This is a genomic window from Streptomyces sp. NPDC027189 (genome assembly GCF_055566975.1).
Genome location: NZ_JBVHRI010000003.1, coordinates 637018 through 694688, shown reverse-complemented (window position 1 = coordinate 694688; position 57671 = coordinate 637018). Strand labels below are relative to the sequence as shown.

Here is a 57671-nt window from a genome sequence, read left to right as displayed (position 1 = left end):
CCCCCGCGGCATCCCCCGCGGACAGCGCCAGCACCGTCGCCCCGGCCCGCCGCGCGTCATGCACCCGCTCCAGCAACGGCGCCCCGGGCGCGCCCGGCGACACCACAAGCAGCGTCTCCCCCCGCCGAGCCGCCTCGATTCGCCCCAGCCCCACCGCCAGGTGGGCCGGATCGGACTCCCGCGCCCCGTGCCGCACCAACGTCGGCGACAGCTCCGGCGTGCCCGACCACGCCGCCTCGTCCACGAGATGCGCGGCGAGATGCCACGGCTCGTACTCCTCCGTACCGACCAGCAGCAACCCGCCCCCGTACGACACCACGGACCCCCGCAGTGCCCCCGCGAACCGCCGCGTGGCCCCCAACCACTCGGTTCCGGCGAGCACTTCGCGCAACAACGCGACCCGTACGGCATCCATGCGCACGCATCCTGCCGCAACCGGCCTCTCGTGACCCGGAGTTCACCACGAATTCGCCCGAGCCGGGCAGAGGCCCGCATCAGCGGTCACACAAGGAGCCAGCCCATGACAGAAGCAAGCACGCCCTTCCGCGGCGGCCGCGAAGGCTACGCCAGCTTCCGGATCCCCGCGGTCGTCGCCACGGCCGCGGGCACGCTCCTCGCCTTCTGCGAAGGCAGGGTCGACTCCGCGCACGACCACGGCAACATCGACATCGTGCTGAAGCGGTCGTCGGACGGCGGCCGCACCTGGGGTCCGCTCCAGGCCGTCGCCAAGAACGGCGACAATCTGGCGGGCAACCCGGCGCCCGTCGTCCTCGACACCGGCCGCGTCCTCCTCGTACACGTCCGCAGCGCGGCCACCGCGAGCGAGGACGCCCTTCTGCGCGGCAAGGTGAAGGCGGCCGACGGGCGGCGTGTCTGGGTGCAGCACAGCGACGACGACGGGGTCACCTGGTCGAGCCCGAAGGAGATCACGGCGCAGGTGAAGAAGGCGAGTTGGCGGTGGTACGCCACCACACCCGGGCACGCGATCCAGCTCACCACCGGCCGCGTCGTCGTCCCCGGCAACCACACGCTCCCGCCCACCGGCACGGACAACGGCACCGAAGCGAAGTACAACAGCGGCCACTGCCTGCTCAGTGACGACCGCGGCGAGACCTGGTACCTCGGCTACATCGACGAGAACACCAACGGCTACATCAACGTGAACGAGACGACCGCGGCCGAACTCCCCGACGGGCGTGTCTACTTCAACACCCGCAACGACTCCCCGTCCCCCGGCAACCGCGCCGACGCCCACTCCCGCGACGGCGGCAAGAGCCTGGAGAAGCCCTTCCGCCCGCAGGCAGGCCTCGTCACGCCCGTCGTCCAGGGCAGCCTCCTGCAGCTCCGCGACCCCGACCTGCTCCTCTACTCGGGCCCCGCCGACCCCGCCTTCCGCGCCCTGATGACCGTGCGCGCCAGCACGGACGGCGGCACCACCTGGCGCCCCGCCCACACACTGGACGGGCTGCCCGCCGCGTACTCCGATCTCGTACGCGTCGATGCGAGGACCGTCGGCCTCCTCTACGAGACGGGCGACTTCGGCGCGTACGAGACGATCACCTTCCGCCGCATCCCGGTGACCGCCCTCACCTGACGCCCACAGCCGCGATCCGCGCACGTAAAGTCGGCCCCATGACCTCTAGTGACAGTGCACAGAAGGCCCCCGCCAAGGACCCCTGGGACCTTCCCGACGTGTCCGGGCTCGTCGTCGGCGTGCTCGGCGGCACCGGGCCCCAGGGCAAGGGACTCGCCTACCGGCTCGCCCGGGCCGGCCAGAAGGTGATCATCGGCTCGCGGGTCGCGGAGCGTGCGCAGGGCGCGGCCGAGGAACTCGGGCACGGCGTCGAGGGCGCCGACAACGCCGAGTGCGCGCGGCGCAGCGACATCGTGATCGTCGCCGTACCGTGGGAGGGCCACGGCAAGACCCTCGAATCGCTGCGCGAGGAGCTGTCGGGCAAGCTCGTCGTCGACTGCGTCAACCCGCTCGGCTTCGACAAGCAGGGCGCGTACGCGCTGAAGCCGGAGGAGGGCAGTGCCGCCGAACAGGCTGCCGCCCTGCTGCCCGACTCACGCGTCACCGCCGCCTTCCACCATCTCTCGGCCGTCCTCCTCCAGGACCCGGAGATCGAGGAGATCGACACCGACGTGATGGTCCTCGGCGAGGAGCGCGCCGACGTCGAGATGGTCCAGGCCCTCGCCGGCCGTATCCCGGGCATGCGCGGCGTCTTCTCCGGCCGCCTGCGCAACGCCCACCAGGTCGAGTCCCTGGTCGCGAACCTGATCTCGGTGAACCGGCGCTACAAGGCCCACGCGGGCCTGCGGGTGACGGACGTATAGCGGCTCACGGGCATGGGGGACACTGGACGCGCAGCACTCGTAAGTCGTCCGCATTGTCCGTCAGGAGCCAGCCCCCATGCCCCGCCTCGCCCTCTACGCGCTCGCCGTCTGTGTCCTCTCCGTCGCCGCGGCCGTCGTCTCCTTCGTCCAGGGCAGCTGGCTGGGGGTCGTCTGGTTGCTGCTGGCGGGCCTGTCGTCCAACATGACCTGGTACTACGCGCGGCGCGGCCGGGGCCAGGGCAAGGACAAGTCCGTCACGACCTGAGGCAGGCGTCGTTGTTCTCCTGCCAGAAGCGGTACAGCCACTGACCGCAGTCGGTTTCGCCCGGGCGGATGCCCAGGCCGCTCAGAACCGTGTCGATCGCGTCGAAGAACGCGATGTTCACCGACGGAATCCACAGGATCCCGAACACCGCCAGCAGCCCGAACGGCGCGAACGGCTCCACCTGGCGGCGGATGTTGTACGACAGCCAGGGCTCGATCACGCCGTAGCCGTCCAGGCCCGGTACCGGCAGGAAGTTCAGGATCGCGGCCGTGACCTGGAGCAGCGCGAGGAACGCCAGCGCGTAACGGAACGTGTCCGGGACGCCGTCCAGGGCGTGCAGCCAGAACGGTGCGGTGCAGACGACGGCGAAGAGGACGTTGGTCAGCGGGCCGGCCGCCGAGATCAGGCTGTGCTTCCAGCGGCCCTGGATCCGGTTCCGCTCGATGAAGACCGCGCCGCCCGGCAGACCGATCCCGCCCATGATCACAAAGATCACCGGCAGCACGATGCTCAGCAGCGCGTGCGTGTACTTCAGCGGGTTGAGCGTCAGATAGCCCTTCGCGCCGATCGAGATGTCGCCGCTGTGCAGGGCGGTGCGCGCGTGCGCGTACTCGTGCAGACAGAGCGAGACGATCCACGCGGCCGTCACGAAGAGGAACACGGCCACGCCGGGGACCTCGGCGAAACCGGTCCATGCCGCCCAGCCGGTCACCGCCATGACGGCCACGATCCCGACGAAGACGGGACTGATCCTCCGGTCGCTGCGGCGGTACGCGGCGGTGGTCATGGGGCTCCCTGGACTGCTGCTCACGGGGTGGGACTGCCCGACCGTACCGGGCTCATGCGGAAAACGTCTCGCGATCGGCCATTGGTTCCGGAGAGGGTGGGGACATGGGGCGATGGCGGGTCTTCTACGCGGACTGGCAGATGGAGTGCTGTGGCACACCGTTCTCGGTGGGGGACGAGGTGAGCTGGCCGCTGCTTTTGGGCTCTGCGGAGGATGTGCTCGGCGGGGGCTGGTTCGAGCAGCTCAGCAAGATCTCGGCGCCGGTGGAACGGGTGCATGACGAGGACGGGGTGATCCAGGTGCTGCGGGCGGACGACGGTCTCCTCGCCGCGCTGCACGGCGACCCCGTGGACGAATCCGGACTCGACCCCGGCCAGTGGATCCGCAGGCTCGGCCTGCTCACCGTCGAGCGGCACGGCATCGAGTGGCCCGAGACCACGGGTCGCGTCGGCGCCATCCACGTGGTGCACCAGGGCTACGTCGAGACCAGCCCCGACGCGCGCACCCTCTTGCCCGACCCGGAGGACCGCTCCCTGGAAGCCGTCGACAGTTGCCCGCAGCAGTTCGGCGGGGACTACGACGAGAGTTGTACGGAGTCGGGGGTGCGCCGCTTCCGCCGCCGGTCCGGTGTCCTGGTCGAACTCGCGGTACCGGACCCCCGCACCTGAAGCCACCGGAGACAATGGACCCCGTGCGCTACCGCATCCTCGGCACCACCCAGGCACTCCGCCCCGACGGCACGCCCGTCCCGGTCGGCGGGGCGCGGCTGCGTGCCCTGCTGACCGTGCTCGCGCTGCGGCCCGGACGGACCGTGCCCGCGGCCGTCCTCGTCGACGAGGTGTGGGACGGCGACCCGCCCGCGGACGCGCCCGGCGCGCTGCAGGCGCTGGTCGGGCGGCTGCGCAGGGCACTTGGGCCGGACGCGGTGCACTCGGTGGACGGCGGCTACCGGCTCGCCGCGGCGGCCGAAGACGTCGACCTGCACCGTTTCGAGCGCCTTGCGGGCGAGGGCACGCGTGCCCTCGCCGACGGCGACCCGGCGAAGGCGGCCGCGGTCCTCGACGACGCCCTCGCCCTGTGGCACGGTCCGGCCCTCGCCGACCTCCCGGACCGCACCGCCGAGACGGCCCGCTGGGAGACCCGCCGCCTCGACGTCCGCCGCGCCCGCCTCGCCGCGGCCCTCGCTCTGGGCCACGCCGAGGAGTCCCTGCCCGAGCTCACCGCTCTGTGCGATCTCCACCCCTTGGACGAACCTCTCCACGCCCTCCGTCTGCGCGCCCTGCGCGACGCCGGCCGCCCCGCCGAGGCCCTCGCCGCCTACGAGTCCGTACGCGCACTCCTGTCCGACCGCCTGGGCTCGGACCCCGGGCCCGAACTCCGCGCTCTTCACAGGGAGTTGCTGACGCCGGCCGATGGTCCCGCCGCTGCGGGCCGTGGACGTGGCCTCGGTCGCGGGTCGTACGGCGCGGGGGACGGGAGCACCGCCGGGCACCGCACCGCTCCGGACGGTTCCGGCGCCCGGAACGCCGGAGCCGCAGATCCGGCCCCCGGCGGAGGAGACGCGGTCCAGACCGTCGACCGGGACGGAGCCGGTGGGCAGGTTGCCGCACAGCCCGGCGCCTCCGGCCCGGCCGTCGGCGCCCCCGCCTCGGCCCTCGGCTCCGCCGCCCTTTCCCGTAGCCGCCCGGCGACCCCGCCCCCGGGCAACCTCCGCGCCCGCCTCACCTCCTTCGTCGGCCGCGAGGCCGACATCGATGCCATCCGGGGCGATCTCGCGGCGGCCCGGCTCGTGACGCTGCTCGGGCCCGGTGGGGCCGGGAAGACACGGCTGTCGCAGGAGGCGGCGGAGGCCGTGGCGTACGCGGCACGGGACGGGGTGTGGCTGGCCGAGCTCGCGCCGGTGGACGATCCCAAGGCGGTGCCCGAGGCCGTGCTCACGGCCGTCGGTGCGCGGGAGACCGTGCTGCGCGGTGCAGGTGCCGAGGAGATGAGGGCCGTGGCCGACCGGCACGACGATCCGCTCACCCGGCTCGCCGAGCACTGTGCCAAGCGGCGCATGCTGATCATCCTCGACAACTGCGAGCATGTCGTGGACGCCGCCGCCCACCTCGTCGAGGAGTTGCTGGAGCGGTGCCCGGAGCTGACCGTACTCGCCACCAGCCGTGAACCTCTCGGCGTACCAGGGGAGTTGCTGCGTCCCGTGGAGCCGCTGCCGGAGCCCGTCGCGCTGCGGCTGCTCGCCGACCGCGGGGCCGCGGCCCGGGCCGGCTTCCGGATCGACGCCGACGGCGAGACTGCTGCGGCGGCGGCCGAGATCTGCCGGCGCCTCGACGGGCTGCCGCTCGCCATCGAACTCGCCGCCGCCCGGCTGCGGATGCTCACCCCGCGCCAGATCGCCGACCGGCTCGACGACCGGTTCCGCCTGCTCACCTCCGGCAGCCGCACCGTCCTGCCGCGGCAGCAGACCCTGCGCGCCGTCGTCGACTGGTCCTGGGACCTGCTCGACGAGGACGAACGGGACGTGCTGCGGCGGCTGTCCGTCTTCGCGGGCGGCTGCGGCCTCGCCGCAGCCGAGGCGGTCTGCGGGCCCGCCGCGCTGGAAGCGGTCGGCTCGCTCGTCGACAAGTCCCTTGTCGTCGCGGCTCCTTCGGGTGAGGGGGAGATGCGCTACCGGCTCCTGGAGACCGTCGCCGAGTACGCCGGTGAACGCCTCGACGAGTCCGGCGACCGCCCCGCCGCCGAGCGCGCCCACCTCACGTACTACCGCGAACTCGCCCGCACCACCGACCCCGCACTGCGCGGCCCCGGGCAGGGCGCCGCGATCGCGCTCCTCGAGCGCGAGTACGAGAATCTGCGCACCGCTCTGCGGCACGCCGTCGCCGAGCGCGACGAGCAGGAGGCGATCTGCCTCGTCCTCTCGCTGTGCTGGTACTGGCAGATCCGCGACCAGCGCATCGACGCCCGCACCTGGTCCCGCGAGGTCATGGCCCTCGGCCCCGACCCCTTCGCGGCGCCTCTGCGCCCGGCCGTCCCGCTGCACGAGAGCTGCACGGCCGCCCCGCCGCCGATGCGCCCGGACGTCCTCGAAGAGGCCCGGCGCGGAGTGCACCTCGTCCATCTCGCCTGCATGGACATGGACTTGGAGAACTGGCAGACCCCGGAGGCCAAGGAGAAGCTGCGCATCATCAGCGAGACCTACCGGCCGGGCCTCCCGCAGACCTGCCGCAGCCCCGGCAACCTCTCGTTCTACGCCGTGCTGCTCACCGGCGACATGCAGCGGGTGCGCTCGGTCATCGACGTGTCGGTCGACACCTGCCGCGAACTCGGCCTCGAGTGGGAACTCGCCGTCGCCCTCCAGATGCGCGCCAACATCCTCGCCAACCGCGCCGACATGGTCGGCGACGCGACCCGCGACGCCGACGAGGCGCTGGAGATGTTCGCCCGGATCGGCGACGCCTGGGGGGCCGCCGAGGCTCTCTCCGCGCGCGGTGAGGCCCATGAGCGCAAGGGCGAGTACCGGGCCGCCGCCGCGGACTACTCGGAGGCGAGCACGTACGCCGAGCGGCTGGGTGCCCGCGCCCAGACGGCTGTGCTCACTGTCCGACTCGCCAGCATGTCCATCGAGTTGGGGGAGCCCGAACGCGGCGAGCGGATGCTGCGGGACGTGCTCGCGGAGGGCCATGGCGCCCAGAACGAGGCCATGCCCGCGGCCCGGCTCTTCCTCGCGATGTGGCTCGGCCGCACCGATCGGACCGCCGAGGCGCGCGAGCAGCTGCGGCTGCTGCGCGAGGACTTCGCGGCCAGCACCTTCGTGGTCTTCGACGGGTTCATGCTCGGTGTGGAAGCCTGGCTGGACACGGTGGAGGGGCGGCACACGAGCGCCCTGGAGAAGGCACGCAAGGCCATGGCGCGGTCCATGGACCCGCTGGCGCAGATGATCGCGCCGCACATGACCTCCGCGCATCTGACCACCGCCGCCATCGCCCTCACCGGCCTGGACGGCGCCGGCCGCGCCCGCGAGGCGGCCCGGCTCCTCGGCGCCGCCGACCACTTGCTGCCGCCGGGCCACTTCGCCGGCCCGATGGAGGACGAGGTGCGCACCCGGGCCGAGGCGGGCGTGCGGGCCGTACTCGACGACGCGGCGTACGAGGCCGCGTACGCCGAGGGCGGCGGGCTCTCCGCGGAGGAGGCCGCCGCCCTCATCTGACGCGGACCGGGGGCCATGGTCATGGCCGTCACTCGTGGCCGAACGTCAGTTCTTGGTACGGAACTTGTGGATCGCGATCGGCGCCATCACCACCGTGAGCAGCGCCGTCCACGCGAGGGTCACCCACAGGTCGTGCGCGACCGGGCCGCCCACCATCAGGCCGCGCGCGGTGTCCGCGAGCGAGGACAGCGGGTTGTAGTCGGTGAAGTTCTGCAGCCAGCCGGGCATGGTCCGGGGCGGCGAGAAGATCGACGAACCGAACTGCAGGGGCATCAGCACCAGGAAGCCCATCGCCTGCACGGACTGGGCGTTCTTCATCGTCACCCCGAGGACCAGGAAGATCCACATCAGGGCCGAGCCGAAAAGCGTGGCGAGTCCCACGGCGGCGAACAGGCCCGGCCAGTTCGTGATGTCGAAGCCGACCAGCACGCCGACGATCATGAGGATCGTCGTCGCGACGAGCATCCGCATCAGCTCCACCACGATCTTGGCGAAGAGCACGGAGCCCTGGCCGATCGGCAGGGTGCGGAACCGGTCCATCACGCCGGTCTGGAAGTCCTGGTTGAAGCCGGTGCCGACGGCCGTGGCGATGTTCATGCCCATCATCGCCATCAGACCCGGCACCACGTACTGCACGTACTCGTGCTGACCGCCGCCCAGCGACTGCCCGATGGAGCCGCCGAAGACGTACACGAACAGCAGGGTGAAGACGACCGGCATCAGGACGGCGTCGAACATCGACTCCGGGTCCTGGCGGATCCACAGCAGGTTGCGGCGGACCAGGGCGCCGATGTGGCGCGCGTGCGCGCGGGGCGAGATACGGGTGTCGCCCTTCGCGGCGAGGGGGGCTTCGACAACGGCGGTACTCATGCGGAGACCTCCTCGTAGGCGCGGGCGGGAGCGGCGTCCTGCGGGGCACTGGCCTTGTGGCCGGTGAGGGACAGGAACACCTCGTCGAGGCTGGGCAGTTCGGTGCTGATGGAGCTGATCGTGATGCCGCGCGCGGTGACCGCGCCGACCACGGCGGTGAGCTGTTCGTCGCTGAGGATCGGGACCAGGACGGTGCCGGTCTCGGTGTCCACGGCCGAGGTGGCGAGACCGGTGAGGCCCAGCTCGTCGAGCATGCCCGCGAGCGGACGCAGCTCCAGCGGGTCCACCGGGCGGATCCGCAGGGTGCGGCCGCCGACCTTCGCCTTCAGCTCGTCGATCCGGCCGCTGGCGATGACCTTGCCGCGGTCGATGACCGTCAGCTCGGAGGCCAGCTGTTCGGCCTCCTCCATGTACTGGGTGGTGAGCAGCACGGTGGCGCCGTCGGCGACCATGCGCTTGACCTCGTGCCACACCTCGTTGCGGGTGCGCGGGTCGAGGCCGGTCGTCGGCTCGTCCAGGTACAGCACGGCGGGCTGTCCGATCATGGAGGCGGCGAGGTCGAGGCGGCGGCGCATACCGCCGGAGTACGTGGACGCCGGGCGCTTGGCGGCCTCGGTGAGCGAGAAGCGCTCCAGGAGCTCGTCGGCGCGGCGGCGGGCGTCCTTGCGGGGCAGGTCGAGCAGCCGCCCGATCATGTAGAGGTTCTCCCAGCCGGGGAGCTTCTCGTCGACCGAGGCGTACTGGCCGGTGAGGCCTATGACCCGGCGCAGCTGGCGGGGCTGCTTCAGTACGTCGTAACCGGCGACCGTGGCGTGGCCGGCGTCGGGGGTGATGAGGGTGGACAGGCAGCGGACGAGGGTGGTCTTGCCGGCGCCGTTCGGACCCAGCACGCCGAGGACCGTGCCCTCGTGCACGTCCAGGTCCACGCCGTCCAGCGCCTTGGTCTCGCCGTAGTGCTTGACCAGCCCCCGTACGGTGACGGCGCTCTTGGCGCCGGCATCTTCTTGTCGGGGCTTCTTGTCGATTCGCGTCATGGGCATCAAGGTGCCAGCCGCCACCGACAAACCGCCTACAGCCGACCGACAGCCGCCGATATATCGCCGACGGGGGTGCCGTGTACCGCCGACGGGCGTGTCGTCGGCGCTTGTCCGCCGGTGGGTGGGCCGGGGCCGTGCCGGTACATCCGCCCCGTTGCCGGTGGCAGATCGGTTGGCTTTCATGGCTCGGCCTGTTGGCAACCACGTAAGCGACGGGGCATGTGATGTACCGGCACGGCCCCTTCCGTGCGTCGGCGACTGCGGGTGCACTGTCAGCCCGTCCGGCGTTTGAGGACGAGGCCGTTCAGGCTGATGCGGGGGGCTGGGGGCGGCAGCCCCCAGGTTCGGGACGGGTAGGGGCGGAGGGGGCGAAAAGCGTGACGGCGCCCCGAGGAAAAGGCGCAGCCCGCCGACGGGGGAAATCGGCGGGCTGCACTTGGTGCCGCAGTGGCTCAGTGGACGGAGTGCTCCTCGAGGGGGAACGTTCCGCCGACGACGTCCTCGGCGAACGCCTTCGCCGCGTTGCCCATGACCTCACGCAGGTCGGCGTACTTCTTCACGAACTTCGGCACCCTGCCACCGGTGAGGCCGAGCATGTCGGTCCAGACGAGGACCTGCGCATCGGTCTCGGGACCCGCGCCGATGCCCACCGTCGGGATCTGCAGCGTGCGGGTGACCTCGCCGGCCAGCTCCGCCGGGACCAGCTCCAGGACGACGGCGAACGCGCCCGCGTCCTGCACCGCCTTGGCGTCCCGCAGCAGCTGGTGCGCGGCCTCCTCGCCACGGCCCTGCACGCGGTAGCCCATGGCGTTCACGGACTGCGGGGTCAGGCCGATGTGCGCCATGACCGGGATGCCGGACTCGACGAGCAGTTCGATCTGGCGGTGCGAGCGCTCGCCGCCCTCCAGCTTCACCGCGCCGACCCCGGCCTCCTTGACGAGGCGGGTGGCCGAGCGCAGCGCCTGCACCGGGCCCTCCTGGTACGACCCGAAGGGCAGGTCGCCCACGATCAGGGCCCGGCTGGTGCCGCGTACGACCGCGGCGGACAGCATGGTCATCTCGTCCATGGTGACGGGCACGGTCGTCTCGTACCCCAGGTGGCAGTTGCCCGCCGAGTCGCCGACGAGCATGACCGGGATGCCGGCCTCGTCGAAGACGGACGCGGTCATCGCGTCGTAGGCGGTGAGCATGGGCCACTTCTCGCCGCGCTCCTTGGCGGCGGTGATGTCGCGCACCGTGATGCGGCGGGTGCTCTTGCCCCCGTACAGCGCCTTGCTGCTGTCGGTAGACGGGCGCACACCCTCCGCGGGCTGCTTCTGGACAGCCGAAAGCTGCGTCATCGCAACGGCTCCTTCTGTCATCTCGAGGCGCCCTTACGGCGTCCCCGGACCACATCCATGGTGGCACCTCGTGCCACGCGCGGCTAGAGCGGGTCGAGCGATCTACGTCTCGGCGCGCGGGGTCCCGTTATCTCTTGGTAAGTTCTCCGTAAAGTACATTCGATACGATACGGTTCCGTATCGAATCGCACCTAGGCTGGGCGCCATGACGACTTCCGCTCCTCCTGCCGATCGACGTGTGCCCGAGGCGGTGCATCGGCGCCGCTGGGCGATCCTCGGCGCGCTGATGCTCAGCCTGCTGATCGTGGTGCTCGACAACTCCATCCTGAACGTTGCGATCAAGACCATCTCGACCCCCGCGCCCACCGGCCTCGGCGCCACCCAGAGCGAGCTGGAGTGGGCCATCAACGCCTACACGCTCGTCTTCGCCGGACTTCTCTTCACCGCGGGCCTGCTCGGCGACCGGCTCGGCCGCAAGAAGGTGCTGCTCGCCGGTCTCGCCGTCTTCGGCATCGGGTCGGCGCTGGCCGCGGAATCCGGCTCGCCGGTGCAGCTCATCGTGTTCCGCGCGCTGATGGGCCTCGGTGCCGCCTTCGTGATGCCCGCGACGCTCGCCGTCCTGATGAACGTCTTCGAGCGCGACGAGCAGCCCAAGGCCATCGGCATCTGGGCCGGCGGCGTCGGCCTCGCCATCGCGATCGGCCCGATCACCGGCGGCATCCTGCTCGACCACTTCTGGTGGGGCTCGGTCTTCCTCATCAACGTGCCGATCGTGCTGCTCGCGCTCGTCCTGATGTTCTGGCTGGTCCCGGACTCGCGTGACCCGAACCCCGGCCGTGTCGACGCGATCGGTGTCGTCCTGTCGGTCATCGGGCTCGTCCTGCTGGTCTACGGCATCATCAAGGGCGGCCAGCTGGCCGACTTCACCGATGCGACGGTCCTCGCGACCATCGCGGCCGGACTCGTCGTGCTCGCCGGCTTCGTCGTCTACGAGAAGCGCAGCGACCACCCGTCCATCGACATCACGTACTTCAAGAACAAGGTCTTCTCCGCGGCGATCGCCGCCATCGCGCTCGTCTTCTTCGCGCTGATGGGTGTGACCTTCTTCTCCGTCTTCTACACGCAGAGCGTGCGGGGCTACTCGCCGCTGCAGACCGGCCTGTTGATGCTGCCGCTCGCCGCGGCCCAGATCATCTTCGCGCCGCGCGCCCGGCTCGTCGTCGACCGCTTCGGCAACCGGGCGACGTGTACGGCGGGGCTGCTGCTGATCGCCGCGATGCTCGCCGCGTTCGCCATCCTCGAGTCGGACACACCGATCTGGCTCCTCGAGGTCATCTTCTTCCTCATGGGCACCGGCATGGCGCACATCATGACCCCGACCAGTGTCGTGATAATGCAGGCCCTGCCGCGCGAGAAGGCGGGCTCCGCGTCCGCGCTCAGCAACACCTTCCGCCAGGTCGGCGGCGCCCTCGGCATCGCCGTCCTCGGCTCCGTCCTCTCCACGGCCTACCGCAGCGGCATCGAGGACAAGCTCGGTGTCGTCCCGGCCGGCCTGCGCCACACGGCGGGCGAGTCCATCGAAGCCACCCTCGGCGTCGCCGCCAAGCTCGGCCCCCAGGGCAAGGCCCTCGTCGCCCCCGCCAACGACGCCTTCCTGCATGCCATGCACGTCACCGCCCTGTGCGGCGCGGGTGTCGCGATCGTCGGCGCGGTCATCGTGGCCCTGTTCCTGCCGGGCCGGACCCCGGAAACCCAGAAGGGCGAGGAGGAAACCGAGTTGGTACCGGCTGGGGAGCACTGACCGGGCGTACGGGATCGCGGGCACCTGGCACCGGGTGCCCGCGGGCGCCGCACCCAAGGAGAATGAACGCCGGTCAACAAAGGAAAAGGAGTTCGATGTGAGCCTCGCGCACAGCCGAGCCGGGCATGAGGGGCCCGCCAGGGGGCGCCCCCGCAGCGAGGCCGTGGAGCGCTCGATCCTCGAGGGCGTCATGAAGCTCCTGGAGGACGGTGTACCGCTCGGGGACCTGTCCATCGAGCGCATCGCCCGCACCGCGGGTGTCGGCAAGGCGACCATCTACCGTCGCTGGAGCGGCAAGGAGGAACTCTTCGTCGACGTGCTGCGCGCCGCCGAGCCCACGGACCCCGAACTCCCCGGCACCTCGATGCGTGACGACCTCGTCGTCCTCCTGGAGTCGCTGCGCCAACGCGGCCTCATCAACCGCTCGTCGGCGATGCTGCACAACGTGTACGCCCAGATGAAGAGCAGCCCCAAACTCTGGAACGCGTACCACGCGACCGTCGTCGACCCGCGGCGCAGACTGGGCTACGAAGTCCTGCGGCGCGGACAGCAGAACGGCGAACTCCGTGAGGACGTCGACGTCGAACTGGTCAACGACATCTTCGTCGGCCCCATGCTCGTCCGCTCCGTCCTGCGCCCGGAGAGCGAACTTCCCGAAGACCTCGCGGAGCAGATCGTCGACACCCTGCTGGAGGGACTGCGGCCGACCAAGCCGTAGTTCCCCTGGTCCTGTCTGCTCCTGACGGGTCGTCTCGCTTGTTTCTGACGGGGCGAATGTGCGCGTTTCGTCACAGAGGGCGCGCTCCATGCCCGTATTCGGAACTCCGAACACGAAGTTGTACGTCCCCCTGCCCGTACGGCCGTCACAGGACGGCGAGAACGACACCGATCATCCCCTAGGGTCGTAGCCGAGGGGCAGACGGTGCGCACGGCAGGTTGTGAGGCGACGGTATGGCGCAGGCGTATATGACGGAGACGGGCAGCGGCGGCAGGGAGCCGGACCGCAGAGGGTCCCGGCTTCGGCGCCTGCTCGACGGCTGGCGCGGTGACCGCGGCATCTGGCGCCGCGGTCTGATCCTCGCCGCGCTCGCGGTGATCCTCGCCCTGGTGATGCTGCTGCACGCGCAGATCCCGAACACCATCGGCAACCTCGGCAGCCTCACGGAGACGTTCCTGCCCTGGCTGGGCCTGTTCGTCCCGATCCTGCTGATCCTCGCCTTCGTACGGAAGTCGGCGAGCGCCCTGATCGCGCTGCTGCTGCCCGCGATCGTCTGGCTGAACCTCTTCGGCGGGCTGCTCACCGACAAGACCGGCAGCGGCGGCGACCTCACCGTCGCCACGCACAACGTCAACGCCGACAACCCGGACCCGTCGGGCACCGCCCGCGACGTGGCCGCGTCCGGCGCCGATGTGCTGGCCCTGGAGGAGCTGACGGCCTCGGCGGTTCCGGTGTACGAGAAGGCGCTCGCGTCGACGTACAAGTACCACTCCGTGCAGGGCACCGTCGGACTGTGGAGCAAGTACCCGCTGACCGGCGCCCAGCCCGTGGACATCAAGCTGGGCTGGACGCGCGCGATGCGGGTGACGGTGACGACGCCGGCCGGGAAGGTCGCCTTCTATGTCGCCCACCTGCCCTCGGTCCGCGTGAAGCTGGAGGCCGGGTTCACCGCCCGGCAGCGCGACAAGAGCGCCGACGCGCTGGGCGAGGCGATCGCCGACGAGCCGATCAACCGGGTCGTCCTGCTCGGCGACCTCAACGGCACGATGAATGACCGCGCCCTCAACGCCGTCACCGCGCAGATGCGCTCCACGCAGGGCGCGGTGGGCAGTGGCTTCGGGTTCAGCTGGCCGGCGTCGTTCCCGATGGCCCGGATCGACCAGATCATGGTCAAGGGCATCGAGCCGGAGACCTCGTGGACCCTTCCCGGGACCGGCAGTGATCACCTTCCGATTGCCGCCCGCGTCAAGGTGGACGCAACCGCGTCTTAACCTCCTGGAATACTGGGCCTGAGAGAGTTTGTTCCCTAGCTGAACTTACAGCTGAACCCACAGCTCGACCCACGCGTCCCGTGCACATCGGTGTGCACGGGCGCGTCCATGCGCGTGCGTATGTCGTCCCTGCGCCTGCGCACGCCCATGGAAGACCGCTCGCCCCGCCGCACGTTCTCCGCTCCTCTGAAAGGCCCCTCATGCCCCTGGCCCTGCTCGCCCTCGCCGTGGGCGCCTTCGGCATCGGTACCACCGAGTTCGTGATGATGGGGCTGCTGCCCGACGTCGCGGACGACCTGCACATATCCATCCCCGCCGCGGGCCACCTGGTCTCGGCCTACGCCCTGGGTGTCGTGATCGGCGCCCCGCTGCTCGCGGCCGCCACCGCCCGCATGTCGCGCCGCAAGGTCCTGATCGCCCTGATGGGGCTCTTCGTGGCCGGCAACGCGCTCTCCGCCTTCGCCCCCGACTACCACTGGCTGCTGGCCGCCCGCTTCCTCAGCGGGCTGCCGCACGGCGCGTTCTTCGGCGTCGGCGCCGTCGTCGCCACGAACCTGGTCGCCCCCGAGCGCAAGGCGCGCTCCGTCTCGCTGATGTTCCTCGGGCTGACGGTGGCCAACATCGCCGGTGTGCCGGTGGCGACCCTCATGGGCCAGCACCTGGGGTGGCGTGCCACGTTCCTGGGCGTGAGCGCGATCGGCGTGGCCGCCATCGCCTCGCTCGCGCTCCTGATCCCACGTGATCACGCGCATGCCCCCACCGGCGGCCTGCGCGGCGAACTGGCCGCCCTGCGCTCCCTCCCGGTCTGGCTGGCCCTGGGGACGACGGTGGCGGGCTTCGGAGCGCTCTTCTCCGCGTACAGCTACATCACGCCGATGCTCACGGAGTCGGCCGGGTACGCCGACGGCAGCGTGACGTTGCTGCTGGCCCTCTTCGGCGTCGGTGCGACCGCGGGCAATCTGGTGGGCGGTCGCCTCGCGGACCACTCCCTGCGCGGCACCCTCTTCGGTGGCCTGGTGTCCCTCGTCGCGGTCCTCGCGCTCTTCCCGGTCCTCATGACCGCCCAGTGGAGCGCGGCCGTCGCGGTCACCCTTCTCGGCGTGGCCGCCTTCATCACCGGCTCGCCCCTCCAGCTGATGGTCATGGAGAAGGCCTCCGCGGCACCGTCCCTCGCGTCCTCCGCCAACCAGGCGGCGTTCAACCTCGCGAACGCCGGTGGTGCGTGGATCGGCGGGCTCGCTCTGGCCGCGGGCTTCGGGGCGACGTCTCCGGCGGTCGCGGGGGCGGGGCTCGCGGTGCTCGGCCTTGCCGTGGCCGGCGCCGCGTACGCCGTCGACCGGCGTCGGGCCGGTGTGCTCGCGGGGACTTCCGCGGGGGGCTCGGGGCGGCTTGTCGCGGCGCATGTGCCGCCGCGTGCGGAGCGTGTGGATCACTGACGGGTTGGGGGAGCGGGGGGTGTTCTCGCCCCCTCCGCCCCTGCCGGTCCCGTACCCGGGGCTCCGCCCCGGACCCGGTTCGCGCAGTTCCCCGCGCCCCATATCAGGGGCGCGGGGAACTGCGCAGTCTTTTGGCGGGGGTCTGGGGGCGGCAGCCTCCAGGGGACTCCCCGCCCGCACCCGGATACCCGGTGGGGGTAAGGTGTGGGGCATGGTGAAGAGAAGCCGGGCGCGCGAGGTGCTGCTGTTCGCCGCGCTGCTTCTCGGGATCGTGACGATGCACACGCTGGGGCATCCGGCCGCGCACGGCTCGGACCGGAGCTCCGGGTACTCCTCGCACGAGGGCTCCGGGGGCTACGGGCACTCCTCGTCCGCCATGTCGCAGACCATGTCCTCCCCGCCGGGTCACGCGCGGGAGCACACGACTGTCGCGTCGATGAACGCCGCCATGCCCCCCATGAACGCCATGGACCCCCTGTCCGTCTGCCTCGCCGTACTCGGCGGCGCCGCCCTTCTCCTGCTGCTCGCGGCGGCGCTGGGCACCCCGTGGGCGAGCGGCGCCACGCAGCCCGCGCGCGCACGGCTGCTGCGTGCCCTGTGGCCCCACCCGCCCCCGCGGCGAACCCTTCTCTCCCGTCTGTCGGTGCTGCGCATTTAGGCGGGCGCACCGGCTGCTTCGGGCTGCCCGTTCGGAGGTGGGAACCTCCGGGCGTCGAGCGGTGTACCAGAAGCAGCGGACGCGCCCATCCGCACGCAACATCACCACGACGAGGTGTTACTCAGTCATGCGCACCACCACACCCATGCGCACTCACACGCGCCGCACCGTCCTCGGTGCGGCGGTCGCCGTCGCCGGGACGGGGATTCTGTCCGCCTGCTCCGGGGCCGGTCACGCGGGCCACGGGGGGAGCGGGTCCACCGGCGGTTCGAAGGGGTATGTCGACCCGGCGGGCCGCGAAGTCGCCGCCGCCGAGAAGAAGCGGGGCTCGGGCCCCGTCCGGAAGGTGCGGCTCACCGCCACCGAGGCCGCCCTCGATCTGGGCGGCCGTACGGTCAAGTCCTGGGCGTACGGCGGCGACCTGCCCGGCGAGGCGGTCCGCGTCACCGCCGGGGACACCCTCGCCCTCACGCTCGCCAACCATCTCCCGGAGGCCACGTCCCTGCACTGGCACGGGATCGCCCTGCGCAACGACATGGACGGCGTACCCGACCTCACCCAGCGGGCCGTCAAGCCGGGCGCCGACTTCACGTACCGGTTCACGGTGCCGCACCCGGGCACGTACTGGTTCCATCCGCACTCCGGAACCCAGCAGGACCGCGGTCTGTACGCCCCGCTGATCGTGGAGGACCCCAAGGAGCCCCTGTCGTACGACAAGGAGTGGGTGGTCGTCCTCGACGACTGGGTCGACGGGGTGGACGGGTCCACCCCGGACGCCGTGCTCAAGCAGTTGAGCGGCGGCATGGGCATGGACATGGGCGACGACGGGGGCATGGATCACTCCGGGCACGACATGTCCAACATGTCCACAAGGGGTCAGGAATCGCCCTCGCCCGGTCCCTCCCGCCTGCTCATGGGTTCCGAGAGTCAACTGCTGGGCGGCGACGCCGGTGACGTCGCGTATCCGTACTACCTGGTCAACGGGCGTACGGCGAAGGCGCCTTCGGTCTTCCGGGCGCGCCCCGGGGACCGCGTCCGGATCCGGATCATCAACGCGGGCGGCGACACCGCCTTCCGCGTGGCCCTCGGCGGGCACGAGATGACGGTGACGCACACGGACGGCTTCCCGGTGCGGCCCGCGAAGACGGACGCGCTGCTGCTCGGCATGGGCGAGCGGTACGACGTCCTCGTCACCGTCAAGGACGGCGTCTTCCCGCTGACCGCGCTGGCCGAGGGCAAGAAGGAGTCGGCGCAGGCGCTGCTGCGGACGGGCGGAGGCGCGGCGCCCGCCGGGTCCGTGCGGCCGAAGGAACTCGACGGGCGGCTGCTGACGGCGGACAAGCTGCGGGCCGACGCGTCCGTGGCGCTGGCCGAGAAGGAGCCGGACCGCACGGTGAAGCTGCAGCTCACGGGCGGGATGGAGAAGTACGACTGGGCCTTCGACAAGAAGCCCTACCGTGCCGGGGCGGGTCAGCGGCATCCCGTCCGGGCCGGGGAGCGGGTGCGGCTCGTGTTCTCCAACTCCACGAGCATGTGGCACCCCGTCCATCTGCACGGGCACACCTTCGGCCTGGCCAACGTGGTGGGCGGCCCGCGCAAGGACACCGCGATCGTGCTGCCGAACGGGACGCTGACGGTGGACTTCGACGCCGACAATCCGGGGCTGTGGATGATCCACTGCCACAACGTCTACCACTCGGAGGCGGGGATGATGACCGTGCTCGGTTACCGGAGCTGAGGCGCCGGATCCGGCCCGCCGGGCCCTGAGGGCGGGGCGTCTCCACGCCGGTTTCCACGCCGGTCTCCACGTGGGGCGCCCCACACCCCATTGTGTCGCTCTGACGATTACACTGGGCCCGTGCCTCAACTACGCCTCGCCCTGAATCAGATCGACTCGACCGTCGGCGATCTCGCCGGCAACGCCGAGGCGATCCTCCGCTGGACCCGGCACTCCGCCGAGCAGGGAGCGCATCTGGTGGCGTTCCCCGAGATGGTGCTGACCGGGTATCCCGTGGAGGACCTCGCCCTGCGGCCGTCCTTCGTCGAGGCCTCCCGCGCGGCGCTGCACTCGCTGGCAGCCCGGCTCGCCGACGAGGGCTTCGGGGAGCTGCCGGTGATCGTCGGCTACCTCGACCGGTCCGAGACCGCGCAGCCGAAGTACGGGCAGCCGGCCGGCGCCCCGCAGAACGCCGCCGCGGTGCTGTACGGAGGCAGGGTGGCGCTGACCTTTGCCAAGCACCATCTCCCCAACTACGGCGTGTTCGACGAGTTCCGGTACTTCGTGCCCGGCGACACCATGCCGGTCGTGCGGGTGCACGGGGTCGATGTCGCCCTCGCCATCTGTGAGGACCTCTGGCAGGACGGCGGGCGCGTGCCGGCCGCCCGTTCCGCCGGGGCCGGGCTGCTGCTGTCCATCAACGCCTCGCCGTACGAGCGCGACAAGGACGACACCCGCCTCGAACTGGTCCGGAAGCGGGCCCAGGAGGCCGGGTGCACCACCGCCTATCTCGCGATGATCGGTGGGCAGGACGAGCTGGTCTTCGACGGGGACTCGATCGTCGTCGACCGGGACGGTGAAGTCGTCGCGCGGGCGCCGCAGTTCGCCGAGGGTTGCGTCGTACTGGACCTGGATCTGCCGGCTGCCGCCGCCTCACCCGTGGAAGGCGTGGTGGACGACGGGCTGCGGATCGAGCGGCTCGCGCTCTCCGAGGAGCCGCTGCCCGCGTACGAGGCGGAGCTCGCCGGGGGGTACGCGGAGCGGCTGGACGACGACGAGGAGGTCTACTCGGCGTTGGTGGTCGGGCTGCGGGCGTACGCGGCGAAGAACGGGTTCCGGTCGGTGCTGATCGGGCTGTCGGGCGGCATCGACTCGGCGTTGGTGGCCGCCCTCGCGTGTGACGCGCTGGGCGCGCAGAACGTGTACGGCGTTTCGATGCCGTCGAAGTACTCGTCCGACCACTCCAAGGGCGACGCCGCGGAGCTGGCGCGGCGGACGGGGCTGAACTTCCGGACCGTGCCGATCGAGCCGATGTTCGACGCGTATATGTCGTCGCTGGGGCTGACGGGGCTGGCCGAGGAGAACCTTCAGTCCCGGCTGCGGGGCACGACGCTGATGGCCATCTCCAACCAGGAGGGGCACATCGTGCTGGCGCCCGGCAACAAGTCGGAGCTGGCCGTGGGGTACTCGACGCTGTACGGCGACTCGGTGGGGGCGTACGGGCCCATCAAGGACGTGTACAAGACGTTGGTCTTCCGGTTGGCGGAGTGGCGGAATCGGGCGGCGGTGGAGCGCGGGCAGACGCCGCCGATTCCGGAGAACTCGATCATCAAGCCGCCGAGTGCGGAGTTGCGTCCCGACCAGGTCGACACCGACTCGCTGCCGGACTATCCGGTGCTGGACGCGATTCTGGAGCTGTACGTCGACCGGGACCAGGGCGCCGACGCCATCGTCGCCGCCGGGTTCGACCGGGAGCTGGTGGTCAAGACGCTCCGTATGGTCGACACGGCGGAGTACAAGCGGCGCCAGTATCCGCCGGGTACCAAGATCTCCGCGAAGGGCTTCGGCAAGGACCGGCGCCTCCCCATCACCAACCGCTGGCGCGAACACGCGTAACGGTTTCGGCTGCGGGCCGGTGGGGGCTTGTCGCGCAGTTCCCCGCGCCCCTTTCGGGGGCGCGGGGAACTGCGCGATCTTTTAGGGGGGTCTGGGGGCGCAGCCCCCAGGGACGATGGGGGTCCCCCCGCTCGAGCGAAGCCGAGAGTAGCGAAGCCGAGAGTGGGGGAGGGCAGGGGCGGAGGGGGCGAAGAAACCCACACCGCCACCGGACGCACGTACGCCCGCCCCCCAGCCAACGAGGAGCGGGCGTACCCGTTGTGACGGGGCGTCAGTGACGGCCGTAGGAGTCGACGTAGCCCGGGGCGGGGGAACCCACGCCGGTGACGTCGTCGTAGCCCTTCACGGCCTGCAGGGAACTGTCCTTGCCGAGGCTGCGGACGGAGGTGATGACTCCGTCAGCCGCGTCGTAGCCGTTCGCGAAGTCGACACGCGCCACGGCGAGCCCGGACCCCGTGGGGTTGTCCGTGACGTCGTGGTACGCCTTCGAGCCGTACTTGGCGTAGATGGCGGGGTTGGCGAAACCGATCGCCTTGCCGCCGCGCGCCTCCTGGGCGAGAGCCTGGACAGCCGCGATCACCGGCGCGGCGAGCGAGGTGCCGCCGATCCGGTACTCGCTGTACTGCTCCGTCCCGTCCGGGAAGGTCTGCGTCTGGCCGACCTTGAAACCGGTGTTCGGGTCCGCGATCGCGGAGATGTCCGGGACGACACGGTTGCCGGCGGCGTTGTTCGCCTTGGCGAGCGCGTCCGGGACGACACCCTTCTGGTAGAAGGGCTCGGCGACCGTCTTGCTGGTGCCGCCGCCCGCACCCGAGGTGAACGCACCCGGGAAGCCGGTCCAGCTCTTGCCGTCGTCCGACAGCAGTGCCTTCTCGGTGCCCCAGCCGGTCTCCCACAGGTACTTGTCGCCCTTGCCGACGGCCAGCGAGGTACCGCCGACCGCCGTCACCCATGCCGAGTTGGCCGGGGTGTCGACCTGCTTCGTACCGGTGTTGGCGACCTCGTCGCCGTTGTCGCCGGAGGAGAAGTAGAAGCCGATGCCCTCGACCGCGCCGAACTGGAAGACCTGGTCGTAGGCGGCCGCGAGGTCGGGCGTCTGGTTGGCCTCGATGTCGCCCCACGAGTTGGAGACGATGTCGGCCAGGTGCCCGTCGACGATCTTGTTCAGCGAGTCGAGCAGATCGTCGTCGTAGCAGGAGGCGGCGCCCACGTAGGTGATCTCCGCGCCCGGCGCGACCGCGTGCACGGCCTCGACGTCGAGGGTCTCCTCGCCGTACCAGCCGGCCGCCCCGCACTCCTTGGTCTTCGTGTACTTCGCCGGCAGCACCTGGCGCAGCTGGCCGCTGGTGTACGCCGCGTCACCGTGCTTGCCCGCGTAGGTCTGCGCGTCGAAGGCGATGGTCGGCGAGGCGTACGCGTCGGTGATGGCGACCCGCACCCCCTTGCCGGTGCGCGTGCCCGCGCCGTACGCGGCGCGCAGCTGCTTGCCCGTGTAGCCCTTGACCGCGTACGGGATCTTCGAGCCGTAGGCGTCCGGCAGGGTGCTCGCGGTGTTCGAGCCGTAGTACGAGGAGAACGGCCCGGAGTTCTTGAACACCGCGTCCGGAGGCGGCAGCTGGTCGCTGTGCGTCGCCTTGTGCGGGGCGTTGTCCAGGCCGGTGACGGTCAGGACGGCGCCGTTGAGGGCGGCCGGCGCGGAGGCCGTCTTCGACGGCGCCCGGTAGGTCTTGTTGCCCTTGGCGTAGTTGTGCAGCTGGGTGCCGAACGCCTTCTCGGCGGCGGCGACATCGCCGGTCACGGAGATGTAGTGCTGCGTGGTGCCGGTGACCTTCAGGCCGGCCGACTTCAGCCACGAGGTCACCGCGGCGACCTGGGCCTTCGTGGCGCCGAAGCGCGCTTGCGTCTTCTTGGCGCTCAAGTACTTGCCGTACGACGCCGAGTTCGGGTCGGACACGGCCTTGGCGTACGCCGCCAGACCGGAGGCGTCCCGGCCGGCGAGGTAGACCCGGGCGGAGACCTGGGAGCTGTCGGACGTGGCGCCCTTGTCGGCCTTGGCCGTGGCCCACGCGGGCTTGGTGCCCGTAAGGGTGTCCCGGCTCGGGCCGTCCGCGGCGTGGGCCGCGGGTATGCCGAGCGCCAGCGCGCCGGCGAGCAGCGGCAGTGTCGCTGCCATGCTCACTCCGGCGCGCGCTTTGGCGCGGTTGGATCTCATAGAACCCCCTGCGATGCGGTTCGTCGCATGTAGTGGCTGGTCGGCGATCCGCGTAGACCCCCGCGCATTGACAGGGCACGGGGAATGGATCACAGATGGGGGCCACTCTTTCGATGAACCGTTCATGCCAGGGGAATGAAAAGGCCAAGGAAACCCCAAGTGGCTGTGATTGGGGCGCATTTGGGCCGGTATGGAGAGGGGTGCTGCCCCGGTCGAGGGTTTTCCCTTTTTCTTCTGTCAAGGGGTTCCCTTTTTCCGTAAGCACATCGCGTCGTCCGGCAGCGCATGACGCGTCCGCAAGCGCGACGTGCTGTCTGTAAGCGCCTCGCGGCCCCGCGGCGTTAAGGGGGTGTGAAGCAGCTGGAGTTCGAAGAGTTCTACCGGTGCGGCCGGGACGTCTGCATGCGGGCGGTCCTCGCCGCGGTGGGCGACCGGCAACTGGCCGAGGACCTCGTGGCCGAGGCGTTCGCCCGGGCCTGGGCGGCCTGGCCGCGGGTGCGGCGGCATCCCGCCCCGCGCGCCTGGATCGTACGGACGGCGCTCAACACCCGGATCTCGTGGTGGCGTCGGCGTCGGTACGAGGTCGCGCTGGGCGACCACGACACCCAGGACGGGAAGGACGCCGGAGGCGGCGAGGCCGGCGGGTCCGGTCTCGACCCCGCGCTGCTGGCCGTGCTGCGCCAACTGCCGCTGCGGCAGCGGGAGGTGATCGCCCTGCGGGTCTTCCTCGACCTCGACACCGCGACCACGGCGAAGACGCTCGGGATCGCCCCGGGAACCGTCACCGCCCATCTGTCGCGGGCCGTCGCGACGTTGCGCGGCCACCTCGTCACCCTCAACACCCCGGAGGCAGGATCGTGAACACCATCGATGACGACAGGGACGTACTGAACGCGCTGAGGAGCTCGCTCGAGGACGTCACCATGCCCGTGCCCCTCGAGCGGATCGTGGCCGAGGGCCGCGCGGTCCGGCGGCGGCGCAGGCGCGTGGCCGTGGCGGCCGTGGGCGCGGTGGCGGCCGCGGGACTCGCGTTCGGCGTGCCGGGCTACGGCCACCCGTCGACGGCGCCGCCCGCGGAGTCCGCCGCGTTCACCGTCGACAAGCGGTCGGACGGCACGGTGGCGGTGACCTGGACCAAGGAGCAGTACTTCAAGGACCCGGCGGGGCTGCAGAAGGCGCTGCGCGACGCGGGGTTCCCCGTCCTGGTCAAGACCGGGGTGTTCTGCAAGGGGCCGGACGACCGCACACAGGTGGACGAACACGGCTCGGGAGTGGGGGTCGAGGAGGTCGTGAAGCGGGAAAGGCGGGACGACGGCACCGTCGTCTTCATCTACGACCCCGCGGCCATGCCCGCCCACACCCAGCTCTTCATCGGCTACCTGGACCAGGCCCAGCTCGCCGTCACCGACGGCCGCCCGGGTTCGGTGGAACGCCTGGTGCCGACCGGCGTCGCACTGAAGTGCGGTACGGACTGGCGCAGTTGACCATCAGGCGGCAGAAGGGCAGTTGACCATCAGGCGGCGGAGGGGGGCGGACGGGTCCGGGGCGCTGCCCCGGACCCGTCCCACTGGTCGCATCGCCGGACAAGCCCTAGTCGCGAGCCTTCGCGCCCCGCTCCTTCAGCATGTCCGCCATCAGCTTGATCTCCGACTGCTGCGCGTCGACCATGCCCTGCGCGAGCTTCTTCTCCACGCCGACCTCGCACTTGGCGACGCAGCCCTCGGCCATGTGGATGCCGCCCTTGTGATGGTCGGTCATCAACTGCAGATAGAGGATCTCGGCCTGCTTGCCGCTCAGCGTGTTCAGCTTCGTCATCTCGGTGTTGGTGGCCATGCCCGGCATCAGCGCGCCGTCCTTGCCGGAGGCCATGTCGCCCATGCCCATCCAGGTCATCGGCGCGTCCGAGGACACCTTCGGCAGCTCCCACAGGTCGAGCCAGCCGAGCAGCATGCCCCGCTGGTTGGCCTGCGTCTGCGCGATGTCGTACGCGAGACGCCGTACCTCGACGTCCTTGGTGCGGTCGCGCACGATGTACGACATCTCGACGGCCTGCTGGTGGTGGACCGCCATGTCCCGCGCGAAGCCCGCGTCGGCGGAGTCGGCGGTGGGCGCCTTCATCCCGGAGTCGTCACCGTCGGCGACCGCGTAGGTGATCGCCCCGGCCGCGACGAGCACGGCCGCCGCGGCCCCCGCGATCCACCCGACGTGCCTCACTGGGACAGACCGTTGGTGCAGGCGGCGCCCGGCTCGGGCGTCTGCTTGCCCTGCACGAACTCCGCGAAGAACTTGTCGACGTTCGGGTCGCTCGCGGCCGTCACCGTGCGCTGCTTGCCCCAGGCGCTCAGCATGATCGGGTCCTTCTGGTCCTCGACCGGGCTCATCAGCGTGTAGGGGGTCTTCTTGACCTTCGCCGCGAGGGCCTTCACGTCGGCGTCGGAGGCCTTGCCGTTGTACGTCACCCAGACCGCGCCGTGCTCCAGGGAGTGCACGGCGTTCATGTTGTTGATCGCCTTGGTGTAGACGTCGCCGTTGCAGTTCATCCACACCTGGTTGTGGTCACCGCCGACCGGGGGCTCCATCGGATAGTTCACGGTCTTGGTGACGTGGTTCCGCGACAGCGTGCCCTTCCAGGTCTTCACGCCGTCCGCGCCCGTGACGAAGTGCCCCGAGGACCCCTTCGAGTCGCTCGCGGTGTCGCTCTTGTCGGACTGCGACTTGACGAGGACGACGCCGCCGACGACGAGCCCGGCGACGACGACCACGCTGGCGGCGATCGTAAGGATCCGGTTGCGACGCTCGCGGGACTGCTCGGCGCGGCGCATCTCCTCTATGCGCGCCTTGCGCGAGGCGTTGCTGCTGTTCTTGGCGGAGCCCATGGCGAGTCCTTTATGGGGAATGGGACGGTCGGGTCCGCTGATCGTAGTGGGGGAGGAGGGGATGCAAGCAGGGAGCCCCGCGGGAATGACCGAAGAGGTGGCCTTCGTGCGGGCGGAAAGGCGACTTTCGTCCAGTTAATTTGAATCGCGGATGCGCATTATTTACGCTCGCGGTATGCGGCTGTTGCGATCCACCGACCTGGCCCTGCGCGTCCTCATGCGGCTCGCCGTCGCGGGCGACTCCACCCCCACGACCCGCGAGGTCGCGGCGGACATGGACGTGCCGTACACGCATGCCGCGAAGGTCGTCGCCGAGCTCCAGCACCTCGGGCTGCTGGCGGCTCGCCGGGGCCGGGGCGGCGGCCTCGCGCTCACCGAGGAGGGGCGCACGGCATCGGTCGGCGCCGTCGTCCGCACCTTCGAGGGGGACGGCGACGTCGTCGAATGCGAGGGCGCCACGCCCTGCCCGCTGCACTCCGCGTGCCGTCTGCGGGGCGCCCTGCGGCGGGCCCAGGAGGCGTTCTTCGCCTCACTGGACCCGCTGACCGTCGCTGACATGGTCGCCGCGCCGACCGGACCGGTGCTGCTCGGGATCTCCAGCAGGCCCTAGCCAGGGCCTGTCCGGCTCCCCGCGGCTCTCCAGCTTTTCAGCAGCTCCGCGACGGCTCTCCGGCTCTGCGGCTCTCTAGCGCTGCGCGAGCCAGAGGTCCGGACCGAACACCTCGTAGTGGATGTCGGCCGCCGCCACTCCCTTCCCGATGAGCTGCTCCCGTACCGCCCGCATGAAGGGCAGCGGACCGCACAGGTACGCGCGCGTGCCGGACGGAATCGCCACTCCGGAGAGGTCGACCAGGCCCGTGCGGTCGCCCGGGTGCCCCGGCCCCGGCTGCTCGTACCAGAAGTGGACGGCCGCGTCCGGCAGCTTGCCCGCGTAGGCCTCGTGGTCGGTGCGCAGGGCGTGCTCGGCCGGGGACCGGTCCGCGTGGACGACGGTGACCGGGGTGCGGTGTCCGGTGGCCGCGAGCTGCTCCAGCATCGCGATCATCGGGGTCACGCCGATCCCGGCGGAGGCGAGCAGGAGCGGCGCGTCGTCGGCCTCCAGTACCAGATCGCCGTACGGATCGGAGAGCCGCAGCCTGCTGCCCTCGTGCACGCGCGCGTGGAGGTGGTTCGACACCTCGCCGTCGGGCGTGGCGCCCCCGTGCACGCGCTTGACGCCGATCTGGCGCACGGGCGAGCCCGGAGCGCTGGAGAGGCTGTACTGGCGTATCTGACGGGCCCCGTCGGGTAGCTCGACCCGCACCGAGACGTACTGTCCCGCCCGGAAGTCCGGCACCGGGCCGTCGTCGGCCGGGCGCAGCCGGAAGGTCGCGACGTCCGCGGTCTCCTCGACGCGTTCGACGACCTCCCACTCCCGCCATCCGCCGCCGCCCCGCTCCTCGGACAGCCGCCGCTCGATGGCGATGAGGGCGTTTGCCATCAGCCAGTAGACCTCGTCCCAGGCGGCCGCGACCTCGGAGGTGACCGCGTCGCCGAGCACCCCGGCGATGGCCGCGAAGAGGTGCTTGTGGACGACCTTGTACTGCTCGGGCTGAATGCCCAGGGAGGCGTGCTTGTGGGCGATGCGCCGAAGCATCGCGTCGGGGCGCTCGTCCGGGTGCTCCACGAGGTACGTGGCGAAGGCGGCGATCGAACCCGCCAGGGCCTGGCGCTGGGTGCCGGCGGCTTGGTTGCCGCGGTTGAAGAGATCGCGCAGCAGCTCGGGGTGCGCGGCGAACAGTCCGTCGTAGAAGCGCTCGGTGATCTCTCCGATGGCGGCGCCGACGACGGGGAGGGTGGCGCGCACGGTGGCGGCGGACTGCTCGGACAGCATCAGGACTCCTCAAGGCCGAGGCGGGAAGGGGCGGTTGCGGCCCCTTGTCTGCACGGCACGCTAGTAAAACTTGCATCTGAGATGCAAATTAAGACGCCTGAGTGTGAGGAAGGCCGCGGTCCGCCATTTCAGAGACGCGGCCGAGCAGGCAAGATGGGCGTCAGAGCAGGACACCTGCCGTACGCGAGGCGTTCAGGCCGTGGTCGCCCGGGTGATCAAGGTCCGCAACGCGCACGAAATGGTGTTGTGGTGGGATGCTCAGGTGCCCCGATCGTCTACGAGGCGTGGGAGCAGGCGGCCTGACCAGCAAGGATGGGTGGAAGCGGAAGATGGACAAGCAGCAGGAGTTCGTGCTCCGGACACTGGAGGAGCGGGACATCCGGTTCGTACGTCTGTGGTTCACGGACGTACTCGGCTTCCTCAAGTCGGTGGCCGTGGCCCCGGCCGAGCTGGAACAGGCCTTCGACGAGGGCATCGGCTTCGACGGCTCGGCCATCGAGGGCTTCGCCCGTGTGTACGAGTCCGACATGATCGCCAAGCCGGACCCGTCGACCTTCCAGGTGCTGCCCTGGCGCGCCGAGGCTCCCGGCACGGCCCGTATGTTCTGCGACATCCTGATGCCGGACGGCTCCCCGTCCTTTGCGGACCCGCGCTACGTCCTGAAGCGGGCGCTGGCGAAGACCTCCGACCTGGGTTTCACCTTCTACACCCACCCGGAGATCGAGTTCTTCCTGCTGAAGGACAAGCCGCTGGACGGCTCCCGCCCCACCCCCGCCGACAACTCCGGCTACTTCGACCACACGCCGCAGAACGTGGGCATGGACTTCCGCCGCCAGGCGATCACCATGCTGGAGTCGATGGGCATCTCGGTCGAGTTCTCCCACCACGAGGGCGCCCCCGGCCAGCAGGAGATCGACCTCCGCTACGCCGACGCGCTCTCCACGGCGGACAACATCATGACGTTCCGCCTGGTCATGAAGCAGGTGGCGCTGGAGCAGGGCGTCCAGGCGACGTTCATGCCCAAGCCCTTCTCGGAGCACCCGGGCAGCGGCATGCACACGCACCTCTCCCTCTTCGAGGGTGACCGCAACGCCTTCTACGAGTCCGGCTCGGAGTACCAGCTCTCCAAGGTCGGCCGCTCCTTCATCGCGGGCCTGCTGAAGCACGCGGCGGAGATCTCCGCCGTCACCAACCAGTGGGTCAACTCCTACAAGCGCATCTGGGGCGGCTCCGAGCGCACCGCCGGCGCCGGCGGCGAGGCCCCCTCGTACATCTGCTGGGGCCACAACAACCGCTCCGCCCTCGTCCGCGTCCCGATGTACAAGCCCGGCAAGACCGGCTCCGCGCGCGTCGAGGTCCGCTCCATCGACTCGGGCGCGAACCCGTACCTGGCGTACGCGCTGCTGCTGGCCGCGGGCCTCAAGGGCATCGAGGAGGGCTACGAGCTGCCGCCCGGCGCCGACGACGACGTCTGGGCCCTCTCCGACGCCGAGCGCCGCGCCATGGGCATCGAGCCCCTCCCGCAGAACCTCGGCGAGGCCCTGGTCCTGATGCAGCGCAGCGAACTGGTCGCCGAGACCCTCGGCGAGCACGTCTTCGACTTCTTCCTGCGCAACAAGAAGCAGGAGTGGGAGGAGTACCGCTCCGAGGTGACCGCCTTTGAGCTGCGGAAGAACCTGCCGGTGCTGTAGGCGCAGGTCAGAGCGGGTTTCCCGCGAGAACGGCAGGTAGGGCCGACGGTCGCTGACCGTCGGCCCTACGGCGTCTCACCGTCCCTGGGCCGTCCCTGGGCCGTCCCTGGGCCGTGAGACAGCGGATGGGTGCCCGCGTGCATGCTGTCCACCGCCTTCCGGGTCCGGCTGTCACTAAAACCGCAGCCGCCTCCCAGGTCGACCGTGGCGCTGTCGGACGGGCCGGCGACCTGCGTGTTCTGCCGCCCGGACGCGGAGCTCGGCCACCTCGACCGAACAGCCCGGAATGCGCGTCGGCGGGCGGCAGGTGACGCTGGGGTCATGGCTGAGCAGCGTGTGGTTGTGTACCCGCCGTCCCCCAGCGGCGGCGGCCGACGGGTGCGTGTGGACGCGGAGATTCTCGGCACCGCTTATTCGCTGCACGACCTGACCGTCCTCCTTCAGCAGGCCGGGATGGAGGGGTTGGACGAGGTGGACGTGGCCAACTCGGAGTTGATCGAGTGGCATGGCGGCGGGCCTGAGGTGTGGACGGCGGCGTAACGCACGAACGCGCGGTCACGCGTGCGGGCCGGGCCGAAGTTTCCGTGGTGCGCCTTCTACTGAGGTCAGGCGGGCGGCGGTCGCTGATCTGTCCCATGCGCCGATCGGGAAGCCCCCGCGGAGCGCTTCGCGACGATGACTGCGGCGATGCCCCCGCAGGCGCCACCCAGCGCGGAGACGGCCCCCGTTACTGCGGTGATGATCTCTGTAGCCCCAGACTTTCCGTCTGGGGGATTCGTGCGAACAGCCAGGGTTTCTGTGAGCTGTCGAACGACGGCCCTCATGTACGCGCTCACCCACGCCGCCTAACGGAGATACGCGGGAGACACGGCCGCGGTGCTGATGCGCCGCGGCTTTCCTGTGCCGTCGGACGGGACCGTGTAGAGGTCGGCTCCGTAGTCGCCGGGGAGGGCGTAGACGAGTGTGTGGTCGTCGCGCCAGACCGCCTGGTCGTCGACGCTGCGGGGTTCGGCGAGCGGGGTTTCGCGCATCGTCCCCAGGTCCAGGACGTACAGGTGCCAGGGGGCGTCCTTGGGGAGGCCCTTCACCCGCTTCTTGAAGGCGACGCGGGTGCCGTCGAGGGAGAGGGACGGGCACTCGACGTTCGTGTGCAGGGCGGTGACGGTACGGGTGCGGAGGTCGCCGCGCATCAGGTAGGTCCTGCCGTGCGTGGCCAGGGTCGCGTAGAAGGTGCGGTCGTCGCTCGCGAACGTGACGCCCCAGAAGTTCACGTCCGCCGCGTGGTACGCCTCGCCGTCCTTCACGATGCGGAACGCCTCCAGCGAGCGGGTCAGTGTGCCGGTGCGCGTGTCGACGATCGCCGCCCTCGTCGAGAAGTTCGTGCCCGCGTACGAGTCGCCGCCCACGAAGGCGGTCCAGGCGGCGTAGCGGCCGCTGGGGGAGACGCGGGCGCGGGACGGGATGCCCGGGACGTCGTAGCGGGCCGTCTCGTGGAGATGGGCGTCGAGGATGACGGCTCGGTAGGTGTCCTGGACGGCGCCGTGCACCGCCTGGAGGCACACCCCCGTGCCCGAAGCCGCGTAGAAGCGCAGGCATTTGACGTCGGAGGCCGTGCGCGGGCCCGAAGGGTCCGAGGCCGGGACCGTCGTCAGCTCGTCGCGGTGCGGGCCCCACGCCACGTTGCGGAAGACCATGCGGCCGCTGCCGCCGGTCAGCGCGACCGTGCCCGCGGTGATCCGCGGGCCGCCCGGCTGGGTCTGGTTCCGGCGGTCCGCGCGGGCCGAGGCGTGCCGGACGGAGGCCGTGGCGACGCCCGCCAGGACGACGAGGGCCGAGATCAGGACCAGGATGCGGGTACGCCGGGTCATGCGAGGCCTTCTGGTGTGGTGGGGCGGAGGCTGAGCGCGAACAGCGCGCAGACGGCGAGGGCCACCGTCGACGCGGTGAGCGCCGTACGGTCGCCCCACGCCGTCCAGGCCGCGCCGAAACCGAGCGAGCAGACGAAGCGGGCCAGCGCCTGCCCGGTCTGGACGAGGGCCAGCCCGGACGAACGCAGTTCCTCGGGCACGCTGTCCGAGGCCACTGCCATCAGCACGCCGTCCGTCGCCGCGTAGAAGCCGCCGTGCAGGAGGAGAACGGCGTACGGCAGCGCCGTCCCGTGCCAGGAGGAGAGCAGCACGCCGTACGCGAGGAGCAGCGCGCCGTGGCCCGCCAGGAAGACCCGCCAGCGGCCGATCCGGTCCGCCAGCCGCCCCAGCGGGACGGCCAGGAGAAGGAACGCGGCCGCGGTGCCCAGGGGCAGCAGCGCGAACCAGCGGTCCGGAACGCCGAGGCGCCGCTGGAGCAGCAGGTAGACGAAGGAGTCGCTGACGGTCGCCAGGCCGAGGAGGAGGGCGCAGAGGGCGATACGGCGCAGGTCACGCCGGTGGAGGAGGGCGAGGGCGGCGCGCAGGGTGGGGCGGGGAGCCGCCTTCCCGGAGGCGGCGGCCACGGAGGTGTCCTCGTCGGCCTTCGTGTCGGCGTCTGCCTTCGTGTCGGCGTCTGCCCTCGTATCGGAGCCGGCCCCCCTCCGGGAACCACCCGGTACGAACAGCACCAGCACCAGCACACCCACCACGGCCACGCAGAAGCTCACCGTGAACACCGCGTCGTATCCGTCGACCGTCGCCCGGAGGATCAGGAAGGCGACCAGCGGGCCGAGCAGCGCGCCCGCCGTGTCCATGGCCCGGTGTACGCCGAAGGCGCGGCCGCGCGTCTGCGGGGTGCTCGACAGGGAGATCAGCGCGTCGCGCGGGGCCGTGCGCAGGCCCTTGCCGGTGCGGTCGGCGGCCAGGATCAGCCCGATGGGGGTGAGGGTGTGCGCCATCAGCAGCAGCGGTTTGCAGGCCGCCGAGAGGCCGTAGCCGAAGCCCGCGACCCACTTGTGGCGGCCCCCGCCCCTGTCCGCGAGATGGCCTCCGACCAGGCGTACCAGAGCCGAGAAGCCGTTGTAGATCCCGTCGAGGAACCCGAAGCCGAGAGGGGACAGGCCGAGGCCGGCCACCAGGTACAGGGGCAGCACCGCCGTCACCATCTCCGACGAGACGTCGGTGATCAGACTGACCGTGCCGAGCGCCAGCACGGTGGGCGCGACCGCGGCGCGGCGCCGCCCGGCACGGGGCCGGGCGGCGCCTTCCGCGGACGCCGCCGCCGTAGTGCTGGCGCGGCTGTCCGCTACGTACATGTCAGGACGTCCAGATACCCGTGATGTCCTTGCCGGAGGCGGCGTTGCCCGCGTGCGGGAGGCCGTGCATGTCCTCCAGCGTGCGCAGCAGGTCGTAGTGGTTGTAGGTGGTGGTGGACGAGGAGCCGGCGGTCACCTGCTGGCCGTAGAGGACCATCGGGATGCGGTTGCCGGACAGCCGGTTGTCCTCGTCGAAGGTGACCACGAGCAGGCTGTTGTGCGTCTTTGCCCAGGTCGCGTACGCGCCCAGGTCGTTCTTCAGCCAGGTGTCACCCGTCGACACCGAGCAGTCGTGCATGTCGCTGCACAGGTTCGGGACGACGAAGGAGACCTGCGGGAGCGTCGAGTAGTCCGTCGGGAACTGCGTGAACGTCTTGGCGCTGGACGTCGGTACGTTGCTGAAGCCGAACCACGGGTTGTGCTTGCGCGCGTACTTGCCGCTGCTGCACGTCGTGGAGCCCTGGCTGGGCAGCGTCTCGTTGTAGCTCGCCCACGTCTTGCCCGCGGCGATCAGCTCGGAGGCGAGGTTCGGGGCGGAGGAGAAGCCGGGCGTGTAGCAGCTGTCGTCCGTGATCCCCTGGGCGGAGCCGGAGAACAGGGCGAAGTAGTTGGGCTGGCTCGGGTGGGTCTCGGCGTACGACTGGGAGAGGTTGGCGCCGCCGGTCTTGAGCGAGTTGATGTACGGGGCGCTGGACGAGCCGATCACCTGGCTGTACGCGTGGTTCTCGAAGACCACGACGACGACGTGGTCCGGGGTCGGGACCGCGGCCGCGGCGTGCGCCGGGGACGAGCCGCCGAACCCGGTCCACACGCCCACCGCAGCTGCGGTGAAGGCGAGGGCGGACGCCACGACGGCACGACTGCGGCGGTACACGTTTCTGCCGGACACTTCAGACCTCCGGTGGGGGGAGATGCGACGGTGGCGGTGCGGACAGAGCATGCACACGACAACATTCCCGCGCCTCACGTCCCCCAACCGGCGGGATGAAGAGCGGATGAACTACTGCCGCTGGGCGGCCAGCTCGCTCAGCAGCTGGTGCAGCGGCTCCGTCGCCCGACGCCGGTACTCCTGGATCGCCCAGCCGTTCCCGTCCGGGTCCTTGAAGTACATGAACGTGGCTCCGTCCTGCGGGGCGAACTCCACCGGCTCGCTGATGTCGAGCCCCCGGGCCGTGAGCTCCTCGAACGCTGCCTTGGCGTCCGTGACGCACAGCTGCATCCCGTGGTACGTCCCCGGCCGCGGCGTCCCCGTCGGGACCTGGAGTCCGTCCACGAGCGCGATGGAACACCCGGAACCGGGCGGCGTCAGCTGCACGATCCGCACCCCCTCCATCACCTCACCGTCCAGATCGACGTGGAAGCCGACCTTGTCCCGGTAGAACTCCTTCGCCCGGTCCACGTCGGAGACCGGCAGCAGGATCACTTCGAGGGTCATGTCCATGGGGTGACTCCTTTGTCGCACGGAAGTGCCTCACTCGAACCGCCATCGGGTCTGGCTGAATGGCTCCCCCTTACCGAAGCCGAAAGCGGTCCGCGGCGCCACAGTGAAGACAAAGGAGGGCCCATCCTGCCCCTGGAACGCGCCATCCCGTACGTCGAAGTGCCACTCCGCGCCGTACTTCTCCTCCCAGGCCTTGGCCGGCCCGCGCAGCCGCGCGTCGTCGGTCACGCGCACCGCCTCATCCTCGACGACCAGGTCGTAGCCCTCGGCCCAGGTGTTGGTGCCCGTGGTCAGCACGACGTGCGGATTACCGGTACCGGCGAGATTGAGCGCCTTCCGCTCCCGCGCGCCGGTCGTGCTGTGTTCTCTGGGGGACACCCCCAGACCCCCTGCAGCGCTCCGTCCTGCCAGACGCCGAGCAGCGGCGTCACATGCGTCGGTCAGTCCCGGCCGCTCCGTCGACAGCCAGTACAGCTCGGCCGCGGCCGGCCGGGCCAGGGCCTCCGGTCAGGGGGTCGCGGTCGCCCCGGGGCTGCCATAGCGCGGGTCGAGATCCGTCCGCGGTTGCGTGCCGGACATGGTTCTCCTCCTCGATCGACATGGTCCCGCCGTAGGGGAGTCCGCGCACACCGGCGGAAGTCATCGGTCCCGGGCGGGGCCGCCCGCCCCGGCGCTTCTCTCAAGGACTGCGGTTACGCTCAAGTTCGTACGACCTTGATCCGACAGGAGGCCGAGGATGACGGCGCCGGGGCGCAGAAGCAGTACCTTTTCGCGGCTGCTGCGGCACGGCTTCACCGATCCCTCGGCCGCCGAGCGCCTCCTGGAGAGCGCCGAGCTGGAGCCCGTACGGTCCGATCCGGTGCTCCTGGAAGCGCTGGGCGCGACCGCCGATCCCGATCTGGCGCTGCGCGGTCTCGTCCGGCTCGTCGAGGCGCAGGACGGGCACACGGCCCAGCGGGAGCTGCTCGACACGCTGATAGCGGCGAAGCCGCTGCGGGACCGGCTGCTCGGCGTTCTCGGGGCCTCGGCCGCGCTCGCCGACCATCTCGCCCGGCACCCGCGCGACTGGCAGGCGCTCGTGACCTACGAGCCGCAGGACCTGCATCCCGGAGTGGCCGAGTTCGAGCGGGGGCTGGCCGACGCGAGCGACCCGGTCTCGCTGCGTGTCGCCTACCGGCGCTGCCTGCTGTCCATCGCCGCGCGCGACGTGTGCGGCACCACCGATCTCGCCCAGACCGCCGCCGAGCTCGCCGACCTCGCCACCGCGACCCTGCGCGCCGCGCTCGCGATCGCCCGGACCGCCGCGCCCGACGACGCCGCGTTGTGCCGGCTCGCGGTCATCGCGATGGGCAAGTGCGGGGGGCACGAGCTCAATTACGTGTCCGACGTCGATGTGATCTTCGTGGGCGAGGCCGTCAATGGGGCCGATGAGCGCAAGGCCATTCAGGCCGCGACCCGGCTGGCCTCTCACATGATGCGGATCTGCTCCGAGACGACCATCGAGGGCAGCATCTGGCCGGTGGATGCCAATTTGCGCCCCGAGGGGCGGAATGGGCCACTGGTGCGGACCCTCAGTAGCCATCTCGCCTACTACCAGCGGTGGGCCAAGACCTGGGAGTTCCAGGCGCTGCTCAAGGCCCGGCCGGTGGCCGGTGACATCGAGCTCGGCGAGGAGTACGTGGCCACGCTGGCGCCGCTGGTGTGGCATGCCGCCGAGCGCGAGAACTTCGTCGCCGATGTGCAGAAGATGCGCCGGCGCGTGGTCGAGAACATCCCCGCCACCGAGATCGAGCGGGAGCTGAAGCTCGGGCCGGGCGGACTACGAGATGTCGAATTCGCCGTGCAGCTACTCCAGTTGGTGCACGGTCGCGCCGATACGTCGCTGCGGAGCGGAACCACGCTGGACGCGCTGAAAGCGCTGGCGGCGGGCGGGTATGTGGGGCGCGCCGACGCCGTGCAGCTCGATGACGCGTATCGGTTCCTGCGGTCCATGGAGCATCGGATCCAGCTGTATCGGCTGAGGCGTACGCATCTTGTGCCGGAGGACGAAGCCGATCTGCGGCGTATTGGGCGGTCGCTGGGGTTGCGGTCCGACCCTGTCGCCGAGCTGAACCGTGAGTGGAAGCGGCATGCGGCCGTGGTGCGGCGGCTGCACGAGAAGCTGTTCTACCGGCCGTTGCTCGATGCCGTTGCCCAACTCGCTCCCGGTGAGAGCCGGTTGAGTCCCGATGCGGCGCGGGAACGGCTGGTCGCGCTCGGGTACGCCGATCCGGCGGCGGCGCTGCGGCATCTGGAGGCGCTTGCGTCCGGTGTCACGCGTAAGGCCGCGATTCAACGGACGTTGCTGCCTGTGCTGTTGGGATGGTTCGCGGATTCCGCCGATCCCGATGCCGGGTTGTTGAATTTCCGGAAGGTGTCGGACGCGCTGGGCAAGACCCCTTGGTATCTGCGGCTGTTGAGGGACGAGGGCGCTGCGGCCGAGAACCTTGCGCGGGTACTGTCGGCCGGGCGGCTCGCTCCTGACTTGCTGATGCGTGCGCCGGAGGCGGTGGCGCTGCTCGGGGACGGGGACGGGGGTGGGCTCGAACCGAGGTCCGGGGCCCACCTTGAGCAGGAGATCCTCGCGGCTGTGGGGCGCGCGGCCAGGGGTGAGCAGGCGGTCACCGCGGCGCGTGGGGTGCGGCGGCGGGAGCTGTTCCGTACCGCCGCGGCGGACATTGTCGCCTCTTACGGAACCGAGGAGACGCCGGCTGTCGCCGACCAGGGTGCGTTGGTGGACCAGGTGGGGGGTGCCGTTTCCGATCTGACGGCGGCGACGCTCGCGGGGACGCTGCGAGCTGTGGTGCGGGACGGGTGGGGGGAGACGCTCCCCACCCGGTTCGCCATCATCGGGATGGGGCGGTTCGGCGGGCACGAGCTCGGTTACGGGTCCGACGCGGATGTGCTGTTCGTGCATGAGCCTCGGGACGGAGTGGATGAGCAGGAGGCTTCACGGGCCGCGAACGCCGTGGTCTCCGAGATGCGGCGGCTGCTGCAGATTCCCAGTGCGGATCCGCCGCTGTTGATCGACGCGGATTTGCGGCCCGAGGGGAAGTCCGGGCCGCTCGTGCGGACGCTGAAGTCCTATGAGGCGTACTACCGGCGCTGGTCGTTGGTGTGGGAGTCGCAGGCTCTGCTGCGGGCCGAAGTCGTGGCGGGGGACACCGGTTTGGGACGCCGGTTCATCGAGCTGGTCGATCCGTTGCGGTACCCGGCGGAGGGGCTCGGCGATGAGGCCGTCCGGGAGATTCGGCGGCTGAAGGCGCGGATGGAGTCCGAGCGGTTGCCGCGAGGGGCGGATCCCACGCTGCACACCAAGCTCGGGCGGGGTGGGCTGTCCGACGTGGAGTGGACCGTGCAGTTGCTGCAGCTGCAGCACGGGTGGGTGGAGCCGGGGTTGCGGACCACTCGGACGCGGGCCGCGCTCGCCGCCGCTTATGCCGCGGAGCTCCTGTCCGGAGAGGACGCGGCGATACTGGACGAGGCCTGGGTGCTGGCTACGCGGGTGCGGAACGCGGTGATGCTGGTGCGCGGGCGGGCGGGGGACACCTTCCCGTCGGGCGGGCGTGAACTTGCCGCGGTGGGGCGGTACTTGGGGTATGGGCCGGGGCATGTCGGGGACATGCTCGATGACTACCGGCGTACGACACGGCGGGCTCGGGCCGTTGTCGAGGAGCTGTTCTACGGGGCGTGAGCCCTCCGGGGGCCGCGGTTCGGCCCGCGGTTCGCTACGCGCTGTGCGGGAGAGGGCTCCTGACCAGCCCGCGCTGCGGGGACTGTTGGAGGCGCTGCGGGGTGTGGCCCAGAAGGCGCGCTGGCTCAGGCCGGCCGCTCTTCTCCCTCACGCCCTCTGCAGGGCCCTCGCGTGGGCCAGGAATCCGTCCAGTGCCAGCTCGAACGCCCGGTCCGCGCGACCCTCGCCCACCGCGTCCAGGGCCGCCGCGAGACGGGGCGTCGTCGTGTCGTCCGGGAGTTCCCACATCGTCTCCGGGGCCGCGAGGTCCAGGGCCGAGCCGAGGACCAGGTTCTCCAGGGCGATGATCACCGGCATCACGTCGGGAAGGGCGAAGCCGGCGTCCAGCAGGAGGGTGACCGCGCGCTCGTACTGCTCCAGGACGCGTGGCGCTCGTACGGGTGATGTCGTCAGGAGCGGGATCGCCTTCGGGTGGGCCGCGAAGGCCGCTCGGTAGGAGCGGGCCCAGGCCGCCAGGGCCGCGTCCCAGGGGGTCAGGGAGAGGGTTCCCGTGTCGATCGTCGAGGCGACCCGTTCGCGGAGAAGTTCCACGATGCCGTCCCGGCCGTCCACATGGTGGTACACCGAGCCCGTCTGCACGCCGAGCCGCTTGGCGATCTGCGGCACGCTGAACTCTCCCCGCTCATCGATCAGTTCGAGCGCCGTCGTGGTGATGCGCTCGCGGTCGAGTAGGGGTGTGCGCGGCCGTCCCATGATCTGTGCTCTCCCTGAGGTCTTCCCGGATGCCCAACGGGAGGTTACATTGCCGAAACCGAAAGCCTTTAGGTTTATGGATCCCGGGCGCCGTCGCGACTCCGGGACCCCGGGGTGCCCCGCACGCCCCGGACCGCTCCCAGCCACTGCGAGAACACACCCGGACCCCTCCCCGTCCCCGCCAGAAGGGCTTCCCTCATGCCCGTCACCACCTCCGAGGAGAGAACGCCGACCACCACGGCGACCCTCCGCTCCGGCTCCCTCGGCACCGCCGACATCGCCTTCTTCGTCGTCTCGGCCGCCGCCCCGCTCACCGTCATGGCAGGTGTCGCCCCGCTCGCGATCCTGCTCGGCGGGATCGGCGCACCCGTCGGCTATCTGCTCGCCGGCATCACGCTCGCCGTCTTCGCCGTCGGTTTCACCACCATGAGCCGGCATGTGCGCAGTGGCGGTGCGTTCTACGCGTACATCACCCGCGGTCTCGGCCGCCCGATCGGCATCGGCGCCGCGCTGCTCGCACTCATCGGCTACAACGGCATGGAGATCGGCGTCTACGGTCTGCTGGGCAGCGCCAGCCGGGACACCGTGCACGCGCTCTTCGGGACCGACGTCCCGTGGCTTCCGGTGTCCTTGGCCGGGCTGCTGGTGATCGGCTACGGCGGTTATCGGTCGATCGACTTCGGTGCCAAGCTGCTCGGCGTGCTCCTCGTCGCCGAGACCGGGATACTCGTGCTGCTCGCGGGCGGGGTGCTCCTGAAGGGCGGCGCGCACGGGCTGTCGGGCGGCTCCTTCGCGCCCGGCAATGTCCTCGTCCCCGGCACCGCCGTCGTCCTCGCCTTCGCCTTCGCCGCGTTCACCGGGTTCGAGTCGACGGTCATCTACCGGCGGGAGGCGCGGGACCCGGAGCGTACGGTGCCGCGCGCGACGTACGTCGCCGTCGGATTCCTCGGTCTCTTCTACGCGTTCATCGTCTGGGTCGTCATCCAGGCCTTCGGAGACGCGGAGGTCGTGCAGGCCGCGGCCGAGGACCCCGGCGGGCTCTTCTTCTCGGCCATCACGACGTATGTCGGCGGCTGGGCGGCCGACCTGATGCACGTCTTCATCGTCACCAGCGTCCTCGCCTCGCTGCTCGCCTTCCACAACGCCATCAACCGGTACGGGCTCGCGCTCGCCGAAGAGGGCGTGCTGCCAGGGGCGTTGGGCCGCATTCACCCACGGCACCGCTCCCCGTACATCGCTGGAATCGTCCAGACCGTCCTCGGTGCCGTCGTCGTGCTGGCCTTCTGGGCGGCGGGGGCGGACCCGTACGGGCAGCTGCTGCTGTGGGTCAACACCCCGGGAATGATCGGCCTGTTCGTGCTCCAGCTGCTCGCGGCGATCGCCGTGCCGTGCTACTTCCGCCGGGTACGGCACGAGGAGGGTGTGCTGCGGACGGTCGTCGCGCCCGTCCTTGCGACCGTGCTGCTCGCGACGGCCATAGCGCTGGTGGTCACCCACATCGACCTGTTCACCGGCGCGTCCACCACGGTGAACACCGTCCTGATCGCCCTGTCGCCCGCCGTCTTCGTCGTCGGCCTGGTCCTCGCCTGGTGGCTGCGCCGCGAACGACCGCAGGTGTACGCGGAGTTCGCCGACGAACCCGCCGAATAACCGTTCACCACAAGGGAGTCACCCGCATGCCCACCGCCGAGCTGATCCTCACCGGCGCCAAGATACGCACCCTCGATCCCGCCAGGCCGTACGCCACCGCCGTCGCCGTACGCGACGGACTGATCGCCGCCGTCGGCGACGAGACCGGCGTACGGGACTGGCGGGGGCCGGGAACAGAGGTCGTCCCCCTGGAGGGGGCACACCTCGTGCCCGGGCTCGTGGACGCGCACAGCCACCCCGTGTGGGGGCTGGACATGGCCACCGGCGTCGATCTGTCAGCCGTGGCGGACCTGGACGGGCTGCGGCGCGCGCTCGGTGCCGCGTCCCGTATCGACGGGTGGGTCATCGGGTTCGGGCTCGATCACAACGTCTTCGGCGGGCGGCCCGTGCACCGGGCCCTCGTCGAGGACGTACTCGGCGGCGCGCCCGCCTTTCTGCGGCTGTACGACGGTCACTCGGCCCTGGTGACCGAGGTGGCCCTCAAGGCCGCCGGGGTCGAGGGGCCGCGGGCCTTCGTCCAGCGTTCGGAGATCGTCTGCGACGACGACGGGCGGCCCACCGGGCATCTCGTCGAGCACGCCGCGATGGAGCTGGTCTCCGAGGTCATGCCCCGGCCCTCGCGCGAGGAACGGCGGGCCCGGCTCGTCGAGCTGCTCTCCGCGATGGCCGCGACCGGGCTGACCGGGGCGCACGCGATGGACCTGGGGGATCCGGAGCTGGTCGGGGCCGTCGCCGAGGAGACCGTGCTGCCGGTGCGGTTGCGGTTCGCGCCCTGGTGCATGCCGGGGGCCGACGGGGACGCGCTGGGCGAGCTCGTGGCGCTCCAGGGGCGTGGCGGCCGGCACTGGAGCATCGGCGGGGTCAAGTTCTTCATGGACGGGACCGTGGAGGGCGGTACGGCCTGGCTGGAGCACGCCGACTGTCACGGGCAGGGCACGGCGGCCTTCTGGCCCGACCCCGCCGCGTACACCGCCGCCGTACGGCAACTGCACGCGGCCGGGGTCCGTACGGCCACGCACGCGATCGGGGACGCGGCCGTACGGCACGTTCTCGACACCGTGGAGGGGCTCGGAGCCGGGGGGCGGTTCGCGCACCGGATCGAGCACGTGGAGACCGCCCCGGACGGCACGCTCTCGCGCTTCGCGCACCTCGGGGTCATCGCGTCGATGCAGCCGCCGCACACCGCGTACACGCGGGGCGACCACGGCGACGAGTGGTCACGGCGGCTCGGGCCCGAGCGGGCCGGCCGCGCCTGGCGCACCCGGGACCTGCGGGACGCCGGAGCGGTGGTCGCCCTGGGTTCCGACTGGCCGATCGCCCACTACGACGTGCGCGGTGTGCTGGCGACGGCGCGGGAGCCGTTGGGCGCCGCCTCCGCGCGTGGCGGGCTCACGGGGCTCCAGGCGCTGGAGGGCTGCACGACGCATGCGGCCGTCGCGGCCGGCGAGGCCGATCAGACGGGGCGTGTCGCGCCCGGGTACCGCGCGGACCTCACGGCCTTCGGCCTGGATCCGGTGGAGGCGCCGGCGGACGAGGTGGCGGAGGCTCCCGTACGTCTGACCGTGACCGGCGGCCACGTGGTCCATCGCGGGGGCTGATGCGGTTCGGCACCGCCGGACATCGCCGTGGTGGCTGAGCGCCGCCGCGGCGGGATGTTCCTGACGGCGTTGCCGAGGGGCCCCGCACCTGGCGGTGCGGGGCCCCTCAAGACGTGCGGCAACGGCAGATGCTCAGGCCTTCACCGGCAGCAGTGGCGCACCCCGCGTCCCCGGTACCGAGCGCGGCAGCGCGTACGGCAGGAAGCCGTACCAGAGCCGCGCCACCAGGAAGCCGAAGGTCAGGCACAGCATGCCGCCCACCGCGTCGAGCCAGAAGTGATTGGCGGTGGCGACGATGACGACCAGGGTGGCCACCGGGTAGAGGATGCCCAGAATCCGGGCCCACGGCGCCGACGCCAGCGCGAAGACCGTCAGGCCGCACCACAGGGACCAGCCGATGTGCATCGAGGGCATCGCGGCGTACTGGTTCGACATGTGCTTCAGGTCGCCGGAGGCCATGGAGCCCCAGGTCTGGTGGACGAGAACCGTGTCGACGAACTGGCCGCCGTTCATCAGGCGGGGCGGTGCCAGGGGGAAGAAGTAGTAGCCGACCAGGGCGACCGCCGTGGTGGCGAAGAGGGCGAGCCGCGTGGCCGCGTAACGGCCGGGGTGGCTTCGGTACAGCCACACCAGGACGCCCAATGTCACCACGAAGTGCAGTGTCGCGTAGTAGTAGTTCATTCCGATGATCAGCCATGTCGCCGCATTCACGGCGTGGTTGACCGACTGTTCGACGGCGATCCCGAGATGGTGCTCCGTCCGCCAGATCCAGTCCGCGTTGCGAAGCGCCTCGTGCTTCTGCTGCGGCACGGCGTTGCGAATCACTGAATACGTCCAGTAACTCACCGCGATGAGCAGGATCTCGAACCAGAAGCGGGGGCGACGCGGGGCCCGCATGCGACGCAGGACGTCCTTCCCCGCCTTCTCCTCCGCGACGGGCTGTGGAGCGGCCTGCTCCTGGCCTTCCAGTGTCGTCACGGTCGTCTCACCCATAGGCACAGAGTCTGCCAGAAAAGCGTTCCCCGACAGATCATCCCTTGGTTGGGTCCTCGTCGCATTTTCTACGCCTGGAGGAGTCCCATGAGCGCCGTACTTACTCCTCCTTAGGGACGATTCCGGTCCCCAGGGGCAGAAGCGGTCGAACCACGCACCACCAGCTCCGGCATGAACACGAATTCACTGTGGGGTGCCGGGGTCCCACCGATCTCCTCCAGCAACGTACGCACCGCGGCCTGCCCCATGGCCGGGACCGGCTTGCGGATGGTCGTGAGCGGCGGGTCGGTGAAGGCGATGAGCGGGGAATCGTCGAAGCCGACCACCGAGATGTCCTTCGGGACCTCCAGGCCGCGCTGGCGCGCCGCCCTTATCGCGCCGAGGGCCATCATGTCGCTGGCGCAGACGATCGCCGTGCAGTCGCGGTCCATGAGGGCGGTCGCCGCCGCCTGGCCGCCCTCCAGCGTGTACAGCGAGTGCTGGACCAGTCGCTCCTCGATGTCGGCGGGGCTCAGGCCCAGCTGCTCCTGCATCGTGCGCACGAAGCCCTCGATCTTGCGCTGCACCGGCACGAACCGCTTGGGGCCCAGGGCGAGTCCGATGCGGGTGTGTCCGAGCGAGACGAGGTGGGTGACCGCGAGGGCCATCGCCGCGCGGTCGTCGGGCGAGATGAACGGCGCCTGCACCTTGGGCGAGAAGCCGTCGACGAGGACGAAGGGGACACCCTGGGCGCGCAGCTGGTCGTAGCGCTGCATGTCCGCCGAGGTGTCGGCGTGGAGGCCGGAGACGAAGATGATCCCGGCGACCCCCCGGTCCACCAGCATCTCCGTCAGCTCGTCCTCGGTGGAGCCGCCCGGGGTCTGGGTCGCGAGGACCGGTGTGTAGCCCTGCCGGGTCAGCGCCTGGCCGATGACCTGCGCCAGGGCAGGGAATATCGGGTTCTCCAGCTCCGGGGTTATCAGGCCCACCAGGCCCTCGCTGCGCTGTCGCAGACGGACGGGGCGCTCGTAGCCCAGCACGTCGAGCGCGGCCAGGACGGACTGGCGGGTGGTCGCGGCGACGCCCGGCTTCCCGTTCAGGACGCGGCTGACAGTCGCCTCGCTGACCCCCGCCTGGGCTGCGATGTCGGCAAGCCGTGTGGTCACAGGATTGGACTGTACCGGCCGGCCCTCACCCTGCCCACCAACCAGACGCCGTGTGCGGGCGGTTGATCGGCCCGATCCGGGCTGCTGCGTCATCTCGCTCCCTCGTGTTCTGGTCGGCTCGGCGTCCCGTGCGTGCGCCGCGGGAAGGGGTGGCTCCTGCAAGGCGCTGACGGGGCGATGATCCCCGTACCCGCCGGCTGTGGCAAGAGCTTGCAGAGTCTTGCACAGGCGCCCCCATGTCTGCTGAGCGGCCATTTACCAGGGCTTCGCGATCAAGAGCGAGAAGTCACGGGCGGGTAACTCTCGGCAGTTCTTGCACTTTTTTTCTGCAAGGTCTTTCGTCGCGCTTACAACGCTGTTACGTTCACGTCGCCCGGCGGACGCAACGGCGCAGTCGGCAAGTCGGCAAGGGGAGCGGGCGGGACCGCTGCCCCCACCACTCGGGCTTTCACCCTCAAGGAGATCTCATGCGGCGTGGCATAGCGGCCACCGCGCTGGTGGCGTCCCTCGCCCTCGCGGCGACGGCCTGCGGCGGCAGCGACAGCGGCAGCGACAAGTCGGACGGCCCCCTCACCATCACCTGGTGGGACACCTCCAACGCCACCAATGAGGCGCCGACGTACAAGGCCCTGGCCAAGGAATTCGAGAAGGCCAACCCCAACATCAAGGTCAAGTACGTCAACGTCCCCTTCGACCAGGCGCAGAACAAGTTCGACACGGCCGCCGGCTCCAAGGGCGCCCCGGACATCCTGCGCTCCGAGGTCGGCTGGACCCCTGCCTTCGCGAAGAAGGACTTCTTCCTGCCGCTGGACGGCACCGAGGCCCTCGCGGACCAGAGCAAGTTCCAGCCCAGCCTGATCGAGCAGGCCAAGTTCGACGGCAAGACCTACGGCGTGCCGCTGGTCACCGACACCCTCGCGCTGGTCTACAACAAGGCCCTCTTCAAGAAGGCCGGCATCGACAAGGCGCCCACCACCTGGGCGGAGCTGAAGACCGACGCCGCCACGATCCAGAAGAAGACCGGCGTCGACGGCTACTGGGGCTCCACCCAGGCGTACTACGCGCAGTCCTTCCTCTACGGCGAGGGCACCGACACGGTCGACGCCACCGCCAAGAAGATCACCGTGAACTCGGCCGCCGCGAAGAAGGCGTACGGGACCTGGCAGGGCCTGTTCTCCGGCAAGGGCCTGCACAAGGCCGACACCACCGCCGACGCGTACGCCCACATCCAGGACGCGTTCGTCAACGGCAAGGTCGCCGCGATCGTGCAGGGCCCGTGGGAGATCACCAACTTCTACAAGGGCTCGGCCTTCACGGACAAGGCCAACCTCGGCATCGCCACCGTCCCGGCCGGCTCCACCGGCAAGGCGGGCGCCCCGACCGGCGGTCACAACCTCTCGGTGTACGCGGGCTCGGACAAGGCGCACCAGGAGGCCTCGCTGAAGTTCGTGAAGTTCATGACCTCGGCGAAGTCCCAGGAGACCATCGCCCTGAAGAACTCCACGCTGCCGACGCGTGACGACGCCTACACCGCCCAGGTCAAGGCCGACCCCGGCATCGCCGGCTACCAGGGCGTCCTCGCCGCCGCCCAGCCGCGCCCGGCGCTGCCCGAGTACAGCTCGCTCTGGGGCCCGCTCGACACCGAGCTGCCGAAGATCGCGGGTGGCAAGGAGTCCCTGGACAAGGGCCTGAGCAACGCGGAACTCGCGATCGCCAAGCTGGTCCCGGACTTCAGCAAGTAGACCGTGTGGCCGTCGGATCTGCCTGAATTGGGGGGACAGATCCGGCGGCCACCGGCTGTGTGCGCCCAACTCCTGATTTTGCAGAAGGTGTCGAACCATGACAGTCGCCATCGACCGAGCGACCGGCAAACGCCGCGGTGACCGAGCGCCGCGCCCCGGCCGGCTGCAGCGTCTGAAGCACTCGTACCAGAAGTACTGGTACGCGTACGCGATGATCGCCCCGGTCGTCGTCGTGCTCGGCGGACTGGTGCTCTATCCGCTGGTGCGGGGCTTCTACCTGACGTTCACGGACGCCAACAGCCTCAACTCGGCCCGCACGATCGGCGTCAACCACATCGACGCCACCTACAAGTTCATCGGCCTCGACAACTACAAAGACATCCTGTGGGGCCCGACCTCGTACGACCGCTTCTGGTCGCACTTCATCTGGACGATCGTGTGGACGGCGCTCTGTGTCGCCCTGCACTACTGCATCGGCCTCGGTCTCGCCCTGCTGCTGAACCAGAAGCTGCGGGGCCGGACCCTCTACCGGCTCATCCTGGTCCTGCCGTGGGCCGTGCCGACCTTCGTCACCGTCTTCGGCTGGCGCTTCATGCTCGCGGACGGCGGCATCATCAACTCCATGCTCGACGCGGTGCATCTGCCGTCGCCGCTGTGGCTGGAGGACACCTTCTGGCAGCGGTTCGCCGCGATCATGGTCAACACCTGGTGCGGTGTGCCCTTCATGATGGTCTCGCTGCTCGGCGGACTGCAGTCCATCGACTCCACGTTGTACGAGGCCGCCGAGATGGACGGCGCGAGCCCCTGGCAGCAGTTCCGGTACGTCACGCTTCCGGGTCTGAGGTCCGTCAGCTCCACCGTCGTCCTCCTCGGCATCATCTGGACCTTCAACCAGTTCGCCGTCATCTTCCTGCTGTTCGGCGACACCGCCCCGGACGCGCAGATCCTCGTCACCTGGGCCTACTACCTGGGCTTCGGCCAACAGCCGCGCGACTTCGCGCAGTCCGCGGCCTACGGCATGCTGCTGCTGGCCATCCTGATCGTCTTCACCTCCTTCTACCGCCGCTGGCTGAACCGCAATGACCAACAGCTCGCGATCTGAGGCAGGAGTCCCCATGAGCACGACCACCCTTCAGACGCCTCCGGCCGACCAGGTCCCCGCGGACGACGAGTCGCCCCGCAAGGCGCGCAAACGCGGTGACCGCAGCATCGCCGCGTCCCTGACCTCCCACGGCATCCTGATCGTCGCGAGCCTGATCGCGCTGTTCCCGGTCGCCTGGCTGCTCTTCCTGTCCCTCGGCCCGGACAAGGACGACTATCTACACCCCGCGGGCATCTGGGACAAGATGACGCTCGACAACTACTCGTTCGTCCTCCAGCACACGGGCTTCTTCGACTGGATGAAGAGTTCCCTCATCGTCTCGCTCGGCACCACGGTCATCGGTGTGATGGTCGCCGCGACCACCGGCTACGCGGTGTCCCGCATGCGCTTCCCCGGCTACAAGAAGTTCATGTGGGTGCTCCTGGTCACCCAGATGTTCCCCATCGCCGTACTCATCGTGCCGATGTACCAGATCCTCTCGGATCTGCAGCTCATCGACAGCTATCTCGGCCTGATCCTCGTCTACTGCTCGACCGCCGTGCCGTACTGCGCCTGGCTGCTCAAGGGCTACTTCGACACCATCCCGTTCGAGATCGACGAGGCAGGACGTGTCGACGGGCTGTCCCCCTTCGGTACGTTCGCGCGGCTGATCCTGCCGCTCGCCAAGCCCGGCCTGGCGGTTGCCGGTTTCTACAGCTTCATCACCGCGTTCGGCGAGGTCGCCTTCGCCTCGACGTTCATGCTGTCCGACACGAAGTACACCTTCGCCGTCGGCCTGCAGAGCTTCATCAGCGAGCACGACGCGCAGCGCAACCTCATGGCCGCCACAGCGGTGCTGGTCGCGATTCCCGTCTCCGCGTTCTTCTACCTTGTCCAGAAAAACCTGGTGACCGGCCTCACCGCGGGCGGCACGAAGGGCTGATCCGCCCACGTCGCCCGCGAAGGCTCCCGCGCGCTCGACGTGCGCGGGTGGCGGCCGCGGTGCCCATCCGACCCCGCCGGCACCGCGGCCGCCTCATCCCCCGCCCCCAGACGCAGCTATGACCCGAATTCCTCCCCCACTCTCGGCTTCCCCCCAGTGCCTCAAGGGCCTGGGGACCCCCGGAGCGGGAGACCCCATCGCATCAAGGACGCCATGAGCCAGCACTCCGCCGACCAGGCCCCGAACTCCGCTCTCGCCACCGTCGCCGGCCACCGCGACTGGTGGCGCGACGCGGTGATCTACCAGGTCTATCCGCGCAGCTTCGCCGACAGCAACGGCGACGGCATGGGCGACCTGGAGGGCGTACGTTCCCGACTCCCGTATCTGCGCGACCTCGGCGTGGACGCCGTGTGGCTCAGCCCCTTCTACGCCTCGCCGCAGGCCGACGCCGGCTACGACGTGGCGGACTACCGGGCCGTCGATCCCATGTTCGGCAATCTCATGGACGCCGACGCCCTCATCCGCGACGCCCACGAACTGGGTCTGCGGATCATCGTCGACCTGGTCCCCAACCACTCCTCCGACCAACACGAGTGGTTCAAGCGGGCCCTGCGCGAAGGTCCCGGTTCGCCGGTGCGGGAGCGCTACCACTTCCGGCCCGGCAAGGGGAAGAACGGCGAACTGCCGCCCAACGACTGGGAGTCCATCTTCGGTGGCCCGGCCTGGACGCGCGTGACCGAGCCGGACGGCACCCCCGGCGAGTGGTACCTGCACCTCTTCGCACCCGAGCAGCCCGACTTCAACTGGGACCACCCGGCCGTCGGCGACGAGTTCCGCTCGATCCTGCGGTTCTGGCTCGACATGGGTGTCGACGGCTTCCGTATCGACGTCGCCCACGGCCTGGTGAAGGCGGACGGGCTGCCGGACCTGGGCGCCCACGACCAGCTGAAGCTGCTGGGCAACGACGTCATGCCGTTCTTCGACCAGGACGGCGTGCACGCCATCTACCGGCAGTGGCGCACGATCCTGGACGAGTACGCGGGAATTGAGAAGGGGCCCGAAGGGCCTTCCTTGGAAGGGCGGTGGTGGGAGACGGGTGGGCGGATCTTCGTCGCGGAGGCGTGGACGCCGACCATCGAGCGCACCGCCAACTACGTGCGCCCCGACGAACTGCACCAGGCCTTCAACTTCCAGTACCTGGGCACCCATTGGGACGCGGCCGAGCTGCGCTCCGTCATCGACCGCACCCTCGACGCGATGCGGCCGGTGGGCGCCCCCTCCACCTGGGTGCTGTCCAACCACGACGTGACCCGGCACGCCACGCGCTTCGCCAACGAGGCCGGCCTCGGCACCCAGATCCGCACCGCGGGCGACCGGGAGCTGGGCCTGCGCCGGGCCCGGGCGGCGACCCTGCTGATGCTGGCCCTGCCCGGCTCCGCCTACCTCTACCAGGGCGAGGAGCTCGGCCTGCCGGACGTCGTGGACCTGCCGGACGAGGTGCGGCAGGACCCCGCCTACTTCCGGGGCGCCGGCCAGGACGGGTTCCGTGACGGCTGCCGGGTGCCGATCCCGTGGACCCGCACCGGCTCCTCGTACGGCTTCGGCAGCGGTGGCAGCTGGCTGCCGCAGCCCGCCGAGTGGGCCGAGCTGAGCGTCGAGGCGCAGACGGGGGCCGAGGGCTCGACCCTGGAGCTGTACCGCAGCGCGCTCGCCATCCGGCGCGCCGAGCCCGACCTCGGCGCGGGCGACTCGGTCAGCTGGCTGAAGGCGCCCGAGGGCGTACTCGCCTTCCGCCGTGGAGAGTTCGTCTGCATCGCGAACACCGGGGGCGAGGCGGTGGCCGTCCCGGCGTACGGCCGCGTGCTCCTCGCCAGCGGCGAGGTGACCCTGTCGCAGGACGGTGAGGCGAAGCTGCCCGCGGACACGACCGTGTGGTGGGCGGCCTGACGCACGCCTGAGCGGTGCTCCGGTCCCCAGGGGATCGGAGCACCGCCCTGTGCGCTACCTCCAGGTGTCACTCACGCTGTAGCCGACACCCGAACCGGTGCTGTAGGAGCGGTTGTCACCCGACTCCCAGGTCACCGTGCCGGAGGCGTCCTTCTTGATGTACTTGTACGCGAACGACGTCGACCTGGGCACGATCACGAGCCTGCCCCAGTACGGGTACGACGCCGAGGAGAGCGGGATCGCGTCGGCGGTGTTCCACGAGCCGAGCGAGGGGATCGAGCCGACGACGTACACGTTGGTGCCGTAGTCGGTCGTCGCCGTCACGCCGAAGGTCACGTCCGTCGCGTTGGCGTCGGCCACGTTCCAGGAATTATCGATCTCCACGGCCGAAGTGCCGGTCGTGAGCGTCCTGTTGGCGTTCGACTCCCAGGTGACGTTCCCCGAGGAGTCCTTCTTGATGTACTTGTACTCGATCGTGCTGTTCTGCGGCACGGAGACGTCCGTCTTCCAGACCGGATAGCCGGACGAGGAGAGCTTCACCGCGCTCGACGTGTTCCAGCCGCCCAGCGCGGAGACGGAGCCCACCACGTACACATCGGTGCCGGTGGTGGTCGACGCGTACTCGTTGAAGGTGGCCGTGACCGTGCCGGTGCCACCACCACCGCTGTCACCGCCGCAGTTGACCGTGCACACGTAGTCCGGGTCGTAGAAGGCGACCGCTCCCTTGGCGGGCACGGTGAGCGACGCCTTGCCGCTCGCGACCGTGACGGTCGTGGCGCCGCCGTCGATCACGTTCGGGTAGGTGCCGTCGGCGAGACCCGTCGTGTACGTGTAGGTGTTCGCGGCGGAGCTGTTGTTGATGGCGACGAATCCCGCGCCGCCCCGGCCGAAGCCGATCACATTGGACCTGGGGGACTGCCAGTTGGCGACCGCGTAACCGGTCGCCGCGTTGTGCCAGCCGATCATGCCGGAGATCGCGGTGTTGCGGTCGAGGCAGTACCAGCCGCTCGCGCAGTTGGTGTCGGTGACGAAGCCGGCCGAGTTCGGTGGGGCCTCGTCGCTCTGGCCGAAGGTCCAGCCGGAGTAGACGGAGGGGCGGCCGTAGCCGCGGGCCAGCTGGAAGATGTTGGCGAGGACCGCCGTGTCGCCGTCCTTATAGGAGAGCGAGTAGCCGTTGCGCTCGGTGTCGTGGTTGGTGACGAAGGTGTTGGAGTTCGCCTCGGTCGCCAGGCCCCAGCTGCCGCCGAAGGACGACAGGTTGGCGATGTCGCCCTGGAACTGCGACTTCATCTGCGCGGCGAAGGTGAAGTCCAGGACGTCACCGGTGCCGTAGTACTCGTCGAGCGAGGGCGGGGCGCCGGGGTAGATCTCCTGTGTGATGTACGGCGCCGAGCCCGAGGTCGTCGTGTGCAGACCGGCGACGACGGCGCTCATGTCGGCGGCCTCGATGTGCTTGGCCGCGTCGATCCGGAAGCCGTCGACGCCGAGGTCGATCTGCTGGTTGAGGAAGCCGATGATCTTTGTGCGGACGTTGCTCTCGGCGGTGTCCAGGTCGGGCAGGCCGAGGAGTTCGCAGTGCTGGACCTGGTAGCGGTTGGACCAGTCCGAGATCGTCGTGGTGCAGTCGTCGCTGTCGGCCGGGTCGTAGTCCGGGGTGTCGTATTTGTTGGTGATGGTCGTGCCGTTGTATCCGGTGCCGGTCTGCGCGGCGGTGTGGTTGATCACGGCGTCCGTGTAGACCTTGATGCCCGCCGCGTGACACGTGTCGACCATGGTCTTGAAGTCGCTCGCGGTGCCGAAGCGGCTGTTCAGGTCGTAGGAGTACGGCTGGTAGACGTCCCACCAGTAGTAGTTCGTCTGCTTCAGCGACTCGGCGGGCGGGGCCACCTGGACCGCTCCGTACCCGGCCGGGTCGAGGACGTCTCTGCACTCGGAGGCGACCGACTTCCAGTTCCACTCCCACAGGTTGGCGATCACATCGCCGTTGGGGACACCGGTGTCGGCCGCGGCGGCCTGCTGAGCGGGCAGTGCGGCCAGGCCGCCGACTGCCAGCGCTGCGGTCACCAGCAGTCTGGTGACTCTTCGTCGTCGTAAGGCCATCGTGCTGCGGCTCCTCTCAGGGTCGGTCAACTCGCCCGGAAGGCACAGGGGTTGACACGTGTGGAGCGTGGGACTGTTGAAGGGGCGACGTCAATAAGGAAGTTGAAAGTTCTTACGACATCTTGCTGAAACTTGTTTGCAAGAGATACCTTCCGATCCCCCCACCCGCACGACGAAGTGCAGGAGCACCCACATGGCAAGGAAAACGCTTGCCGCCTCGTTCGCCCTCGCGGCGGGCCTGGCGGTCTCGGTGACCGTTCCCCCCGGTACGGCGGCGGCCTCCCCACCCGGCACCAAGGACGTCACCGCCGTCCTCTTCGAGTGGAAGTTCGACTCGGTCGCCAAGGAATGCACCAACACGCTGGGCCCGGCCGGTTACGGCTACGTCCAGGTGTCCCCGCCCGCCGAGCACATACAGGGCTCGCAGTGGTGGACCTCCTACCAGCCCGTGAGCTACAAGATCGCCGGCCGGCTCGGCGACGCCACCGCGTTCCAGAACATGGTGAGCACCTGCCACGCGGCGGGCGTGAAGGTCGTTGTGGACACGGTGATCAACCACATGTCGGCCGGTTCCGGCACCGGCACGGGCGGCTCGTCGTACACGAAGTACAACTACCCCGGCCTGTACTCCTCGTACGACATGGACGACTGCACCGCCACCATCAGCGACTACACCAACCGCACCAACGTCCAGAACTGCGAACTCGTCGGGCTCGCCGACCTGGACACCGGCGAGGAGTACGTCCGGTCCACCATCGCCGGGTACATGAACACGCTGCTCGGCTACGGCGTCGACGGCTTCCGCATCGACGCGGCCAAGCACATACCGGCGGCCGACCTCGCCAACATCAAGTCCCGGCTGGCCAATCCGTCCGTGTACTGGAAGCAGGAGGTCATCTACGGCTCGGGCGAGGCCGTCCAGCCGACCGAGTACACGGGCAACGGCGACGTCCAGGAGTTCCGGTACGCGTACGACCTCAAGCGGGTCTTCAACAACGAGAACCTCGCCTACCTGACGAACTACGGCGAGGGCTGGCGGTACATGAGCAGCTCGGTCGCGGGCGTCTTCGTCGACAACCACGACACCGAGCGCAACGGCTCGACGCTCAACTACAAGGACGGCGCGAACTACACCCTCGCGAACGTCTTCATGCTCGCGTACCCGTACGGGGCGCCCGACATCAACTCCGGCTACGAGTGGTCCGACGCGGACGCCGGCCCGCCCAACGGCGGTACGGTCAACGCCTGCTGGCAGGACGGCTGGAAGTGCCAGCACGCCTGGCCGGAGATCAAGTCGATGGTCGCCTTCCGCAACGCCACCCGCGGCCAGTCCGTCACCAACTGGTGGGACAACGGCGCCGACGCCATCGCGTTCGGCCGTGGCAGCAAGGGCTTTGTGGCCATCAACCACGAGTCCTCCGCGCTGACCCGGACGTACACCACCTCCCTCGCCGCCGGGACGTACTGCAACGTCCAGAACAACACGAGCGTCACGGTGAACGGCTCCGGCCAGTTCACGGCGACGCTGGGCTCCAACACGGCACTGGCGATCTACGCGGGCAAGTCCAGCTGCTGAAAGTCCTTGCCGCACATTGCAAGACTCTTGCTGTAAACCTTGCGTGAGCGATACGGTCACGCGGGCGTTCGGCACCGAAGCCGAAACGCAGCGCGGGGTCGGACCCGAATACGCCGTAATCGCTAGGAGTTCACACCTGTGGACCTGATACCGAGAGGGCCGGCGCGCCGCCGTCTGAGGCTGCGCGCAGCCGTCCTCGCAGCCGCTCTGGCCGTATCGCTTGCGCAGCCCCTCGCCGCGCGGGCCGACACACCGCCCGCACCCCCGTCCGACGCGAAGCTCGCCGCCGAGCCGTCGCGGCACGACGACACCCGCGAGCAGTTCTACTTCGTGATGCCGGACCGCTTCGCCAACGGCGACACGTCCAACGACGAGGGCGGCCTGACCGGGTCACGCCTGTCGACCGGCTACGACCCCACCGACAAGGGCTTCTACCAGGGCGGCGACCTCAAGGGCCTGACCAGGAAGCTCGACTACATCAAGGGCCTCGGCACCACCGCCATCTGGATGGCGCCGATCTTCAAGAACCAGCCCGTACAGGGCACCGGCAAGGATGCCTCGGCCGGCTACCACGGCTACTGGATCACCGACTTCACCCAGGTCGACCCGCACTTCGGCACCAACAAGGACTTGGAGACGCTGATCTCCAAGGCCCACGCCAAGGGCATGAAGGTCTTCTTCGACGTCATCACCAACCACACGGCCGATGTCGTCGACTACGAGGAGAAGTCCTACGACTACCTCTCCAAGGGCGCCTTCCCGTATCTGACCAAGGACGGCGTGCCCTTCGACGACGCCGACTACGCCGACGGCACCGCCACGTTCCCGGCCGTGGACGCCGACTCCTTCCCGCGTACGCCGACCGTGCCCGCCGCGAAGAAGAACGCCAAGGTCCCGTCGTGGCTCAACGACCCGACGATGTACCACAACCGGGGCGACTCCACCTTCGCCGGCGAGAGCTCCACGAACGGCGACTTCTCCGGCCTCGACGACCTGTGGACCGAGCGTCCCGAGGTCGTGAGCGGGATGGAGAAGATCTACGAGCGATGGGTCCGGGACTTCGGCATCGACGGCTTCCGGATCGACACCGTGAAGCATGTGAACATGGAGTTCTGGACGCAGTGGGCCACCGCCCTCGACGCGTACGCCGCCCGGCACGGGCGCAAGGACTTCTTCATGTTCGGCGAGGTCTACTCCGCCGACACGTCGATCACTTCGCCGTACGTCACCCAGGGCCGCCTCGACGCCACGCTCGACTTCCCCTTCCAGGACGCGGCGCGCTCGTACGCCTCCCAGGGCGGCAGCGCCAAGAAGCTCGCCTCGGTCTTCGGTGACGACTACAAGTACACGACGGACAAGGCCAACGCGTACGAGCAGGTCACCTTCCTCGGCAACCACGACATGGGCCGTATCGGGTACTTCCTGAACCAGGACAACCCGAAGGCGACCGACACGCAGCTGCTGAAGAAGGACGAGCTCGCCAACGAGCTGATGTTCCTCAGCCGCGGCAACCCCGTCGTCTACTACGGCGACGAGCAGGGCTTCACCGGCTCCGGCGGCGACAAGGACGCCCGCCAGACGATGTTCGCCTCCAAGGTCGCCGACTACCTCGACGACGACGAGATCGGCACCGACCGGACACACGCGAGCGACGCGTACGACACGAGTGCGCCGCTCTACAAGGAGATCGCCGCTCTCTCCAAGCTCCGCAAGGACAATCCGGCCCTCGCGGACGGTGTCCAGACGGAGCGGTACGCCGCCGACGGCGCGGGTGTGTACGCCTTCTCCCGTACGGGCACCGACAAGACCGAGTACGTCGTCGCGCTCAACAACGCCGACGAGGCGAGGACGGCGACGTTCGCGACCGGCTCCGCCGGCATGACGTTCCGGGGGATCTACGGGACCGACGCGTCCGTCAAGAGCGACGCGGACAGGAAGGTCACAGTCACCGTGCCCGCCGGTTCGGCGATCGTCCTCAAGGCCGCGGGCAGGCTCGGCGCCCCCGCCACGAAGCCGTCGCTGACCCTGAAGGCCCCGGCCGAGGGTGCCACCGGCACCGTCGAACTGAGCGCCGACGATGGGGGCACCTCCCGCTCGAGCGAAGCCGGGAGTGGGGGAGGCGGTCAGCTCAACCGTGTCGTCTTCGCCGCCCAGGTCGGCAACGGAAAGTGGCGGACCCTCGGCTCCGCCGACCACGCCCCGTACAAGGTCACCCAGGCCATCGGCAAGGACGTACCGCCCGGAACCGCCCTGCGCTACAAGGCGGTGGTGATCGACTCGGCCGGGCGCACGGCGAGCGCGACGGCGGCCAGTACGAGTGGCGCCCCGCCCGCCGAGGAGGTCCCGACGGCCTCCTCGCGCGACTACGCGATCGTCCACTACAAGCGCACCGACGGCGACTACACCGACTGGCGGCTCTACGCCTGGGGCGACCTCGCCGACGGCGAGTCGACGACCTGGCCCGCCGGCCACGACTTCATCGGCCGCGACGCCTACGGGGCATTCGCCTACGTGAAGTTGAAGCCCGGCGCGTCCAGTGTCGGCTTCCTCGTCATCGACAAGGACGGCAACAAGGACGTCGCCGCCGACCGCACGATCGACGTCACCAAGACCGGTGAGGTCTGGGTCGAGCAGGGCAAGGAGGCCGTACAGACCGAGCGGCCCGACTACCCGGCGCAAGACAAGACCAAGGCCGTCATCCACTACCACCGCGCCGACGGCGACTACACCGGCTGGGGACTGCACGTCTGGACCGGCGCCGCCACGCCCACGGACTGGTCGAAGCCCCTGGAGCCGGTGAAGACTGACGCCTATGGCGCTGTCTTCGAGGTGCCGCTCGCCGAGGGTGCCACCAGCCTCAGCTACATCATCCACAAGGGCGACGAGAAGGACCTCTCCGCCGACCAGTCGCTCGACCTCTCGGCGGGCGGCCACGAGGTGTGGCTGTTGAACGGCCAGGAGAAGTACCTGCTCCCGCAGCCCGCGGGCAGCGCGGCCGCGCTCGACCTGACCAGCTCCAAGGCGGTCTGGATCGACCGGAACACGGTCGCCTGGAACGGCTCCGAGGCGGCGGTCTCCACCCAGCTGCTGTACTCCCACGACGGCTCGATCGTGGTGAAGGGCGGGGCGCTGACCAGCGACGACGAGCGCTGGCTCCGGTTGTCCAAGACCAATCTCAGCGACGCCCAGAAGGCCAAGTTCCCGCACCTCAAGGACTACACCGCCTGGTCCGTCGACCCGCGCGACCGCGACCGGGTGCGCGAGGCGCTGAGCGGTCAGATCGTCGCCTCGCAGCGGGCTGCCAACGGCGCGATTCTGGCGGCGACGGGCGTCCAGATCGCCGGCGTACTGGATGACGTGTACGACGCGACGAAGGCGGAGCTGGGACCTGTGTTCCACCACGGCCGTCCCACGCTGTCCGTCTGGGCACCCACCGCGCAGTCGGTGAGCCTCGAACTCGACGGCTCCACGGTCGCGATGAAGCGGAACGCCACCACCGGCGTCTGGTCCGTCACCGGCGAGAAGTCCTGGACGAACAAGCCCTACCGGTACGTCGTCAAGGTCTGGGCGCCGACCGTCCAGAAGCTCGTCATCAACAAGGTCACCGACCCGTACTCGGTGGCCCTGACCGCCGACTCGAAGCGCAGCCTGGTCGTCGACCTCGACGCCAAGTCCCTTGCCCCGCACGGCTGGTCGAACCTGAAGAAGCCCAAGGCCGTGGCGCTGAAGGACGCCCAGATCCAGGAGCTGCACATCCGGGACTTCTCGGTGGCGGACAAGACCGTTCCCGCGCGGGACAAGGGCACGTACCTCGCCTTCACCGACAAGGACAGCGACGGCTCCCGGCACCTGAGGCAGCTGGCCAAGTCCGGTACGTCGTACGTGCACCTGCTGCCCGCGTTCGACATCGCGACGATCCCGGAGAAGAAGGCCGACCAGGCGACCACCGACTGCGACCTCGCCTCGTACGCGGCCGACTCCGAGAAGCAGCAGGAGTGCGTCTCCAAGGTCGCCGCGAAGGACGCGTACAACTGGGGCTACGACCCGTACCACTACACGGTGCCGGAAGGCTCGTACGCGACCGACCCCGACGGCACCGAGCGCACGGTCGAGTTCCGCAAGATGGTCACATCGCTGAACGAGGACGGTCTGCGGGTCGTCATGGACGTGGTCTACAACCACACCGCGGCGAGCGGGCAGGCCGACACGAGTGTGCTCGACAAGGTGGTGCCCGGCTACTACCAGCGCCTTCTCGCCGACGGCAGTGTGGCCACCTCGACCTGCTGTGCCAACACCGCGACCGAGAACGCCATGATGGGCAAGCTCGTCGTGGACTCGATCGTCACCTGGGCCAAGGAGTACAAGGTCGACGGCTTCCGATTCGACCTCATGGGCCACCACCCCAAGGCCAACATCCTGGCGGTCAGGAAAGCCCTCGACGCGCTGACCCCGGAAAAGGACGGCGTCGACGGCAAGAAGATCATCCTGTACGGCGAGGGCTGGAACTTCGGCGAGGTCGCCGACGACGCCCGCTTCGTGCAGGCCACCCAGAAGAACATGGCGGGGACCGGAATCGCGACCTTCTCCGACCGGGCGCGTGACGCCGTACGCGGCGGCGGCCCGTTCGACAGCGACCCGGGGATCCAGGGCTTCGCGTCCGGCCTCTACACCGCCCCCAACTCCTCCACCGCCAACGGAACGCCGGCTGAGCAGAAGGCGAGGCTCCTGCACTACCAGGACCTCATCAAGGTCGG

The 57671-nt window shown here is 70.0% G+C and carries 43 protein-coding genes and 1 pseudogene (2 of these 44 only partly in view); 26 read left to right on the top strand and 18 right to left on the bottom strand.

Features of this window, described 5'->3' with window-relative positions; translation table 11 throughout:
* Positions 1-415, bottom strand: partial view of a hypothetical protein gene (locus tag ACZ4RZ_RS10970; protein WP_467743658.1) — the 5' portion only. It extends 200 nt beyond the left edge of the window; 415 of the gene's 615 nt are visible here — the first part of the coding sequence; the start codon lies at positions 413-415; its stop codon lies beyond the left edge, outside the window.
* Positions 416-520: 105 nt separating this feature from the next.
* Between ACZ4RZ_RS10970 and ACZ4RZ_RS10965 the strand changes: the two genes are divergently transcribed.
* From ACZ4RZ_RS10965 to ACZ4RZ_RS10955, 3 genes are all read left to right on the top strand, one after another.
* A complete protein-coding gene (locus tag ACZ4RZ_RS10965; RefSeq protein WP_467743657.1) occupies positions 521-1594 on the top strand; it encodes a sialidase family protein in 1074 nt (357 codons plus the stop codon).
* 38 nt (positions 1595-1632) lie between these two features.
* Entirely contained in the window at positions 1633-2337 is a 705-nt protein-coding gene (gene npdG, locus ACZ4RZ_RS10960) for an NADPH-dependent F420 reductase (RefSeq protein ID WP_467743656.1), read from the top strand.
* A 76-nt stretch (positions 2338-2413) separates the two neighbouring features.
* The gene (locus tag ACZ4RZ_RS10955; RefSeq protein ID WP_467743655.1) at positions 2414-2602 is read left to right on the top strand and encodes a hypothetical protein; all 189 of its coding nucleotides are present in this window, start codon (positions 2414-2416) and stop codon (positions 2600-2602) included.
* On the opposite strand, the gene ACZ4RZ_RS10950 is transcribed toward ACZ4RZ_RS10955, so the two are convergent.
* Complete coding sequence (locus ACZ4RZ_RS10950; protein WP_467743654.1) at positions 2592-3389, bottom strand: site-2 protease family protein; 798 nt, start codon at positions 3387-3389, stop codon at positions 2592-2594. The two genes, ACZ4RZ_RS10955 and ACZ4RZ_RS10950, sit on opposite strands and share 11 nt — an antisense overlap.
* Positions 3390-3493: 104 nt before the next feature.
* Between ACZ4RZ_RS10950 and ACZ4RZ_RS10945 the strand changes: the two genes are divergently transcribed.
* Both ACZ4RZ_RS10945 and ACZ4RZ_RS10940 read left to right on the top strand, forming a co-directional pair.
* The gene (locus tag ACZ4RZ_RS10945; protein ID WP_467743653.1) at positions 3494-4057 is read left to right on the top strand and encodes a DUF6578 domain-containing protein; all 564 of its coding nucleotides are present in this window, start codon (positions 3494-3496) and stop codon (positions 4055-4057) included.
* A 14-nt stretch (positions 4058-4071) separates the two neighbouring features.
* Positions 4072-7596: an AfsR/SARP family transcriptional regulator gene (locus ACZ4RZ_RS10940; RefSeq protein WP_467743652.1), complete on the top strand. Its 3525-nt coding sequence runs from the start codon at positions 4072-4074 to the stop codon at positions 7594-7596.
* Positions 7597-7641: 45 nt separating this feature from the next.
* Here ACZ4RZ_RS10940 and ACZ4RZ_RS10935 read toward each other — a convergent pair whose 3' ends face one another.
* From ACZ4RZ_RS10935 to panB, 3 genes are all read right to left on the bottom strand, one after another.
* Positions 7642-8466, bottom strand: coding sequence for an ABC transporter permease (locus ACZ4RZ_RS10935; protein WP_467743651.1), 825 nt, complete (start codon positions 8464-8466; stop codon positions 7642-7644).
* Positions 8463-9500, bottom strand: a complete 1038-nt coding sequence (locus ACZ4RZ_RS10930) for an ATP-binding cassette domain-containing protein (protein WP_467743650.1) — start codon at positions 9498-9500, stop codon at positions 8463-8465. The genes ACZ4RZ_RS10935 and ACZ4RZ_RS10930 overlap by 4 nt, the downstream gene beginning before the upstream one ends.
* A 455-nt stretch (positions 9501-9955) precedes the next feature.
* On the bottom strand, positions 9956-10843 hold the full coding sequence (panB, locus tag ACZ4RZ_RS10925) for a 3-methyl-2-oxobutanoate hydroxymethyltransferase (RefSeq protein WP_467743649.1): 888 nt from the start codon (positions 10841-10843) through the stop codon (positions 9956-9958).
* Positions 10844-11048: 205 nt separating this feature from the next.
* Here panB and ACZ4RZ_RS10920 point away from each other — a divergent pair, with 205 nt between their 5' ends.
* From ACZ4RZ_RS10920 to ACZ4RZ_RS10890, 7 genes are all read left to right on the top strand, one after another.
* Entirely contained in the window at positions 11049-12644 is a 1596-nt protein-coding gene (locus ACZ4RZ_RS10920; RefSeq protein WP_467743648.1) for an MFS transporter, read from the top strand.
* Positions 12645-12741: 97 nt separating this feature from the next.
* Positions 12742-13362, top strand: a complete 621-nt coding sequence (locus ACZ4RZ_RS10915; protein ID WP_467743647.1) for a TetR/AcrR family transcriptional regulator — start codon at positions 12742-12744, stop codon at positions 13360-13362.
* Positions 13363-13595: 233 nt separating this feature from the next.
* Positions 13596-14633, top strand: coding sequence for an endonuclease/exonuclease/phosphatase family protein (locus ACZ4RZ_RS10910; protein WP_467743646.1), 1038 nt, complete (start codon positions 13596-13598; stop codon positions 14631-14633).
* 200 nt (positions 14634-14833) lie between these two features.
* Positions 14834-16069, top strand: coding sequence for an MFS transporter (locus ACZ4RZ_RS10905; RefSeq protein WP_467743645.1), 1236 nt, complete (start codon positions 14834-14836; stop codon positions 16067-16069).
* A gap of 211 nt (positions 16070-16280) precedes the next feature.
* Complete coding sequence (locus ACZ4RZ_RS10900; protein WP_467743644.1) at positions 16281-16727, top strand: hypothetical protein; 447 nt, start codon at positions 16281-16283, stop codon at positions 16725-16727.
* 145 nt (positions 16728-16872) lie between these two features.
* Positions 16873-18465, top strand: a complete 1593-nt coding sequence (locus ACZ4RZ_RS10895; RefSeq protein ID WP_467743686.1) for a multicopper oxidase family protein — start codon at positions 16873-16875, stop codon at positions 18463-18465.
* A 120-nt stretch (positions 18466-18585) separates the two neighbouring features.
* Entirely contained in the window at positions 18586-20340 is a 1755-nt protein-coding gene (locus tag ACZ4RZ_RS10890; RefSeq protein ID WP_467743643.1) for an NAD+ synthase, read from the top strand.
* Between the two features lie 271 nt (positions 20341-20611).
* On the opposite strand, the gene ACZ4RZ_RS10885 is transcribed toward ACZ4RZ_RS10890, so the two are convergent.
* Positions 20612-22513 carry a S53 family peptidase gene (locus ACZ4RZ_RS10885; RefSeq protein ID WP_467743642.1) on the bottom strand — a complete coding sequence of 634 codons (1902 nt, stop codon included), beginning with the start codon at positions 22511-22513 and terminating at the stop codon, positions 20612-20614.
* Positions 22514-22903: 390 nt separating this feature from the next.
* Here ACZ4RZ_RS10885 and ACZ4RZ_RS10880 point away from each other — a divergent pair, with 390 nt between their 5' ends.
* Both ACZ4RZ_RS10880 and ACZ4RZ_RS10875 read left to right on the top strand, forming a co-directional pair.
* A complete protein-coding gene (locus tag ACZ4RZ_RS10880) occupies positions 22904-23413 on the top strand; it encodes a sigma-70 family RNA polymerase sigma factor (RefSeq protein ID WP_467743641.1) in 510 nt (169 codons plus the stop codon).
* The gene (locus tag ACZ4RZ_RS10875; protein WP_467743640.1) at positions 23410-24036 is read left to right on the top strand and encodes a hypothetical protein; all 627 of its coding nucleotides are present in this window, start codon (positions 23410-23412) and stop codon (positions 24034-24036) included. Before ACZ4RZ_RS10880 ends, ACZ4RZ_RS10875 begins: the two co-directional genes overlap by 4 nt.
* A gap of 106 nt (positions 24037-24142) precedes the next feature.
* On the opposite strand, the gene ACZ4RZ_RS10870 is transcribed toward ACZ4RZ_RS10875, so the two are convergent.
* Entirely contained in the window at positions 24143-24766 is a 624-nt protein-coding gene (locus tag ACZ4RZ_RS10870; protein ID WP_467743639.1) for a DUF305 domain-containing protein, read from the bottom strand.
* Positions 24763-25428 carry a DUF3105 domain-containing protein gene (locus tag ACZ4RZ_RS10865; RefSeq protein WP_467743638.1) on the bottom strand — a complete coding sequence of 222 codons (666 nt, stop codon included), beginning with the start codon at positions 25426-25428 and terminating at the stop codon, positions 24763-24765. Before ACZ4RZ_RS10865 ends, ACZ4RZ_RS10870 begins: the two co-directional genes overlap by 4 nt.
* 175 nt (positions 25429-25603) lie before the next feature.
* Here ACZ4RZ_RS10865 and ACZ4RZ_RS10860 point away from each other — a divergent pair, with 175 nt between their 5' ends.
* On the top strand, positions 25604-26038 hold the full coding sequence (locus ACZ4RZ_RS10860; RefSeq protein WP_467743637.1) for an RrF2 family transcriptional regulator: 435 nt from the start codon (positions 25604-25606) through the stop codon (positions 26036-26038).
* A 75-nt stretch (positions 26039-26113) separates the two neighbouring features.
* On the opposite strand, the gene ACZ4RZ_RS10855 is transcribed toward ACZ4RZ_RS10860, so the two are convergent.
* Entirely contained in the window at positions 26114-27301 is a 1188-nt protein-coding gene (locus ACZ4RZ_RS10855; RefSeq protein WP_467743636.1) for a globin domain-containing protein, read from the bottom strand.
* 329 nt (positions 27302-27630) lie between these two features.
* On the opposite strand from ACZ4RZ_RS10855, the gene ACZ4RZ_RS10850 reads away from it, so the two are divergent.
* A complete protein-coding gene (locus ACZ4RZ_RS10850; protein WP_369246133.1) occupies positions 27631-28992 on the top strand; it encodes a glutamine synthetase family protein in 1362 nt (453 codons plus the stop codon).
* A gap of 321 nt (positions 28993-29313) precedes the next feature.
* Complete coding sequence (locus tag ACZ4RZ_RS10845; protein ID WP_467743635.1) at positions 29314-29532, top strand: hypothetical protein; 219 nt, start codon at positions 29314-29316, stop codon at positions 29530-29532.
* Positions 29533-29837: 305 nt separating this feature from the next.
* Here the strand turns inward: ACZ4RZ_RS10845 and ACZ4RZ_RS10840 are convergent, their stop codons facing one another.
* The 5 genes and pseudogenes from ACZ4RZ_RS10840 to ACZ4RZ_RS10820 form a co-directional block, all read right to left on the bottom strand.
* Positions 29838-30860: a TolB family protein gene (locus ACZ4RZ_RS10840; protein ID WP_467743634.1), complete on the bottom strand. Its 1023-nt coding sequence runs from the start codon at positions 30858-30860 to the stop codon at positions 29838-29840.
* Entirely contained in the window at positions 30857-32215 is a 1359-nt protein-coding gene (locus ACZ4RZ_RS10835; RefSeq protein WP_467743633.1) for an MFS transporter, read from the bottom strand. The genes ACZ4RZ_RS10840 and ACZ4RZ_RS10835 overlap by 4 nt, the downstream gene beginning before the upstream one ends.
* A gap of 1 nt (position 32216) precedes the next feature.
* The gene (locus tag ACZ4RZ_RS10830) at positions 32217-33104 is read right to left on the bottom strand and encodes an alkaline phosphatase family protein (RefSeq protein WP_467743632.1); all 888 of its coding nucleotides are present in this window, start codon (positions 33102-33104) and stop codon (positions 32217-32219) included.
* 111 nt (positions 33105-33215) lie between these two features.
* Complete coding sequence (locus ACZ4RZ_RS10825) at positions 33216-33656, bottom strand: VOC family protein (RefSeq protein WP_467743631.1); 441 nt, start codon at positions 33654-33656, stop codon at positions 33216-33218.
* 30 nt (positions 33657-33686) lie between these two features.
* Positions 33687-34235, bottom strand: a pseudogene (locus ACZ4RZ_RS10820) (pyridoxamine 5'-phosphate oxidase family protein).
* 157 nt (positions 34236-34392) lie between these two features.
* On the opposite strand from ACZ4RZ_RS10820, the gene ACZ4RZ_RS10815 reads away from it, so the two are divergent.
* The gene (locus ACZ4RZ_RS10815) at positions 34393-37389 is read left to right on the top strand and encodes a bifunctional [glutamine synthetase] adenylyltransferase/[glutamine synthetase]-adenylyl-L-tyrosine phosphorylase (RefSeq protein ID WP_467743630.1); all 2997 of its coding nucleotides are present in this window, start codon (positions 34393-34395) and stop codon (positions 37387-37389) included.
* Positions 37390-37536: 147 nt separating this feature from the next.
* Here the strand turns inward: ACZ4RZ_RS10815 and ACZ4RZ_RS10810 are convergent, their stop codons facing one another.
* Entirely contained in the window at positions 37537-38142 is a 606-nt protein-coding gene (locus ACZ4RZ_RS10810; RefSeq protein ID WP_467743629.1) for a TetR/AcrR family transcriptional regulator C-terminal domain-containing protein, read from the bottom strand.
* 198 nt (positions 38143-38340) lie between these two features.
* Between ACZ4RZ_RS10810 and ACZ4RZ_RS10805 the strand changes: the two genes are divergently transcribed.
* Together ACZ4RZ_RS10805 and ACZ4RZ_RS10800 are read left to right on the top strand one after the other, a co-directional pair.
* Entirely contained in the window at positions 38341-39792 is a 1452-nt protein-coding gene (locus tag ACZ4RZ_RS10805; protein WP_467743628.1) for an APC family permease, read from the top strand.
* 26 nt (positions 39793-39818) lie between these two features.
* Positions 39819-41390 carry an amidohydrolase gene (locus ACZ4RZ_RS10800; RefSeq protein WP_467743627.1) on the top strand — a complete coding sequence of 524 codons (1572 nt, stop codon included), beginning with the start codon at positions 39819-39821 and terminating at the stop codon, positions 41388-41390.
* Positions 41391-41522: 132 nt separating this feature from the next.
* Here the strand turns inward: ACZ4RZ_RS10800 and ACZ4RZ_RS10795 are convergent, their stop codons facing one another.
* Both ACZ4RZ_RS10795 and ACZ4RZ_RS10790 read right to left on the bottom strand, forming a co-directional pair.
* On the bottom strand, positions 41523-42383 hold the full coding sequence (locus ACZ4RZ_RS10795) for a phosphatase PAP2 family protein (protein WP_467743626.1): 861 nt from the start codon (positions 42381-42383) through the stop codon (positions 41523-41525).
* A 110-nt stretch (positions 42384-42493) separates the two neighbouring features.
* Positions 42494-43528, bottom strand: coding sequence for a LacI family DNA-binding transcriptional regulator (locus tag ACZ4RZ_RS10790; RefSeq protein ID WP_467743625.1), 1035 nt, complete (start codon positions 43526-43528; stop codon positions 42494-42496).
* A 467-nt stretch (positions 43529-43995) separates the two neighbouring features.
* Here ACZ4RZ_RS10790 and ACZ4RZ_RS10785 point away from each other — a divergent pair, with 467 nt between their 5' ends.
* The 4 genes from ACZ4RZ_RS10785 to ACZ4RZ_RS10770 all read left to right on the top strand — a co-directional run bounded on the left by ACZ4RZ_RS10785 (position 43996) and on the right by ACZ4RZ_RS10770 (position 49241).
* Positions 43996-45270: an extracellular solute-binding protein gene (locus ACZ4RZ_RS10785; RefSeq protein WP_467743624.1), complete on the top strand. Its 1275-nt coding sequence runs from the start codon at positions 43996-43998 to the stop codon at positions 45268-45270.
* A gap of 97 nt (positions 45271-45367) precedes the next feature.
* On the top strand, positions 45368-46372 hold the full coding sequence (locus tag ACZ4RZ_RS10780) for a carbohydrate ABC transporter permease (protein ID WP_467743623.1): 1005 nt from the start codon (positions 45368-45370) through the stop codon (positions 46370-46372).
* 13 nt (positions 46373-46385) lie between these two features.
* Entirely contained in the window at positions 46386-47294 is a 909-nt protein-coding gene (locus ACZ4RZ_RS10775) for a sugar ABC transporter permease (protein ID WP_467743622.1), read from the top strand.
* Positions 47295-47507: 213 nt separating this feature from the next.
* Complete coding sequence (locus tag ACZ4RZ_RS10770; protein WP_467743621.1) at positions 47508-49241, top strand: glycoside hydrolase family 13 protein; 1734 nt, start codon at positions 47508-47510, stop codon at positions 49239-49241.
* 54 nt (positions 49242-49295) lie between these two features.
* On the opposite strand, the gene ACZ4RZ_RS10765 is transcribed toward ACZ4RZ_RS10770, so the two are convergent.
* Positions 49296-51341, bottom strand: a complete 2046-nt coding sequence (locus ACZ4RZ_RS10765) for a carbohydrate-binding module family 20 domain-containing protein (RefSeq protein ID WP_467743620.1) — start codon at positions 51339-51341, stop codon at positions 49296-49298.
* Between the two features lie 193 nt (positions 51342-51534).
* On the opposite strand from ACZ4RZ_RS10765, the gene ACZ4RZ_RS10760 reads away from it, so the two are divergent.
* Together ACZ4RZ_RS10760 and pulA are read left to right on the top strand one after the other, a co-directional pair.
* Positions 51535-52917: an alpha-amylase gene (locus ACZ4RZ_RS10760; RefSeq protein WP_467743619.1), complete on the top strand. Its 1383-nt coding sequence runs from the start codon at positions 51535-51537 to the stop codon at positions 52915-52917.
* Between the two features lie 144 nt (positions 52918-53061).
* On the top strand, positions 53062-57671 hold the 5' portion of the coding sequence (pulA, locus tag ACZ4RZ_RS10755) for a pullulanase-type alpha-1,6-glucosidase (protein WP_467743685.1). Its footprint extends 817 nt past the window's final position; the window shows 4610 of its 5427 coding nt (coding positions 1-4610); the start codon lies at positions 53062-53064; its stop codon lies off the right edge, out of view.

Coding starts and splice junctions, on each gene's coding strand:
- ACZ4RZ_RS10905 (WP_467743645.1), top strand. CDS start 14,834: ATGCCCCTGGCCCTGCTCGCCCTCGCCGTGGGCGCCTTCGGCATCGGT.
- ACZ4RZ_RS10845 (WP_467743635.1), top strand. CDS start 29,314: ATGGCTGAGCAGCGTGTGGTTGTGTACCCGCCGTCCCCCAGCGGCGGC.
- ACZ4RZ_RS10930 (WP_467743650.1), bottom strand. CDS start 9,500: ATGACGCGAATCGACAAGAAGCCCCGACAAGAAGATGCCGGCGCCAAG.
- ACZ4RZ_RS10800 (WP_467743627.1), top strand. CDS start 39,819: ATGCCCACCGCCGAGCTGATCCTCACCGGCGCCAAGATACGCACCCTC.
- ACZ4RZ_RS10850 (WP_369246133.1), top strand. CDS start 27,631: ATGGACAAGCAGCAGGAGTTCGTGCTCCGGACACTGGAGGAGCGGGAC.
- ACZ4RZ_RS10770 (WP_467743621.1), top strand. CDS start 47,508: ATGAGCCAGCACTCCGCCGACCAGGCCCCGAACTCCGCTCTCGCCACC.
- ACZ4RZ_RS10885 (WP_467743642.1), bottom strand. CDS start 22,513: ATGGCAGCGACACTGCCGCTGCTCGCCGGCGCGCTGGCGCTCGGCATA.
- ACZ4RZ_RS10940 (WP_467743652.1), top strand. CDS start 4,072: ATGGACCCCGTGCGCTACCGCATCCTCGGCACCACCCAGGCACTCCGC.
- ACZ4RZ_RS10910 (WP_467743646.1), top strand. CDS start 13,596: ATGGCGCAGGCGTATATGACGGAGACGGGCAGCGGCGGCAGGGAGCCG.
- ACZ4RZ_RS10895 (WP_467743686.1), top strand. CDS start 16,873: ATGCGCACTCACACGCGCCGCACCGTCCTCGGTGCGGCGGTCGCCGTC.
- ACZ4RZ_RS10900 (WP_467743644.1), top strand. CDS start 16,281: ATGGTGAAGAGAAGCCGGGCGCGCGAGGTGCTGCTGTTCGCCGCGCTG.
- ACZ4RZ_RS10955 (WP_467743655.1), top strand. CDS start 2,414: ATGCCCCGCCTCGCCCTCTACGCGCTCGCCGTCTGTGTCCTCTCCGTC.
- ACZ4RZ_RS10950 (WP_467743654.1), bottom strand. CDS start 3,389: ATGACCACCGCCGCGTACCGCCGCAGCGACCGGAGGATCAGTCCCGTC.
- ACZ4RZ_RS10815 (WP_467743630.1), top strand. CDS start 34,393: ATGACGGCGCCGGGGCGCAGAAGCAGTACCTTTTCGCGGCTGCTGCGG.
- ACZ4RZ_RS10840 (WP_467743634.1), bottom strand. CDS start 30,860: ATGACCCGGCGTACCCGCATCCTGGTCCTGATCTCGGCCCTCGTCGTC.
- ACZ4RZ_RS10810 (WP_467743629.1), bottom strand. CDS start 38,142: ATGGGACGGCCGCGCACACCCCTACTCGACCGCGAGCGCATCACCACG.
- ACZ4RZ_RS10805 (WP_467743628.1), top strand. CDS start 38,341: ATGCCCGTCACCACCTCCGAGGAGAGAACGCCGACCACCACGGCGACC.
- ACZ4RZ_RS10865 (WP_467743638.1), bottom strand. CDS start 25,428: ATGGGCTCCGCCAAGAACAGCAGCAACGCCTCGCGCAAGGCGCGCATA.
- ACZ4RZ_RS10760 (WP_467743619.1), top strand. CDS start 51,535: ATGGCAAGGAAAACGCTTGCCGCCTCGTTCGCCCTCGCGGCGGGCCTG.
- ACZ4RZ_RS10935 (WP_467743651.1), bottom strand. CDS start 8,466: ATGAGTACCGCCGTTGTCGAAGCCCCCCTCGCCGCGAAGGGCGACACC.
- ACZ4RZ_RS10835 (WP_467743633.1), bottom strand. CDS start 32,215: ATGTACGTAGCGGACAGCCGCGCCAGCACTACGGCGGCGGCGTCCGCG.
- ACZ4RZ_RS10775 (WP_467743622.1), top strand. CDS start 46,386: ATGAGCACGACCACCCTTCAGACGCCTCCGGCCGACCAGGTCCCCGCG.
- ACZ4RZ_RS10920 (WP_467743648.1), top strand. CDS start 11,049: ATGACGACTTCCGCTCCTCCTGCCGATCGACGTGTGCCCGAGGCGGTG.
- ACZ4RZ_RS10765 (WP_467743620.1), bottom strand. CDS start 51,341: ATGGCCTTACGACGACGAAGAGTCACCAGACTGCTGGTGACCGCAGCG.
- ACZ4RZ_RS10965 (WP_467743657.1), top strand. CDS start 521: ATGACAGAAGCAAGCACGCCCTTCCGCGGCGGCCGCGAAGGCTACGCC.
- ACZ4RZ_RS10825 (WP_467743631.1), bottom strand. CDS start 33,656: ATGGACATGACCCTCGAAGTGATCCTGCTGCCGGTCTCCGACGTGGAC.
- ACZ4RZ_RS10945 (WP_467743653.1), top strand. CDS start 3,494: ATGGGGCGATGGCGGGTCTTCTACGCGGACTGGCAGATGGAGTGCTGT.
- npdG (WP_467743656.1), top strand. CDS start 1,633: ATGACCTCTAGTGACAGTGCACAGAAGGCCCCCGCCAAGGACCCCTGG.
- ACZ4RZ_RS10780 (WP_467743623.1), top strand. CDS start 45,368: ATGACAGTCGCCATCGACCGAGCGACCGGCAAACGCCGCGGTGACCGA.
- ACZ4RZ_RS10785 (WP_467743624.1), top strand. CDS start 43,996: ATGCGGCGTGGCATAGCGGCCACCGCGCTGGTGGCGTCCCTCGCCCTC.
- ACZ4RZ_RS10860 (WP_467743637.1), top strand. CDS start 25,604: ATGCGGCTGTTGCGATCCACCGACCTGGCCCTGCGCGTCCTCATGCGG.
- panB (WP_467743649.1), bottom strand. CDS start 10,843: ATGACGCAGCTTTCGGCTGTCCAGAAGCAGCCCGCGGAGGGTGTGCGC.
- ACZ4RZ_RS10795 (WP_467743626.1), bottom strand. CDS start 42,383: ATGGGTGAGACGACCGTGACGACACTGGAAGGCCAGGAGCAGGCCGCT.
- ACZ4RZ_RS10855 (WP_467743636.1), bottom strand. CDS start 27,301: ATGCTGTCCGAGCAGTCCGCCGCCACCGTGCGCGCCACCCTCCCCGTC.